Source organism: Campylobacter sp. RM19073 (assembly GCF_024723495.1).
Taxonomy (GTDB): Bacteria; Campylobacterota; Campylobacteria; order Campylobacterales; family Campylobacteraceae; genus Campylobacter; species Campylobacter porcelli.
The window spans coordinates 1-57,671 of the sequence record NZ_JANQCT010000007.1; the positions used below are offsets into that span (position 1 = coordinate 1).

At 34.1% G+C, this 57,671-nt stretch carries 54 protein-coding genes (1 of these 54 running past the window's edge); 42 read left to right on the top strand and 12 right to left on the bottom strand.

The genetic code is table 11. From position 1 onward, the window contains the following. The first annotated feature begins 78 nt into the window (after positions 1-78). Genes CSUIS19073_RS03860 through CSUIS19073_RS03890 form a run of 7 tightly spaced genes read left to right on the top strand, consistent with a single transcriptional unit; the run spans position 79 to position 7,557 of the window. Positions 79-1,374 carry an MFS transporter gene (locus CSUIS19073_RS03860; RefSeq protein ID WP_086236862.1) on the top strand — a complete coding sequence of 432 codons (1,296 nt, stop codon included), beginning with the start codon at positions 79-81 and terminating at the stop codon, positions 1,372-1,374. Between the two features lie 8 nt (positions 1,375-1,382). Beyond that, positions 1,383-3,311: a ribosomal protection-like ABC-F family protein gene (abc-f, locus tag CSUIS19073_RS03865; protein ID WP_086236861.1), complete on the top strand. Its 1,929-nt coding sequence runs from the start codon at positions 1,383-1,385 to the stop codon at positions 3,309-3,311. A gap of 9 nt (positions 3,312-3,320) precedes the next feature. Further along, the gene (locus CSUIS19073_RS03870; protein WP_086236860.1) at positions 3,321-4,700 is read left to right on the top strand and encodes a sodium-dependent transporter; all 1,380 of its coding nucleotides are present in this window, start codon (positions 3,321-3,323) and stop codon (positions 4,698-4,700) included. Between the two features lie 5 nt (positions 4,701-4,705). Continuing rightward, the gene (locus CSUIS19073_RS03875) at positions 4,706-5,902 is read left to right on the top strand and encodes a M48 family metallopeptidase (RefSeq protein ID WP_086236859.1); all 1,197 of its coding nucleotides are present in this window, start codon (positions 4,706-4,708) and stop codon (positions 5,900-5,902) included. Then, positions 5,889-6,680, top strand: coding sequence for a peptide chain release factor N(5)-glutamine methyltransferase (prmC, locus tag CSUIS19073_RS03880; protein WP_086236858.1), 792 nt, complete (start codon positions 5,889-5,891; stop codon positions 6,678-6,680). Before CSUIS19073_RS03875 ends, prmC begins: the two co-directional genes overlap by 14 nt. Then, positions 6,680-7,153 carry a DUF4149 domain-containing protein gene (locus CSUIS19073_RS03885; protein ID WP_086236857.1) on the top strand — a complete coding sequence of 158 codons (474 nt, stop codon included), beginning with the start codon at positions 6,680-6,682 and terminating at the stop codon, positions 7,151-7,153. Before prmC ends, CSUIS19073_RS03885 begins: the two co-directional genes overlap by 1 nt. Next, positions 7,153-7,557: a YbgC/FadM family acyl-CoA thioesterase gene (locus CSUIS19073_RS03890; protein WP_086236856.1), complete on the top strand. Its 405-nt coding sequence runs from the start codon at positions 7,153-7,155 to the stop codon at positions 7,555-7,557. The genes CSUIS19073_RS03885 and CSUIS19073_RS03890 overlap by 1 nt, the downstream gene beginning before the upstream one ends. Positions 7,558-7,576: 19 nt before the next feature. Here CSUIS19073_RS03890 and CSUIS19073_RS03895 read toward each other — a convergent pair whose 3' ends face one another. Genes CSUIS19073_RS03895 through CSUIS19073_RS03905 form a run of 3 tightly spaced genes read right to left on the bottom strand, consistent with a single transcriptional unit; the run spans position 7,577 to position 9,832 of the window. Beyond that, on the bottom strand, positions 7,577-8,719 hold the full coding sequence (locus CSUIS19073_RS03895) for a hypothetical protein (RefSeq protein ID WP_086242141.1): 1,143 nt from the start codon (positions 8,717-8,719) through the stop codon (positions 7,577-7,579). Further along, positions 8,716-9,330 carry a uracil-DNA glycosylase family protein gene (locus tag CSUIS19073_RS03900; protein ID WP_337214380.1) on the bottom strand — a complete coding sequence of 205 codons (615 nt, stop codon included), beginning with the start codon at positions 9,328-9,330 and terminating at the stop codon, positions 8,716-8,718. Before CSUIS19073_RS03900 ends, CSUIS19073_RS03895 begins: the two co-directional genes overlap by 4 nt. 19 nt (positions 9,331-9,349) lie before the next feature. Further along, positions 9,350-9,832 carry a GNAT family N-acetyltransferase gene (locus CSUIS19073_RS03905; RefSeq protein ID WP_086236853.1) on the bottom strand — a complete coding sequence of 161 codons (483 nt, stop codon included), beginning with the start codon at positions 9,830-9,832 and terminating at the stop codon, positions 9,350-9,352. A gap of 335 nt (positions 9,833-10,167) precedes the next feature. On the opposite strand from CSUIS19073_RS03905, the gene purD reads away from it, so the two are divergent. From purD to CSUIS19073_RS03935, 6 genes are read left to right on the top strand one after another with little or no spacing between them, the layout of a single operon-like run. After that, positions 10,168-11,412: a phosphoribosylamine--glycine ligase gene (purD, locus tag CSUIS19073_RS03910; protein ID WP_086236852.1), complete on the top strand. Its 1,245-nt coding sequence runs from the start codon at positions 10,168-10,170 to the stop codon at positions 11,410-11,412. After that, on the top strand, positions 11,412-11,870 hold the full coding sequence (locus CSUIS19073_RS03915; protein ID WP_086236851.1) for an RDD family protein: 459 nt from the start codon (positions 11,412-11,414) through the stop codon (positions 11,868-11,870). The genes purD and CSUIS19073_RS03915 overlap by 1 nt, the downstream gene beginning before the upstream one ends. Continuing rightward, complete coding sequence (locus CSUIS19073_RS03920; RefSeq protein WP_086236850.1) at positions 11,860-14,043, top strand: LPS-assembly protein LptD; 2,184 nt, start codon at positions 11,860-11,862, stop codon at positions 14,041-14,043. Before CSUIS19073_RS03915 ends, CSUIS19073_RS03920 begins: the two co-directional genes overlap by 11 nt. Further along, positions 14,040-14,735 (top strand): phosphoribosyltransferase family protein, encoded by a 696-nt coding sequence (locus CSUIS19073_RS03925; RefSeq protein WP_086236849.1) that lies wholly within the window; start codon positions 14,040-14,042, stop codon positions 14,733-14,735. Before CSUIS19073_RS03920 ends, CSUIS19073_RS03925 begins: the two co-directional genes overlap by 4 nt. Then, the gene (locus tag CSUIS19073_RS03930) at positions 14,736-16,916 is read left to right on the top strand and encodes a polyribonucleotide nucleotidyltransferase (RefSeq protein ID WP_086236848.1); all 2,181 of its coding nucleotides are present in this window, start codon (positions 14,736-14,738) and stop codon (positions 16,914-16,916) included. An 11-nt stretch (positions 16,917-16,927) separates the two neighbouring features. Next, positions 16,928-17,764 carry a universal stress protein gene (locus CSUIS19073_RS03935; protein ID WP_086236847.1) on the top strand — a complete coding sequence of 279 codons (837 nt, stop codon included), beginning with the start codon at positions 16,928-16,930 and terminating at the stop codon, positions 17,762-17,764. A gap of 1 nt (position 17,765) precedes the next feature. Here the strand turns inward: CSUIS19073_RS03935 and CSUIS19073_RS03940 are convergent, their stop codons facing one another. Beyond that, the gene (locus CSUIS19073_RS03940) at positions 17,766-18,125 is read right to left on the bottom strand and encodes a histidine triad nucleotide-binding protein (protein WP_086236846.1); all 360 of its coding nucleotides are present in this window, start codon (positions 18,123-18,125) and stop codon (positions 17,766-17,768) included. A gap of 220 nt (positions 18,126-18,345) precedes the next feature. Here CSUIS19073_RS03940 and pheS point away from each other — a divergent pair, with 220 nt between their 5' ends. From pheS to CSUIS19073_RS03985, 9 genes are all read left to right on the top strand, one after another. After that, on the top strand, positions 18,346-19,338 hold the full coding sequence (gene pheS, locus CSUIS19073_RS03945; RefSeq protein WP_086236845.1) for a phenylalanine--tRNA ligase subunit alpha: 993 nt from the start codon (positions 18,346-18,348) through the stop codon (positions 19,336-19,338). Continuing rightward, complete coding sequence (pheT, locus tag CSUIS19073_RS03950) at positions 19,335-21,671, top strand: phenylalanine--tRNA ligase subunit beta (protein WP_086242140.1); 2,337 nt, start codon at positions 19,335-19,337, stop codon at positions 21,669-21,671. The genes pheS and pheT overlap by 4 nt, the downstream gene beginning before the upstream one ends. After that, the gene (gene aroA / locus CSUIS19073_RS03955) at positions 21,668-22,945 is read left to right on the top strand and encodes a 3-phosphoshikimate 1-carboxyvinyltransferase (protein ID WP_086236843.1); all 1,278 of its coding nucleotides are present in this window, start codon (positions 21,668-21,670) and stop codon (positions 22,943-22,945) included. Before pheT ends, aroA begins: the two co-directional genes overlap by 4 nt. Continuing rightward, positions 22,935-23,792 carry a 4-hydroxy-3-methylbut-2-enyl diphosphate reductase gene (locus CSUIS19073_RS03960; RefSeq protein ID WP_086236842.1) on the top strand — a complete coding sequence of 286 codons (858 nt, stop codon included), beginning with the start codon at positions 22,935-22,937 and terminating at the stop codon, positions 23,790-23,792. The genes aroA and CSUIS19073_RS03960 overlap by 11 nt, the downstream gene beginning before the upstream one ends. 82 nt (positions 23,793-23,874) lie before the next feature. After that, the gene (locus tag CSUIS19073_RS03965) at positions 23,875-25,545 is read left to right on the top strand and encodes a 30S ribosomal protein S1 (RefSeq protein WP_086236841.1); all 1,671 of its coding nucleotides are present in this window, start codon (positions 23,875-23,877) and stop codon (positions 25,543-25,545) included. 7 nt (positions 25,546-25,552) lie between these two features. Further along, positions 25,553-26,038 (top strand): hypothetical protein, encoded by a 486-nt coding sequence (locus tag CSUIS19073_RS03970; protein WP_086236840.1) that lies wholly within the window; start codon positions 25,553-25,555, stop codon positions 26,036-26,038. Further along, positions 26,035-27,618 (top strand): phosphoglycerate dehydrogenase, encoded by a 1,584-nt coding sequence (serA, locus tag CSUIS19073_RS03975; RefSeq protein WP_086236839.1) that lies wholly within the window; start codon positions 26,035-26,037, stop codon positions 27,616-27,618. The genes CSUIS19073_RS03970 and serA overlap by 4 nt, the downstream gene beginning before the upstream one ends. An 11-nt stretch (positions 27,619-27,629) precedes the next feature. Further along, on the top strand, positions 27,630-28,199 hold the full coding sequence (efp, locus tag CSUIS19073_RS03980; RefSeq protein ID WP_086236838.1) for an elongation factor P: 570 nt from the start codon (positions 27,630-27,632) through the stop codon (positions 28,197-28,199). Positions 28,200-28,279: 80 nt separating this feature from the next. Beyond that, entirely contained in the window at positions 28,280-28,834 is a 555-nt protein-coding gene (locus CSUIS19073_RS03985) for an SCO family protein (protein WP_086236837.1), read from the top strand. Here the strand turns inward: CSUIS19073_RS03985 and CSUIS19073_RS03990 are convergent. Further along, positions 28,824-29,930, bottom strand: a complete 1,107-nt coding sequence (locus CSUIS19073_RS03990) for an FtsW/RodA/SpoVE family cell cycle protein (RefSeq protein WP_086236836.1) — start codon at positions 29,928-29,930, stop codon at positions 28,824-28,826. The two genes, CSUIS19073_RS03985 and CSUIS19073_RS03990, sit on opposite strands and share 11 nt — an antisense overlap. A 53-nt stretch (positions 29,931-29,983) precedes the next feature. Here CSUIS19073_RS03990 and CSUIS19073_RS03995 point away from each other — a divergent pair, with 53 nt between their 5' ends. From CSUIS19073_RS03995 to mnmC, 13 genes are all read left to right on the top strand, one after another. Beyond that, complete coding sequence (locus tag CSUIS19073_RS03995) at positions 29,984-30,958, top strand: RluA family pseudouridine synthase (RefSeq protein ID WP_086242138.1); 975 nt, start codon at positions 29,984-29,986, stop codon at positions 30,956-30,958. After that, on the top strand, positions 30,894-32,105 hold the full coding sequence (locus tag CSUIS19073_RS04000; RefSeq protein WP_086236835.1) for a fibronectin type III domain-containing protein: 1,212 nt from the start codon (positions 30,894-30,896) through the stop codon (positions 32,103-32,105). The genes CSUIS19073_RS03995 and CSUIS19073_RS04000 overlap by 65 nt, the downstream gene beginning before the upstream one ends. Next, entirely contained in the window at positions 32,105-33,280 is a 1,176-nt protein-coding gene (trmB, locus tag CSUIS19073_RS04005) for a tRNA (guanosine(46)-N7)-methyltransferase TrmB (RefSeq protein ID WP_086236834.1), read from the top strand. Before CSUIS19073_RS04000 ends, trmB begins: the two co-directional genes overlap by 1 nt. Further along, on the top strand, positions 33,265-33,936 hold the full coding sequence (locus tag CSUIS19073_RS04010) for a cell division ATP-binding protein FtsE (RefSeq protein WP_086236833.1): 672 nt from the start codon (positions 33,265-33,267) through the stop codon (positions 33,934-33,936). Before trmB ends, CSUIS19073_RS04010 begins: the two co-directional genes overlap by 16 nt. Then, positions 33,923-34,732 carry an FtsX-like permease family protein gene (locus CSUIS19073_RS04015; protein ID WP_180379361.1) on the top strand — a complete coding sequence of 270 codons (810 nt, stop codon included), beginning with the start codon at positions 33,923-33,925 and terminating at the stop codon, positions 34,730-34,732. Before CSUIS19073_RS04010 ends, CSUIS19073_RS04015 begins: the two co-directional genes overlap by 14 nt. Continuing rightward, the gene (locus CSUIS19073_RS04020; protein ID WP_180379360.1) at positions 34,732-35,928 is read left to right on the top strand and encodes a murein hydrolase activator EnvC family protein; all 1,197 of its coding nucleotides are present in this window, start codon (positions 34,732-34,734) and stop codon (positions 35,926-35,928) included. Before CSUIS19073_RS04015 ends, CSUIS19073_RS04020 begins: the two co-directional genes overlap by 1 nt. A 78-nt stretch (positions 35,929-36,006) precedes the next feature. Then, on the top strand, positions 36,007-36,726 hold the full coding sequence (gene pyrH, locus CSUIS19073_RS04025; protein ID WP_086236832.1) for a UMP kinase: 720 nt from the start codon (positions 36,007-36,009) through the stop codon (positions 36,724-36,726). Between the two features lie 12 nt (positions 36,727-36,738). Next, complete coding sequence (locus tag CSUIS19073_RS04030) at positions 36,739-36,957, top strand: DNA-directed RNA polymerase subunit omega (protein WP_086236831.1); 219 nt, start codon at positions 36,739-36,741, stop codon at positions 36,955-36,957. Beyond that, complete coding sequence (locus tag CSUIS19073_RS04035; protein WP_086236830.1) at positions 36,941-39,130, top strand: RelA/SpoT family protein; 2,190 nt, start codon at positions 36,941-36,943, stop codon at positions 39,128-39,130. The genes CSUIS19073_RS04030 and CSUIS19073_RS04035 overlap by 17 nt, the downstream gene beginning before the upstream one ends. Before the next feature lie 5 nt (positions 39,131-39,135). After that, entirely contained in the window at positions 39,136-40,341 is a 1,206-nt protein-coding gene (gene tyrS / locus CSUIS19073_RS04040) for a tyrosine--tRNA ligase (RefSeq protein ID WP_236845261.1), read from the top strand. Beyond that, positions 40,341-41,453 carry a nitronate monooxygenase gene (locus tag CSUIS19073_RS04045; protein ID WP_086236828.1) on the top strand — a complete coding sequence of 371 codons (1,113 nt, stop codon included), beginning with the start codon at positions 40,341-40,343 and terminating at the stop codon, positions 41,451-41,453. Before tyrS ends, CSUIS19073_RS04045 begins: the two co-directional genes overlap by 1 nt. Further along, complete coding sequence (locus CSUIS19073_RS04050) at positions 41,437-42,909, top strand: N-acetylmuramoyl-L-alanine amidase family protein (protein ID WP_086242136.1); 1,473 nt, start codon at positions 41,437-41,439, stop codon at positions 42,907-42,909. Before CSUIS19073_RS04045 ends, CSUIS19073_RS04050 begins: the two co-directional genes overlap by 17 nt. Next, positions 42,906-44,762 carry a bifunctional tRNA (5-methylaminomethyl-2-thiouridine)(34)-methyltransferase MnmD/FAD-dependent 5-carboxymethylaminomethyl-2-thiouridine(34) oxidoreductase MnmC gene (mnmC, locus tag CSUIS19073_RS04055; protein WP_086236826.1) on the top strand — a complete coding sequence of 619 codons (1,857 nt, stop codon included), beginning with the start codon at positions 42,906-42,908 and terminating at the stop codon, positions 44,760-44,762. The genes CSUIS19073_RS04050 and mnmC overlap by 4 nt, the downstream gene beginning before the upstream one ends. A 102-nt stretch (positions 44,763-44,864) precedes the next feature. Here the strand turns inward: mnmC and CSUIS19073_RS04060 are convergent, their stop codons facing one another. Continuing rightward, on the bottom strand, positions 44,865-45,911 hold the full coding sequence (locus CSUIS19073_RS04060; RefSeq protein WP_086236825.1) for a dehypoxanthine futalosine cyclase: 1,047 nt from the start codon (positions 45,909-45,911) through the stop codon (positions 44,865-44,867). A gap of 110 nt (positions 45,912-46,021) precedes the next feature. Here CSUIS19073_RS04060 and CSUIS19073_RS04065 point away from each other — a divergent pair, with 110 nt between their 5' ends. After that, on the top strand, positions 46,022-47,218 hold the full coding sequence (locus CSUIS19073_RS04065) for an MFS transporter (RefSeq protein WP_086236824.1): 1,197 nt from the start codon (positions 46,022-46,024) through the stop codon (positions 47,216-47,218). Here CSUIS19073_RS04065 and CSUIS19073_RS04070 read toward each other — a convergent pair. After that, a complete protein-coding gene (locus tag CSUIS19073_RS04070) occupies positions 47,203-48,000 on the bottom strand; it encodes a CheR family methyltransferase (protein WP_086236823.1) in 798 nt (265 codons plus the stop codon). The genes CSUIS19073_RS04065 and CSUIS19073_RS04070 overlap by 16 nt on opposite strands. Beyond that, on the bottom strand, positions 47,997-48,560 hold the full coding sequence (locus CSUIS19073_RS04075) for a CheB methylesterase domain-containing protein (protein ID WP_086236822.1): 564 nt from the start codon (positions 48,558-48,560) through the stop codon (positions 47,997-47,999). The genes CSUIS19073_RS04070 and CSUIS19073_RS04075 overlap by 4 nt, the downstream gene beginning before the upstream one ends. A gap of 121 nt (positions 48,561-48,681) precedes the next feature. Between CSUIS19073_RS04075 and CSUIS19073_RS04080 the strand changes: the two genes are divergently transcribed. The 6 genes from CSUIS19073_RS04080 to CSUIS19073_RS04105 all read left to right on the top strand — a co-directional run bounded on the left by CSUIS19073_RS04080 (position 48,682) and on the right by CSUIS19073_RS04105 (position 54,568). Beyond that, on the top strand, positions 48,682-50,520 hold the full coding sequence (locus tag CSUIS19073_RS04080; protein WP_086236821.1) for a flagellar assembly protein A: 1,839 nt from the start codon (positions 48,682-48,684) through the stop codon (positions 50,518-50,520). Then, the gene (gene ruvA, locus CSUIS19073_RS04085; RefSeq protein WP_086236820.1) at positions 50,517-51,068 is read left to right on the top strand and encodes a Holliday junction branch migration protein RuvA; all 552 of its coding nucleotides are present in this window, start codon (positions 50,517-50,519) and stop codon (positions 51,066-51,068) included. Before CSUIS19073_RS04080 ends, ruvA begins: the two co-directional genes overlap by 4 nt. A gap of 9 nt (positions 51,069-51,077) precedes the next feature. Further along, the gene (locus tag CSUIS19073_RS04090; protein ID WP_086236819.1) at positions 51,078-52,115 is read left to right on the top strand and encodes a D-alanine--D-alanine ligase; all 1,038 of its coding nucleotides are present in this window, start codon (positions 51,078-51,080) and stop codon (positions 52,113-52,115) included. A 101-nt stretch (positions 52,116-52,216) separates the two neighbouring features. Continuing rightward, entirely contained in the window at positions 52,217-52,435 is a 219-nt protein-coding gene (locus CSUIS19073_RS04095; RefSeq protein WP_086236818.1) for a prevent-host-death protein, read from the top strand. Position 52,436: 1 nt separating this feature from the next. Continuing rightward, positions 52,437-53,159 carry an alpha/beta fold hydrolase gene (locus CSUIS19073_RS04100; RefSeq protein WP_086236817.1) on the top strand — a complete coding sequence of 241 codons (723 nt, stop codon included), beginning with the start codon at positions 52,437-52,439 and terminating at the stop codon, positions 53,157-53,159. Beyond that, on the top strand, positions 53,156-54,568 hold the full coding sequence (locus tag CSUIS19073_RS04105; RefSeq protein ID WP_180379359.1) for a Mur ligase family protein: 1,413 nt from the start codon (positions 53,156-53,158) through the stop codon (positions 54,566-54,568). Before CSUIS19073_RS04100 ends, CSUIS19073_RS04105 begins: the two co-directional genes overlap by 4 nt. Positions 54,569-54,573: 5 nt before the next feature. Here the strand turns inward: CSUIS19073_RS04105 and CSUIS19073_RS04110 are convergent, their stop codons facing one another. The 4 genes in view from CSUIS19073_RS04110 to CSUIS19073_RS04125 are tightly spaced (at most 3 nt apart) and all read right to left on the bottom strand, a layout consistent with a single transcriptional unit that may run on beyond the window. Further along, on the bottom strand, positions 54,574-55,230 hold the full coding sequence (locus CSUIS19073_RS04110) for a prepilin-type N-terminal cleavage/methylation domain-containing protein (protein WP_086236816.1): 657 nt from the start codon (positions 55,228-55,230) through the stop codon (positions 54,574-54,576). Further along, positions 55,218-56,402, bottom strand: a complete 1,185-nt coding sequence (locus tag CSUIS19073_RS04115) for a hypothetical protein (protein WP_180379358.1) — start codon at positions 56,400-56,402, stop codon at positions 55,218-55,220. The genes CSUIS19073_RS04110 and CSUIS19073_RS04115 overlap by 13 nt, the downstream gene beginning before the upstream one ends. After that, positions 56,386-57,528, bottom strand: a complete 1,143-nt coding sequence (locus tag CSUIS19073_RS04120; RefSeq protein ID WP_086236815.1) for an MFS transporter — start codon at positions 57,526-57,528, stop codon at positions 56,386-56,388. Before CSUIS19073_RS04120 ends, CSUIS19073_RS04115 begins: the two co-directional genes overlap by 17 nt. Before the next feature lie 3 nt (positions 57,529-57,531). Continuing rightward, positions 57,532-57,671: the end of a phosphoribosyltransferase gene (locus CSUIS19073_RS04125; RefSeq protein WP_086236814.1), read on the bottom strand. It continues 304 nt past the right edge of the window; only the last 140 of its 444 coding nucleotides appear in the window; its start codon lies off the right edge, out of view — the gene reads right to left on this strand; the stop codon is at positions 57,532-57,534.

The window sequence follows — 57,671 nt, forward strand, 5'->3', positions numbered from 1 at the left end:
CTAAAATTTATATTAAACTCAATTTTAGCAATGCTTTTGTATAATGCTAGACTTATTTTTTTTGCTTTAAGGGATAATATGGCTAGGTCATTTAGTAGATCAGATATTAGGATTTTAGGGCTTTCATCTCTTGGTGGAATGCTTGAGTTTTATGATTTTATCATTTTTGTATTCTTTGCTTCTTATATATCTATACTATTTTTCCCTGCTGATCTAGATCCTTTTTGGGCTATTTTTAATACCTATGGCACCTTTGCTGCTGGATATTTAGCTAGACCGCTTGGTGGTATTATTATGGCACATTTTGGGGATAAAAATGGCCGTAAAAATATGTTTATGCTCTCTATTTTACTTATGGTAATTCCTACATTCTTATTAGGTATAATGCCTACATTTGAGAGTATTGGATATTTAGCACCTATAATTTTAGTGATTATTAGAATTTTACAAGGGGTTGCTATTGGTGGGGAGCTGCCTGGTGCTTGGGTATTTGTAAGTGAGCATGCACCTCGTGGGAAGCTATATACTAGCATAAGCGTTTTAACAGCAGCAGTAGTAGCTGGAATTTTACTAGGTAGTTTTGTAACTATGGTTGTTAAAAATATTTGGAGTGATGCTGAAATTCAAGATGGAATGTGGAGATTGCCATTTATTTTGGGTGGATTTTTTGGGATTATATCTATATACCTTAGAAGATATTTAAGCGAAACGCCGGTATTTAAAGAGATGCAAGCTAAAAATGAGCTAGATAATATCCCGATTAAATCTATATTTAAATTTCATAAAATTGATAGCATTGTATCTATGTTTATAACCTGGGTTTTAACTGGATGTATCGTGGTGCTTATACTCTTAATGCCAAATTTTATGCCAAAAGCATTTAGTGCTAATGGGATAGAGCTTGGCCGTTTGACTACCATATATATGCAGATGGCTGCTATAGTGCTTTTGTGTTTTGGCTGTTTTGTGTATGGAAGGTTAAGTGATAAATATGGGATTGCAAAGAGCACTTTAGTATTAGCTTTGCTATTTTCAATTAGCGTATATGCTTATTTTGATGCGCTTTATAGTGGGGCGAGTTTTGAGATAGTTTTGGTTTTATATTTGCTTAGTGGATTACTAGCCTGTGTTGGGCCGTGTGGTGCGCCATTTTTGATGGTTGCTATATATCCTAATAAGCTTAGATTTAGTGGAATTTCATTTTCGTATAATATTGCTTATGCTATAGCTGGGGGCGTTACTACACCTTTTGCAACTGCGATGGTGTTTAAATTTGATCCTATGTATTTGGCGTATTATATGATTCTTCTTGGTTTTGTGGCTGTTGCTTGTAGTGTATGGTTTATGTTTGCACGAAAAGATATTAATTTATAGGAATTGATATGGCACTCATCGATCTTATAGAAGTTAGTAAGAAATTTGGCGATAAGATTATCTTAAATGAGGCAAATTTTAGTGTAAATGAAAAAGAGAGAATTGCCATTATAGGGAAAAATGGTGGCGGTAAAAGCACTCTTATGAAGATATTGCGTGGGGAGTGCGAGATTGATAGCGGTAGAGTGATTAGACAAAATTCCATCACTATAGATATGCTTGCTCAAGCCCCTAAATTTGATGATAATCTAAGCGTAAAAGAGGCTTTAAATCTAGAGTTAAAAGATATATTTAATGCTAGAAATGAGTATGAAAAAGTCCTAGCTAAAATGAGTGATGAGCATGATAATCCTGAGCTACTTCACCGCCAAGATGAGCTTGTGAAATTTATAGAATCCAAAGATGGTTGGAATATAGAAAATAAGATTGATAGAATTTTAGATAGTTTTGGTCTTAGAGAGTATGAAGATAGGCTGGTAAATAGCCTAAGTGGTGGGGAAATTCGCAGAGTTGCCTTGGGTGCTTTAATCCTTAAAAAGCCTGATGTATTATTGCTTGATGAGCCTACAAACCATCTTGATGTCTATATGGTAAGATTTCTTGAAGAGCTACTTTTAGCCTCAAATCAAACTATTGTCTTTATAAGCCACGATAGATATTTTATCGATAGATTAGCTACTCGCTCTGTAGAGATAGAAGATGGCTTATTAAGGAGCTTTGAGGGCGGATATGCTAATTACCTAACCAAAAAAGAGGAAATTTTAAGAAGCTTGGCTAAATCTCACGAGACATTAATAAAAAATTTAAAAAGTGAAGAGGAGTGGCTAAGGCGTGGAGTAAAAGCTAGGTTAAAACGAAATGAAGGAAGAAAGCAAAGAATCCTAGCTATGCGCCAAGAGGCTAAGAAAAATCCAGGATTAATACGCAGAGTTAAACTAGAATTAGAAAGGGCTAGTAAGAGCTTTAATGGCGGTGGATTAAACCAAAATCGCAAAAAAATGCTATTTGAGTGTAAAAATTTATCCAAAACTATAGATAATAAATTGCTTTTTAGTGATTTTAATGCTAGGGTTTTACAAGGTGAGCGTATAGGAATCGTCGGTAGAAATGGTAGTGGCAAATCCACCATGCTAAAAATTTTACTAGGTGAGTTAGAAGCAGATAGCGGTGTAATTAATCGTGGCGAGATCAAAATAGGCTATTTTGACCAGCATAGAAAAAATATTAGCGATGATAAATCCCTAATTGAGCTATTTTGTCCAAATGGTGGAGATCACATAATGGTAAGGGGTCGTAACTACCATGTGTATGGATATTTAAAGAATTTTTTATTTCCAAAAGAGTTTTTAGATAAGCCAGTTGGCACTCTAAGCGGGGGAGAGAAGAATCGTTTAGCCCTAGCTCTATTATTTACCAAAGAGTATGATTGCTTAATCTTAGATGAGCCTACAAATGACCTTGATATTGCTACTATTAATATTTTAGAGGAGTATTTGCTTAGCTTTGAAGGTGCGATATTGATAGTAAGTCATGATAGGTATTTTATAGATAAGATCACTAATAAGCTTTGGGCGTATGAAAATGGTAAAATAGAGCAAATTTATATGGAGTATAGTGAGTATTTAGATATTGAAGAGGAGCTAAACCAGCTAAGCGATATGGAAAAAGAGCTAGGTCAAAGCATAGAAATCAAAGAGAAACAAAAGGCATCAAAGATAAAGCTTAGCTATAAACAAAATCAAATTTTACAAAATCACCCAGCACTAATAGAAGCCCTAGAGAGTAGAATAAGTGAGCTCAATCACGCTCTTTCAACTCCAGAAATTTACCAAAAAGTTGGCTTACAAACCCTATTTGAAGAGCTTGAAGAGAAAAAGGGTGAGCTAAATTTGCTTGAGAATGAGTATTTTGAGGTGCTTGAGCTTTCTCAAAGTTAAGGAATATCAATGATAGAAAATAGACAGACATGGAGTTCTAGGCTTACTTATATTTTAGCTGTTGCTGGTGCTACTATCGGCTTTGGTGCTACTTGGCGTTTTCCATATTTAGTAGGGCAAAATGGCGGTGGGGCTTATGTTTTAATATTTTGTATAGCGATGATTGTAATTGGAATTCCAATGATCTTAGCTGAAAATGCCATAGGAAGGCGTTTGCATATAAATTCTGTAGATGCTTTTGGTGGTTATGCAAATGGCAAAAAGATAAATCCGCTTTGGAAAATTGTAGGTTGGATGGGAATTTGCGGTGCCTTTGGTATTATGGCTTATTATATGGTTATTGGCGGCTGGGTGCTTGATTATATTTATAATATAATTATCGGCGGATTTGAGCTTTCGCAGCCTATTAATGCTACTACTACGGCTAAATTTTATGATGAAAATATCATAAACTCACCCCTTGCCATTAGCATTGCAACGGCGATTTTTGTCCTTATAAACTATATTATTTTAGCCAAAGGCGCCGTTGATGGTATAGAAAAAGCAGCCAAATATCTAATGCCATTGCTATTTATATTAATGTTAGCGATGGTAGCTAGAAATATTACGCTTGAAGGGGCGATTGATGGGATTAAATTTTATCTTACGCCAGATTTTAGCAAGATTAGTATGAGATTATTTATTGATGTTTTGGGGCAGGTATTTTTCGCTTTATCGCTTGGATTTGGGGTTATGATTACTCTTTCTAGCTTTTTAAGAAAAGATGAAGATCTCATCAAAACCTCTATAATCACAGGAGTTATTAATACTATAATTGCTGTGGTGGCTGGATTTATGATATTTCCTTCGCTATTTACATTTGGAATTTCGCCAGATAGTGGCCCAAGCTTAGTTTTTAAGAGTTTGCCAATTGTATTTTCTAATATGTTTGCTGGTCAGATCATAGCTATTGCGTTTTTTGGCTTGCTTATGATAGCAGCACTTACTACTTCTTTACCGATATATGAGGTTATAATAACGGTTTTAGAAGAGAAATTTAAAATAAAACGCCACAATGCCATAGCCATAGTTCTTGCTACTATCTTTATAATTGGCAATATCCCATCACTGATGGCTACAAATATATTATCAGATATTACGATTTTTGGCAAGAATATATTTGATGCTTATGATGCCATTAGTGCTACGATATTTTTTGTGCTGACATCGCTATTTTGTGCGTTATTTGTCGGCTGGGTGTTAAAAGATGAGGCTAGGGCTGAGATAATGCACGGCACCAAGAGTTCAAAAAGGGTGGTTGATATATGGTTTTATTATGTTAAATTTATAATTCCATTTATCATTTTAATTGTATTTATTAGTAGTTTTTATGATAATTTTTTAAGGTGAGTTTAATGCTTGAAATTTTGATTTTTTTATTTGCTCTATTTACTGCTTATAAGGTAGTTTTGAGTATTTTGCAGATTAAATTTATAAGTGGTTGCACAGAGCCTGTGGTCTTATCTGCTAGTGAGTTTCAAAGTGCTGCACAAGTAGCGATAGCAAAGCAGAAATTTGAGATAATCCATAATATCTACACATTTATTATAGTGGCGATATGGAGCGTATGGGGAGCTAATGCTTTACAAAATTCCCTTAGTGGAGTGGAGACAATTTTGGTTAGAGATGCTCTATTAGTAACGCTATTTTTAGCTATTGGTGCGGTTTTAAATTTGCCATTTGAGATATATAACACCTTTGTAATGGATAAGAAATTTGGCTTTTCAAATAGCACGGCTAGGCTTTTTATCACAGATTTTATTAAGAGTTTGGTTATGATTTTGATATTTGGATTTGCTATTTCTTGGATTTTGTTATTATGCTATGATCTGCTTGGGGCTAGCTGGTGGATATGGGCTTTTGGGATTAGTTTTGGATTGATTTTGATAGTGAATTTGATATATCCAACCCTAATAGCACCGATATTTAATAAGATAACGCCACTAGAAAATAGTGATTTAAATTTAGCTATAAATGAGCTTTTAAACTCTTGCGGATTTAAAAGCAGTGGCGTGTATAGCATGGATGCAAGTAAGAGAGATAACCGCTTGAATGCATATTTTGGTGGCTTAGGAGCGACAAAGAGAGTTGTGCTATTTGATACTTTGATTAATAAGCTTGATAAAGATGAGATTATCGCCGTTTTAGGGCATGAGCTAGGGCATTTTAAGCATAGGGATATAATTAAAAATATAGCATTGATGAGTATAATCCTTTTTATATTATTTGCAATTTTTGGTAATATTCCAGCTAGTTTTTATACCGCTTTGGGACTTGAAGAAAGTGGTGGTGGATTATTTATATTTTTCTTGCTATATTCTGCGCTTTTTATGGTGATAGTTGAGCCAGTTATATCTACTTTTTCTAGATCGCATGAGTTTGGTGCAGATGAGTTTGGTGCTAAACAAACAAGCAAAGATAGTATGATTTTAGCACTTAAAAAGCTTGGTAAGGAGAATAAGGCGTTTCCACTTTCGCACCCACTTTATAGTATGGTTTATCACTCACATCCAACCTTATATGAGAGGCTAAATCGTCTTGAGAATTTGTGATGGACTAAGCTTAGCTAGAGAATTTGGTAGCCATTTTGCCTATTGTTTGATGGAGTTTCATCTAGGTCAAAGTAGGGAGTGGATATTTTTACATTTAAATGATGAGCTTTTTAAAAAGAGCGAATTTATCCATCTTTTAAATAGATATAAAGATGGTGAGCCGCTAGAGTATATTACTAGGCGATGTGAGTTTATGGGGCGAGATTTTGTAGTTGGGGAAGGGGTATTAATCCCAAGATTTGAAAGCGAAATTTTAGTTCAAAAAGCTATAGAAGTAGCTAGGAAATTTAACTCACCAAAGATTGCTGAAATTGGCGTTGGTAGTGGGGTTATTAGCATATCTTTAGCTTTAGAGCTTAAAAACGCTAGTATAGTTGCTACTGATATTAGCCACAAGGCTTTGGAGTTTGCTAGGATTAATAAGGAGAAATTTGGAGCTAATGTTGAGCTTGTATTATCAAATTATCTTGATGAGATTGATGGAGAATTTGATATAATTATCTCCAATCCGCCATATATCGCAGCTAATTATCCGCTAGATAAATGGGTGCTAAGTGAGCCAAAAATCGCATTGATAGGTGGAGATATAGGCGATGAGATATTAAAAGATATTGCTAAAATCGCTAAATTTAGAGCTAAATATCTAATTTGCGAGATGGGTTATGACCAAAAGGAGCCTATGAAAAACTATCTTAATGAGCTTGGCTTTGAGAGTGAGTTTTATACTGATTTGGCTGGATTAGATCGTGGATTTGTAGCTTATAATAAAGGAAAATAATGGTTAAATTTAGAAGTTTTTATCTATTTTTACTTGGAATTTGTATTGGTGCTGAGCTTGCTATTGGTATTTTTATGGCACCTGTGATATTCTATCCATCGCAATATATCGGCGAAGGCGTCTTAAGCCACTATCAAAGCGGTCAGCTAATGACTCAGGTATTTTTAAAATATAATATTATGCTTATTTTTGTCTCATCTTTGCTTTTGCTTTTTGAGATTGTGAATTTGAAAAATAGCGAGAGTTTTAATTATAAAATTAGTGCGTTTTTTCTCTCTCTTATCATATCTTTATTAGCTATGGCGTTTGTGTTTTACTTTACTCCATATATTCTACAAGCTCAAAAAATTGGTGCCGAAGCGACTGCTACAGCGGAATTTGCTAGTATGCATAAGGCTAGTGAGATTGTGATGAAAGCTATGCTTTTAGCTCAAGTGGCATTATTTTTTATCAGAGCTCGTAAGGAGAGCTAATGGGGTTAAAAGTTAGGGTTTATTATGAAGATACAGATAGTGGAGGGATTGTATATCATAGCAATTATATTAAATTTTGCGAACGAGCTAGAAGTGAGATAGTTTTTAACTCTGGGATTGAATTTACCCAAAGTCGCCACTTCGTAGTTACCAAGCTAGAAGCACGCTACTTAAAACCAGCTGTTTTAGGAGATATTTTAGATATACAAACTAAGCTTGTAAAGATTGGTGGTGTAAGCCTAACCCTAGAGCAAGATATATATAAAGTAGCTAATATCAAAGGCGAGACTCAAAGGGAGCTAATATTTCGTGCGAATGTCACTGTGGGATTTATTAGTGATGGCAAGTTATCTAGGCTAGATGGAGAATTTGCTGAAGTTTTTAGCAAGTTAAATCAAGATTAAATTTGGGTCATCAGACCCATTATATCTCTTCATCTATGTAAAACCCATAATTACCAGCACGCATAATATCTATCTTATATTGGACTTGATTATTTTGTAATTTCTCTTTAAATATCGCTTTTGCATTTTTGTTGATATAGTTTAGATATATAAAATCCATTCCAATCATCGTTGAGTAAGCGACCCAATCATAAGCAAGCTTTTGCCCTAAAAGAGCACTAAGGGTCTCTAGCTGACTATCTGGGGTCATTATGGAGTTAGCTATATAGATATTTTGGCGATCTTTGCTTTGAGTAAGGCTTATAAGAGCACTATTGTAATTAAGCTGCGTAGAAAGAAGTATATGTGGATTTAGATCAAATACTCTAAATTGCGAACTAAGCAAAGCACTTTTTATAAGTGGGGTATTTAGAAAGATTGAGCTATTTTTTACCCTATAATTATCTTTTAAAAAATTTAGCTTTATATCGTTACCTTCGATATTTTTTATATATGGATTATCTGTATTATTAGCCACTATATCATTTAGCATATTAGCGACCTTACTCCCATCGCCAAATACCGATACTTTGCCATTTGATTTGGTTAATAGCTTTTGAATTTGTGCTTCGTAGTCAATCCCACCAAAGAATATATTTGAGCTTGGATTTTGGATTGATTTGATATTTACCGTAGGTATGTAAAAGATTAAATCATCATAATCACTGCTATTTATAACCCCTATACCATCTATAGTGAGTGGAGCTATAAAGTGCTTAAATCCGCTATTTTTAGCTCTTTGTATGGTAAAATTTAGGCTATCTTTACTCTCATCTCCGCTATAAAATATCTCAATATGAGAGCCAATATCTCGCTTAAAAATATAGCTAAAAACAGAATCACTAACCACAACAGAGTAGCTTTTTATCACATCTTGAGGTATGATTAGGGCAACTTTAATATCTTTGCGTCCAATCTCAATTTCAGGAATATTTAAAAGCTTTTTAATATCAGCATAATAGCCCTTAATCGGCTCTTTAAGAGTAAGTGGATTATATATAAATTGGATAAAATCTACACCATTGCTAAGCTCTTTTAAACACTCTTTATCGCATCTATTTTGCCCATTTGATTGAGTAAAAATCATACAAATAATAAAAAAAGTTATAATTAAATTTCTCATATATATCCTTTAATTTTTTTTAAATCTGATATAAATTCATCAGCTTTACTAGGATTTTTATCCACCCAATTACTATCAAAAGTAGGCATATATAGCGAGTTTTTTAGCTGATATACGCCACCTCTATGGCTATCAAATGAGCTATTTTTCGCTAGATATTTAAAGCAATTCTCCCCAAAGCTAACTATAAATTTAGGCGATAAAATCTCAAATTCTAATTCAAAAAACTTTAAGCATATATCTATATATTTTAGCTCAGAAGTTTTATTGATACACTTTAAAATATATGTAAAATAGAAACCATCAATATCAATATCAGCCATTTTTAAATATCTCATCAGCGAAGAATCAGGGGTACAAATTCCACTTTTATCGCTTTTTATATCTGGACTTTCAAAGACAAAAACCACGCCACCACCGCTATTACCACTACCAACTACTGCTTTATTTCTACTTTTGCATAGTTGGCATAGATTGCAGCTTTTTATCTGTAAATTTAGCATTTTAAGCGAGTTAAACTCATTGCTTTTTATATTTGGGGATTGGTTAAGAAATTTAAATCCCATAGCACGGAGTATCTCAAGCTCATAAATACTACAATTTTTATCCATCATACTACCAAAAAGCGATTTAATCTTTAATAAAATTTGCTAAATTCTCAAGCTCTTTGCCATCTACCCTAAGATGAAAAAACTCATCTCTATTTTTTGCGCCAATTTTGCGATAAAATGCTAGGCTTGGCTCATTCCAAGTTAAGCACTCCCACTCAAGGCGACCCAAATTCTCATCTATGCAAATTTGAGCAAGTTTGGCTAAAAATCTCTTGCCGATACCTTGATTGCGGTATTGGGATTTGACATATAAATCCTCAAGATATATCCCACCACGACCTAAAAAGCTTGAAAATGTGTAAAAATATATAGCATATCCTATAATTTGGCTTTCATTTTGGCAAACTAGGATTTTGGCATAATTTTTCTCAAATATACAAGAGGCAAATTGAGTATCATTAAATTTAACTCTATCGCTCATTTTCTCATACTCAGCTAGCTCTTTGACAAGGGCAATTATCTCATTTATATCATCTTTTGAGGCTGCTCTTATTTGATACATTTTTTACCTTTAAATTTAAAATTAAAAACAAGATTATAGCAATTTGGAGCTGAATTTGAAAAAAATATTTTAAAAGCTAATAATAGTGCTAAATTTTAAGTCAAATTTTTATATAATTTCTCCGCCTGGATGGCTCGATAGCATTTTTACGAAGGTCCAACAAATTAGTATTGGCGAAGATGTGCAGAAGTGGTGTGACGCGACTTTGTTTGAGGCTTAACTGGTTTAGAAGCTGCGACCTAAAGCTGCTGCCTATTTGCAAGATTGGCTTTATATTAGGGCCGATTCTACTATGCACCGACCATTTGGGTACTTTAATTTAAATTAGGAAATCTATGAATATTTTAGTTATTGGAAGTGGCGGTAGAGAGTACGCCATAGGATTAAGACTAACTCAAGATAACGAAAAACACAATCTTTATTTCGCTCCTGGCAATGGAGCAACTGCGAATTTGGGGCAAAATGTGGATATTAGCGATTTTAATGATTTAGCTAAATTTGCACTTGAAAATAAAATAGAGCTTACTATAGTTGGCCCTGAAAATGCCCTAAGTGACGGAGTTGTGGATATATTTAAGGCTAATAATCTAAATATTTTTGGCCCTACGAAATCGGCTGCTAGGCTAGAGAGCTCAAAAGCTTATATGAAGGAATTTCTAGCTAAAAATGGTATAAGAACGGCTAAATTTATAAATACTAATAATTATGAAGAGGCGGCTAAATTTATAGATACCTTAGGTGATATAGTCGTTGTAAAAGCTGATGGTTTGTGTGCTGGGAAGGGCGTTATAATTGCTAAAAGCAAGAGCGAGGCTAAAGATGCAGCAAAGGATATGCTAAGCGGAAAGAGCTTTGGCGAGGCTGGAAGTAGGGTTGTGATAGAGGAGTTTTTAGATGGATTTGAGCTAAGCTTTTTTGCCATTTGCGATGGTAGCAACTTCGTATCCTTGCCAGTAGCACAAGATCATAAAAGATTATTAAGTGGTGATAAGGGGCCAAACACCGGTGGAATGGGTGCTTATGCCCCAAGTCCTCTTGCGGATAAAAATTTAATTAAAAGAGTTGAAGAGGAGATTATAAAACCAACTCTAAAAGGCATGCAAGATGAGAAAGCTCCGTTTTGTGGAGTTTTATTTGTGGGTTTAATGGTGGTAAATTCAGTGCCATATGTGCTTGAATTTAATGTAAGATTTGGCGATCCTGAGTGCGAGGTTTTGATGCCATTAATTGGTGGAGAGCTTGGTGAGATTTTGCATAGTGCAGCGCTTGGGAAGCTTAGTAAATTTGAGATTAAAGATGAGTATGCTGTAGGAGTGGTGCTAGCTAGCAAGGATTACCCTTATAAAAGTAGCCCAGCAGCCAAAATAGCAGTAGAGAATATACCACCCCATTCTCATATCGCATATGCTGGAGTATCGCTAGTTGGTGATGAGCTGTATGCTACTGGTGGTAGGGTATTAGTAGCTGTTGGTAAGGGTAAAAGTGTAAAAGAGGCTAGAGATAGAGCTTATGAGTTAGCTAAAAATATTAAATTTGATGGTATGCAATACCGCAACGATATAGGGTATCAGGCACTTTGATGAGAGAGAGTTTAGAAGAGAGATTATATAGGGAAAATATCACCATCGCTAGTATAAATAGGCGTGTTTTAGCGTATGCTATTGATGATATTATCATATCTGTGCTATTTATGCTAGTTTATTGGGATTTTATCTCTAAGGCTAGTAGCATTGGGGTTGAGGCGACATTAAATGCTATATCTGGGTTATTTTGGCAAATTGCGCTTATGAAGGTGATTTATCATACATTTTTTATATGGTATTACGCTGCTACTCCAGGTAAAATGCTGTGTAAAATAGTCTGTATAGATACCATTATGCTATCTCGCCCAAGCCTTAGTAGTAGCTTTATTAGAGCTTGTGTTAGGATACTTAGCGAAACTCTGTTTTATATCGGATTTTTATGGGCATTTGGAAATTCTCAGCGTCAAACTTGGCAAGATAAGTTAGCCAAAACTGTGGTTTGTAATGCGTATTAGATCACTAGCTTTTGCTGGGCTTTTATTTAATAAGCTTTTTGGCAATGTAGAAAATGTCGAATTTCTAGCTAGTGATGTCCAAAAAGATGGAGATATAATCACTGCTAATGGTAATGTTTTATTATATTCGCAAAACTATTTAGCTAGTGCTAGTAGTGCAAAGTATGATCAAAAAAATAAAATTATTGAGCTATTTGGCAATGTTAGCCTAATGCGTGGAGAGTATGAGACTAGTAGGGCTGAGTATGCTAGGATAGATCTAAGCACTAATGAAATGATCTTTGAAAATAGCTTTATAATGGATAAAAAGAAGGAGATTTGGCTACAAGGTGCTCAAAGTTGTAATAGCGATGAGATGGTAAGTGTAGAGAATTCTATAGTCTCAAGTTGTAATGTTAGCGATCCAGATTGGCATATAGGTTTTAGCAAAGGAGAGTTAAATAAACAGAGTAAATTTTTACACCTTTACAATCCAGTATTTTATGTCAAAAATACCCCAGTTATGTATCTTCCATATTTTGGTTTTAGCACTGATAAGACTAGAAGAACAGGGCTTTTAACTCCGCAACTATCATATAGCAAAGATGAAGGGCTGGTGTATTTACAGCCATTTTATATAGCTGAATATAATGCGTGGGATTTGGAATTTGATCCGCAGATCCGCACAAATAGAGGTGTTGGTCTATACTCTACATTTAGATTTGCTGACTCGCCATACTCTAGTGGATATATCCGTGGTGGTGTATTTGAAGAAAGAAGTAAGTATAAACAAAAAGAGAATTTAAAAAACAAACAGCACTCTGGCATAGAGGTAGGGTATGATAGGGATAAGCTTGTTGGGTATTTGATAGATGGCGATTTTAAAGAAGGGTTGTGGCTAGAGTTTGTAAATTTAAATGATATTGATTATTTAAATTTGCGAGGTCGAAATGGGGGCAATTATGACTCTTTAGTTCAATCTAAGTTAAACTACTTTATTACTACTGATAATCAATATTTAGGAACTTATGCAAAATATTATATAGATACAGCAAAAATCGGCACTAAATATGGTAATGATGATACCTTGCAAGAGTTGCCAAGAATCCAATATCATAGCTTTTTTGATACATTTATAGTTCCAAATTTGACCTATTCATTTGATTTTAAATATCATAATTACACAAGAAAGATTGGAGCTAGTGCTAATCAATATGAGATAGATATTCCGCTTGGATTGCAGTTTGGGATATTTGATGATTATGTGAATTTATATTTAAGCCAGAATCTATACGCTTCACATGTAGATTATAATCGTGCTAAATACTATGATGGCACTAATTTTTACAACAATAATAGCGATGATATAATCAATCATTATCACAGAATTTTACTAGAAAGTGATATAGCTAGAGCTTTTAGTAGTTTTTACCACACTTTAAATTTTAAATTTGATTATATTAAGCCTGGATATAATAATGGTAATATTAATGAAAAGCTTTTAAAATACTATTTAATCCAAGATGGAATGGTGTATAATGCTAGCAATTTATCACTTTTTGAAGATAATTTTATAGATAGAATTTCAAATAAATATACAATCGAGCGACTGGCATTTGAGGGTTCGCAGTTTTTTTATGATTCAATGGGACAAAAGCTAATAAGGCATAGTATAAAACAGGGCTATAACTTTGATGATAGTGATATGGAGAGCTTGGAAAATAGATTTAATTTATACTATGGAAATTTTGATTTTGCCAATAAAATAGAGTATTCTCATATTGATAATGATCTTTCAAAAATCCAAACAGGCATCTCATATAATGGTAGCAAAATCGCAACAAGAGTATGGCATACATATGATAAGAACTACTATGATGGAAACGCATATGATAAAGAGAGCTATATAAGCGGTAGTGTAAATTTTAAATTGCCATATAATTATGAGCTATTTGCCGGGGTGGATTATGATTTACAAAGAGATTATACTAAGATGTGGCAAAGTGGAATTCGCTATAAGAGAAAGTGCTGGGATTATAGTTTAATATATAAAGAAGATATTGAGCCAAAAAACACAAGTGCCGGTATAGAGTCTAAAAAGAGCCAAGGAGTATATCTATATTTTAGCTTCTATCCATTGGGTGAGTTTAAATATGATTTCTCTATAGAACAAGATAGTAAGGCGATAAATTGATAAATCCAAATGAACTTAAATTTCAAAATGAGCTAGATGCTGCTAATAAGCTATTAGAGACACTACCACAAAAAGAGCTTATTGATGGAAATTTTGTTATAGTTTGCTCATCTTTAGATAGCGTAGTGCTAGCTGATGAGTTGGCTAATAGATTTGAGCTTAGCTATGAATTGCTTTTTAGTGAGAGATTATACGCTCCAAATAACCCTGAATGCGAGATTGCTATAGTAAGCGAGACTGAGGAGATCGTCTATAATGGCGAGTTAGTTAATGCATTTGATATTAGCTTGGATTTTATATACGGAGAGGCTCATCGTAAATATGAAGAGAAAATTTTAAAAAATGTCTATAAATATCGCAAAGGCAAGTTATTAGAAAATCTTCAAGGTAGAAATATATTATTAGTTGATTTAGGATGTCAAACAGGGATTACAGCTTTAGTGTGTATAAAATCACTAATAAATTTAGGCGTCAAATCCATAGTGTATGGCACGCCATTAATCGCTTCTGATATACTATCATATTTTAATACCTTAGTTGATAGCTTATATTATGCTAAGAAGATAAGTAATTTTGTGGATGTGGATTTTTATTATAGTGATAGGGTGGCCGTGGATTCTGTTATGTCTATCTTAGAAGATAGCCCACACTATCTACCATTACAAAAAATACAAAAATCAAAGGAGATATAGATGCAGTGCAGTATAGAGGTAAATAATCAAATTCAAATTTTCGATCTAAACAAGGTCGCTAAACAAGCTAGTGGAGCGGTGCTTTTAAGAGTAAAAAATAGTGTAGTATTAGCTACAGTAGCAAGAGAAGATGCACAAGTTGAAGAAGATTTTTTACCCTTAACTGTCCAATATATAGAAAAGCAATACGCAGCTGGGAGAATTCCAGGTGGATATGTCAAGCGTGAGACAAAGCCAGGTGACTTTGAGACCCTTACAAGTCGCATAATTGATAGAAGCCTTCGTCCGCTATTTCCTAAGGGCTATGCTTATCCTACGCAAATAGTAGTGATGGTATTGAGTGCTGATCCAGAGGTGGATTTACAAGTTATTGGATTAAATGCTGCAAGCGTGGCACTATATTTAAGCGATATTCCAGTTGAGCGTCCTGTGTGTGGGGTTAGAGTTGGACATATTGATGGTGAGTTTATTTTAAATCCTAGCAACTCCGAGCTTAAAAGATCCACCCTTGATCTATATGTAGCCGGTGTTAAAGATGAGCTTTTGATGATAGAGATGAGAAGCTTGCCAACCATCTCAAACGATATGGCACCTATGATGATTATGGATCCGGTAATGGATATGGGGCTTTGTAGTGATTTTATTCAAAAGCAATCTATGAATGAATTTGATGAAAATAAGATACTTGAAGCGATTAAATTTGCTAATATAGCTATACTAAATGGCTCTAATGCTTACGAAGAGGCCTTTAGAGAGTATAAGAAAGCACCAGCGCAGCTAGAGTATAAAAGCGAGATAGAAAATAGAGATATTGCCATTTATGTAGATGAATTTTATAAAGATGAGGTCAAAAATGCTATAAATCAGATGGCAAAAAGTGAGCGAGCTAGTCAGTTAAATCAAATTGCTAGTCAAATAGCCTCTAGCGATACTGCTATAAGCGAGTCTTGGGACAAGGAGCTTATCTTAAATATCTTAAGTAAATATAAGAAAAAAATTGTAAGAGAGCAGATAATAAATCAAGGTTTAAGAGCTGATGGTAGAGGTTTAAGAGATGTAAGACCTATTAGCATTGAGACAAATATATTGCCAAACGCACACGGAAGCTGTCTATTTACAAGGGGGCAAACTCAAGCTTTAGTCGTGGCGACTTTGGGAACTGATAGCGATGCTCAAATGAGTGAGCTACTAACAGAAAAAGGCGTTGTAGCAGATAAATTTATGTTTAATTATAATTTTCCTGGATTTAGCGTAGGGGAAGCATCTGCCATTAAGGCTCCAGGTCGCAGAGAGCTAGGTCATGGAAATTTAGCCAAAAGGGCGTTATATCCAAGCGTGGAGCTAGATAGTCCATACTCTATTAGGCTTGTTAGCGAAATTTTAGAAAGTAATGGCTCAAGCTCTATGGCTAGTGTGTGCGGTGGCTCTTTAGCACTTAGAGCCGCTGGAGTACAAAGCTCTAAATTAGTAGCTGGAGTGGCTATGGGGCTAGTATTTGAAGGCGATAAATATGCGATATTAACTGATATTATGGGATTAGAAGACCACGATGGGGATATGGATTTTAAAGTAGCAGGTAGCATAGATGGCATTACGGCACTTCAGATGGATATTAAACTTGGCGGGATCAGTCAAGAGGTATTAAAAGAGGCACTTTTACAAGCTAAAGAGGCAAGAGAGCATATCTTAAACATTATGCAAAAAGCAAATGATGATATAGTGGTAAATGAGGATATATTGCCAAAACTAGAGCTATTTAGCGTTGATCCATCAAAGATTGTAGATATTATCGGTCAAGCTGGTAAGACAATAAAAGAGATAATTGAGAAATTTGATGTAAGCATTGATTTAGATAGAGAAAAAGGCGAAGTTAAGGTATCTGGGGCGCAAAAAGGCAAGGTAGAAGCGGCAAAAGAGTATATAATCCAAATTACGCAAAAAGATCATAAACCAAGAGGCGGTAAAAAAGATAGCAAAAATATTGATAGCTTTAAAATAGGAGATGAATTTGAAGGAGAGATTATCAAGATAGCTACATTTGGTGCATTTATCTCACTAAGAGATGGCGTAGATGGGCTTTTACATATCTCAAAAATCAAATCTCCAATCAAAGAAGGGGAGCGTCTTAAGGTAAAAGTAAGCGAGATTAAGTCTGGTAAAATCTCATTAGATTTAGTTTAAAAGGAGAGTTTATGAATATTAAAAAGATATTTTGTCCATTGATTCGCACTGATGAGATAGAAAGTGATATATATGGCGGTTTGCTTATCGCTAAGAAATTTGAGGCTCATATAGACTTTTTATCTTCGCAAATGGATTTTGAGTCGATTTTAGATATGACTATTAGTAGAAGTAATATGTTTGAGTCATTAAAGGGTGCATTTGCCACAGAGTTAAATGAACAAAAAAATAAAAATTATCAAATTTTTAAAAGAGTTTGCGATGATTTAGGTATAAGTATCGGCAATATCGCTAGTGTGGCAAGTGCGAATTTTGAGACACAAAATGGTATTAGAAGTCGTGTTTATGAGTATGAGGCTAAATTTTGTGATTTAGTCGTTACAGCTTGTCCTATAAAAGGCGAGGCTACATCGACATTTGACGCAGCTGTGATAAATAGCGGTAAAAACGCAATTATAATGCCAAATTCAATGAAAAAATTTAGTATGGATAATATACTAATTGGCTGGAATGGCACAACAAGCATATCAAGAAGTCTTACAAACTCAATGAGTATATTAAAAAAAGCTAAAAATATTCATATAATTGTAACTAAAAAATATGATAATTCAGTCTTGGATATTAAAACCAGACTTCTTAGCTATCTAGAGTATCATGATGTAAATGCTACATTTGAGGTGGTAACTACTACAAATATTCCAGGTGAGGCCTTGCTAGAAAATACATTAAAAGGCAATTTTGATATGGTTATAGCTAGTAGTTATGGCGAAAATGGGGTAAAAGAGATATTCTTAGGTGGTAGCACGAAGTACTTTTTAGAAAATACTCCAGTGCCGGTATTTATGTAGCTTAGAAGCTACTTTTTGGGTCGTGTTGGTGATTGTCAGTCCATTTAAGCATTGTGCCACCTAGCATATGGAAGTGTAGATGTGGCACCTCTTGACCGCTATTTTCTCCGCAGTTAGTAACTAGGCGGTATCCAGTTTTATCCACGCCTATGGCTATTGCCACTTCTTGGATAAATTTTGTCATCTCTCCCATTAGAGTTGGATCCATCTCTTGGAAATTTTCATAGTGCTTTTTAGGTATTATCAAGATATGCACAGGCGCCTTAGGATTTATATCATGAAATGCTAGAAATTTATCATTTTCTAAGACCTTATTTGATGGAATCTCACCAGCTACAATTTTATCAAAAATACAAGACATTGTTAAACTCCTATGTGAAATTATTCATAATTATATCAGATAATTTTTATAATTCCTTATAAATTTTGATAATTTTTCTATTTTTATTAAAGTTGTTTAAATATTCAAATGATAACTCATTTTAGTATTAGATGGATTAATAAATTTAACTTATCAGTATCAATTTTTTTTAATTAAATTTTGGATACAATAAATCTAAAAATTAGTTAAGGAATATGGTTTGCAAGATATTATTAGTAAGATTGACTTAGCTGCAAGCTTAGATGAATTAGAGCAAATTCGGCTTGAGCTATTTGGCAAAAAGGGTAGCATTACGGCTGAATTTAATAGATTAAAAGATGTTGAGCCTGAAAATAAGAAGGCTTATGCTCAAAGCTTAAATATCAAAAGAGACACTCTAACAGCCAAGCTAAATGAGAGAAAAATAATCCTTGAGAGTGAGTATATTAAAACTAAAATGAAAAGCGAAGCCATTGATATTTCGCTATTTGATGAGCCGCTTTCTACTGGCGCTTTACACCCAGTGATGCAGACAATGGATAGGATTATTGACTATTTTGTAGCACAAAATTTTAGCATTGAGACTGGGCCGCTGATCGAAGATGATTTTCATAATTTTGAAGCTTTAAATTTACCTAAGCATCACCCAGCAAGAGATATGCAAGATACATTTTATTTAAAAGATTTTAGACTTCTTAGGACTCACACTAGCCCAGTGCAAGTTCGCACTATGCTTAGTCAAAAGCCACCAATTCGTATGATTGCTCCTGGGTCTGTTTTTCGTAGAGATTTGGACCTTACTCACACTCCAATGTTTCATCAAATAGAGGGTTTAGTTGTAGAAGAGGGCACAAAAGTTAGCTTTGCGAATTTAAAATATATTTTAGAAGATTTTTTAAGATATATGTTTGGCGATGTTAAGGTTAGATTTCGCCCTAGCTTTTTCCCATTTACAGAGCCTAGCACAGAGGTTGATATAAGCTGTATATTCTGTAGTGGGTGCGGATGTAGAGTTTGTAAGCAAACAGGCTGGCTAGAGGTCCTTGGTAGTGGCGTTGTCGATCCAAATGTCTTTGAAGCAGTAGGATATAAAAATGTCAGTGGATACGCTTTTGGGCTTGGTGTGGAGCGTTTTGCGATGTTACTTCATAGAATTCCAGATCTTAGAAGCTTGTTTGAAGGGGATATTAGACTATTGGAGCAGTTTAAATGATAATAAGTAAAAATTGGTTAAATGAGATTATAGATCTTTCAAATTGTAGCACCGAACAGATCTGTGCTAAGCTAAATTCAATTGGATTAGAAGTAGATAGCCTTACTAGTATAAGAATTCCTAATAATATCGTAGTTGGTTATGTTAAAACCTGTGTAAAGCATGAAAATAGCGATCATTTGCATGTTTGCGAAGTTGATGTTGGCGATAGAATTTTGCAGATAGTTTGCGGTGCTAAAAACGCAACTTCTGATATATATGTAGCTGTGGCTATGGTCGGTGCTATTATGCCAAATGGCTTGGAGATTAAAGAGGCTAAATTAAGAGGCGTTAAAAGTAGCGGAATGCTATGCTCCTCAACCGAGCTTGGCTTGCCTAAGATAAATGATGGGATAATGATCTTAGATGATAGTATAGGCGAGTTGTGTTTAGGCAAGGCTCTTAGCGAGTATGAGGCTTTAAATGATGATATTATTGAGATTGAGCTGACACCAAATCGTGGAGATTGTCTAAGTATATATGGCGTAGCTAGGGATCTATCAGCAGCTTTTGATATTATTATGAGAGATGGTGAGCTAAATATCGATGATGATAGGCAGCTTGGGATTGGTCGTTTGCTTAGTGTTCATTGTGAGGATAAGATTAATGGTGCTTTTGCCTATAGGGCAGTTGGCATCACACAAAGCTTTCATCAAAGGCTAAAATTAGCCATTAGAATAGCTATGATTGGCTCTAATAAAAATACAAATTTAGAGCGTGTGCTAGAGTATATCACTCACTATACTGGGGTTGTATTTAGGGCTTATGACTATAATAAACTTGCAAATAATATTGATGAAAAAATAGCTATAACGATTAAAAAGCAAAGCAGTGGCGCATATGAGATTAGCTGTGGGGATAAAATTTTAAGCCTAGCAGGGATTAATCAAAGCGATGAGGCCAGAGTAGATGAAAATAGCAAAATTGTCATAATAGAAGCTAGTTATATAGATCCAAATTTAATCTCACAAATCTTAGGCGATAATAAGAGTATTAAAAAAGATGAATTTACCCATAGGACAACTCGTGGTTCTGAGCCAAATTTAAACTACGCTATGGATATTTTATTTAGTCTATTATCTAAAAATAGTAGCGTATCGCCATACTCTGGCACGCAACAAGTCCAGCTAGATAAGGAGCAATCTGCCATTAGCTTTAGCGCATCTGAGATTAGCTCGATGATTGGAATGCAAATCAGCAGTAGTGATATCGCTAAAATTCTTAAAAAGCTTGGATTTGATATTAATGCTAATGTAGAACAAGAGCAGATATATGCCAAAGCACCGCTATATCGACATGATATATTAAATTCTCACGATATTTGCGAAGAGATTGTAAGGATTATTGGAATTGATAATATCCCGGTAAAAGCACTAGAATATAGTGAAAAAAACCGCACAAATCAAGCGTATGAGAGATATAAATTATCTCGTGATATTAGGCAAAAAGCTGCGAATTTAGGATTTTTTGAGAGTGTGCATTATCTATTTGATAATCCGCTTGAGCTTAAAGAGCTAGGCGTGGCTTGCTCATCTGAAGTGCTACTAAATCCGATAAATAGTGAGCTAAGCGTATTAAAGCCAACTCTTATTAACCACCTATTAAATGCAGTTAGCTTTAATATTAAAAATTCAAAAAAATCAATTAAGCTATTTGAATTTGGCGATGTGATTAATAAAGATGGTATCCAAAGGGCTAAATTTGGCTTTGTTTTTAGTGGGCTTTTAGGTGAGCCTACTCTTTTAAATGGTGCTAAACCAGCTACTATCGATTTTATCCATTTTGCGAATTTAATCCAAAATATTTTAGGTAAAATTGAGCTAAAAAAATCAATTGATATTGAATTTTTAAGCGAATTTGAACAAGCCAAAGTCTATCAAAATGGCGACTATATCGGTTATATCGGCAGGGTTAATGCCGTAATAGAACAAAGTAGGGATCTATTTAAAACCTATATTTGTGAGATAGATTTTGACAATTTAAAACCTATAAAAAAACTAGCAAATCCATACTCTAAATTTCAAAGTTTAAGTAGAGATTTAAGCATTATAATGCCAAAAGATATGCCATATCTTCGCATTAAAGAGGTAATTGAAGGGCTAGATATTAAAAGCTTAAAAGAGTTTTTGCCGACTGATATTTATAGCGATGAGAGCTTAGGTGATAATGTTAGCTTGAGTGTTAAATTTACATTTCAAGATGATGCTAAGACGCTAGAAGATGAGGAGATTGTAGCTATAATGGATAGGATTTTAGCGGCGTTAAAAGATAATTTAGGTGTGGGATTAAGATGAAAGTAGAGGCTTTAAATTCTAAATTTGATATAGAGCTTGATCTAGTCTCTACAGATAAATCCATAAGCCATAGGTGTGCTATATTTTCTCTTTTGAGTGATGGAGTGAGCGTTATTAGTGATTATCTTGAAGCAGAAGATACTCTAAATTCTTTAGAAATTGCCAAAAAACTTGGTGCTAAGATTGAGAAAATTGATAATAAATACTATATCACGCCACCAGCTAAAATAAGCTCAGCTAAATCAGTTTTAGAGTGCGGCAACTCTGGAACGGCAATGAGAATATATATGGGGCTTTTGGCTGGTTGTGATGGATTTTATGTCTTAAGCGGAGATGAGTATCTAAATGAGCGTCCAATGCGACGCATAGCTAAGCCACTTATTGAAGTGGGGGCTAAGATTGATGGTAGAGATGACGCAAACAAAGCTCCAATCGCTATTAGGGGTAGAAATTTAGACTATTTTAGCTATGATTCAAAGATAGCTTCAGCACAGGTTAAAAGTGCCTTAATTTTAGCTGGGCTTTGTGCTAAGGGGTGTGAATTTAGTGAACCAGAATTGAGCCGAGATCATAGCGAAAGAATGCTAAAGGGAATGGGAGCTGATATTAGCTATAATAATGGCAAAATCATAGTAAAACCACTAAATTCCAAAAAATTAAAGCCACTTATTATGAGTGTGCCAAATGATCCTAGCTCATGCTTTTTTTACGCTGTGGCTGCGGCTATAACTCCTGGGGCTAGGATTAAATTTAAAAATATACTACTTAATAAAACTAGAATTCAAGCCTATAAAATTTTAGAAAAAATGGGTGCAAAAGTTAGCTACACATTGACAAATAGCGAGTATGAAGATATAGGAGATATTGAAATTATCGGCGATAAATTAAATTCCATTATCGTAGATGATAACATCTCATGGCTAATAGATGAAGCCCCAGCCCTTGCTATTGCTTTTGCTTGTGCTAATGGTAAGAGCGAATTAAAAAATGCGGCTGAGCTTAGAGTAAAAGAGTGCGATAGAATTAGCGTAACTATCAACGCTTTAAAGGCTTGTGGTATAGAGGCTGGAGAGTATGATGATGGATTTTGGGTAGTTGGATCTAAACCAAATAGGGCATTAATAGATAGCCACGGAGATCATAGAATTGCTATGAGTTTTGCGGTGCTTGGGCTAAAGTGCGGAATGAATATATCAAAGAGCGAATTTATAGCTACATCTTTTCCTAAATTTAGCCATTTTTTAAGGGTTTTAGGAGCTAAGGTTGAAGATTGAACTTGCTAAAAATTATGGATTTTGTTTTGGCGTTAAAAGAGCTATTAAAATAGCTGAAAATTCAGCCGGTTCGCAAGAATCCACATCGGCCACAATCGGAGAATTAATACACAATAGCTTAGAAATTGATAGGTTAAAGGATAAATTTAGAGTAAAAACCTTAAAAAATATAAATGAGCTAACTGATGAGAAAAAGGCAATTATCCGCACTCATGGCATTACAAAAGGTGATTTGCAAAGGCTTAAAGCCACTGGAATAGAGATAATAGACGCTACTTGTCCATTTGTAACTAAACCGCAAAATATCGTCGAGAAAATGAGTAATGAGGGTTATGAAATAGTGATATTTGGGGATATTAATCATCCTGAAGTAAGAGGCGTTATGAGCTATTCGACTAAGACTGTTCATGTGGTTTTGTCTAAAGATGAATTAGAAAGTGCTAAACTACCTCAAAAAGTAGCAGTAATATCTCAAACTACTAAGAAAATTGAAGATTTTATGACTATTGTAACCTACCTTATGCAAAGAGTAAAAGAGGTTAGAGTCTTTAATACAATATGTAATGCGACCTTAGAAAATCAAGAGGCCGTAAGAGAGTTAGCTACAAAAGCAGATGTGATGGTAATCGTAGGCGGTAAAAACTCATCAAATACCAAGCAGTTATATTTAATAGCTAAGAATTTATGCAAGGATAGCTATTTGATTGAGAGTCAAGATGAGTTAAATTCATCTTGGTTTAAAGATAAGAAATATTGTGGCGTAAGTGCTGGGGCTAGCACACCTGAGTGGGTTATACAAAATGTGATAAAAGAGCTTGAAAATATCGATAAAATTTGTAATGGTTAATATAATATAAAGCTAAAAAAAGGTAGAATTTAGCACTTAAATGCTGTAAAGCAGAAAGAAATCTATAGATAAAAGGAACAAGATGGCTGAGGCGAATAAATTCGTTAATAATGACATTGACAAAATCGAGCTAGAAGAAGATTTTGCTACTATGTTTGAAGAGTCTTTAAAGAGTGAAGAAGCTACCGTGTGCGATGGTGTAATCGTAAATATCAAAGATGATGAAGTCTATGTAGATATACGCAAAAAATCAGAAGGAGTGATGAGTATATCTGAGATCACTGATGAGAATGGAAATTTGCTATTTAATATCGGTGATAGCATTAAAGTAGCAGTAACAGGCTCTAAAAATGGCAGACCTAGCGTATCACATAAAAAAGCTCTTAGAAAAGAGAAGGTAAAGGCATTTATAGATAATTTTGATGAGAATGCTGAGAATATATTTGATGTAAAGATTATATCAAAAAATAAAGGTGGTTTTGTCGCTGTTAATGATGATGGTATAGAGTTTTTTATGCCTAGATCGCAAAGCGGATTTAAAGACCCAAATCAAGCTATGAATAAGAGCTTTAAAGTCAAAGTAATTAAGATTGATAAGGAAAATCAAAGCATTGTAGTCTCACGCAAAAAGCTAGTTGATGAAGATAGAAAAAAGCGTAAAGAGATAGTATCTACAATCTTAGAAAATAAAGATATAATAGAAGGCACAATCAAAAAAATTACAACATATGGAATGTTTGTAGATGTAGGTGGAATAGATGGCTTAGTCCATTATAGCGAGATTAGCTATAAAGGTCCAGTAAATCCAAATACTCTATATAAAGAGGGTGATAAGGTAGATGTCAAAATTATTAAATATGATAATGAGAAAAAGCATCTATCGCTATCTATTAAAGCAGCGGCTCCAGACCCATGGGAAGAGATCAAAGATGGCTTAGAGGTAGGAGATACTATTAAGGTAACTGTAAGTAATATCGAGCCTTATGGGGCTTTTGTTGATTTGGGTAATGATATTGAAGGCTTTTTACACATTAGCGAAATTTCTTGGGATAAAAATATAAAAAATCCTAAAGATTTCATCAAAGAAAATGAAGAGTTAGATGTAGAGGTTATAGAGATTAACCCAGCTAGTCGTCGCCTAAGAGTAAGTCTTAAAAATTTATTACCAAAACCATTTGATGAGTTTAGCTCTAAATTTAAAGAAGGAGATGTGGTAAAAGGTATAGTAACTACTCTTACTAATTTTGGTGCTTTTGTAAGAGTAGGCGGATTAGAGGGCTTATTACATAATGAAGACTCATCTTGGGATAGAAATGATAAGTGTAAAGATATGTTTAAAGCTGGCGATGAAGTAGAGGTAAAAATCATTAAAATTGATCCAAAAGAGCAAAAAATCTCTTTAAGCCAAAAAGATTTAAAAGCTAGCCCGGCTATGGAATATGCTAGATCTCACTCTATAGGCGATATTGTAAGTGGAACTATAAGAGATATTAAAGATTTTGGTATATTTGTAAGCTTAGATGGCAATGTCGATGCTCTAATTAGAAAAGAAGATATAGGCTCACTTGATATTGATTCTTTAAAAATTGGAGATAGCATAGAGGCGGCTATTGCTTTTATTGATGAGAAAAAGAATAGAATTCGCCTAAGCGTAAAAAGATTAGCTAAACAAAAAGAGCGTGAAGTCTTAAATGAGATTAATGATGATGATAAAATGACGCTCGGTGATATTATTAAAGAGCAGTTAGCATAATTGAGTTATGAAAACTAACAGCCTTTATCTTATTTTAGCTGTTATATTTGTAGTAGTTTTTGGTGGATTGATAGCCTTGTTTGCTTATGCAAATTCGGGGCTATCCTCTCCTTTAGCGACAGCTACTAGTAGTGATATAAATTTAGAGTATAACTATCAAAAATCAGGTAATTGGCTAGAGAAGATTGCAGAGTTTAAAAATAATAACTCTGTATTGCCTACAAATTTAATGATAATTAAGATAGATGATAAGAAGATTGCTGATAATAAGCCTACTAAGCAATATATATTAATTATCAATAGATGTGATTTTTATTCTATGTTTTGTATAAATAGAGTTTTTAAAGATTTTAATCTAAATTTCACAATTGTAAAAGATGGTGATATGGCTAATATTTATATACAAACAGATGATAAAGATATGGTTTTAAATGCAGTTAATGGACTCAAAAAATACAATATTCATACAACTTTAAAGGAAATTAACCTATGAAAACAGTTATAGTATGCGATGCTATTCATCCAGTTGGTTTTGAAATTTTAAATGCTCAAAAAGATATCAAAGTTATAGATGCTGTAGATACACCAAAAGATAAGCTTTTAGAGATTTTAGGCGAAGCTGATGTGGCGATTACTCGTAGCTCTACTGATTGTGGTGAGAAATTTATAAATGCAGCTACAAAATTAAAAGCCTTAGTTCGTGCTGGTGTAGGTGTGGATAATGTGGATATAGATGGCTTTTCTAAAAAGGGCATTATAGTTATGAATGTACCAACTGCAAATACAATTGCGGCTGTTGAAATGACTATGTGCCATCTGTTAAATAGTGCTAGAAATTATATTAATTCAGTAAATGACTTGCAGCAAAATCGTGTTTGGAAGCGTGAAAAATGGTATGGTAATGAGCTTTATGGCAAGACTTTAGGCGTAATTGGTTTTGGTAATATCGGCTCAAGAGTAGCATATAGAAGTCTTGCTTTTGGTATGAAGGTTATAGCCTATGATCCATATATCGATCCTAGCAAGGCTACAGATATGGGGGCTACATATACTACGAATTTTGATGATATTTTGGGTTGTGATTTCATCACTATTCACACACCAAAAAATAAAGAGACTACAAATATGGTAGATGAAGAGCAGATTGCTAAGATGAAAGATGGAGTAAGGCTTATCAATTGCGCTCGTGGTGGCTTATATAATGAAGAGGCTCTTTATAAGAATTTAAAAAGTGGTAAAATAACATATGCTGGTATCGATGTGTTTGTTAAAGAGCCTGGCAATGACCATCAGCTACTAGAGCTTAGCAATGTAAGTGCTACTCCGCACCTAGGTGCTAACACATATGAATCACAAAAAAATATCGCCATTGATGCAGCAGAGCAGGCTATTAGCGCAGCAAGGGGTATTTGCTATCCAAATGCTCTAAATTTACCTATTAAAGTAGAGGATTTACCTTTGTTTGTGGCTCCTTATACAGAGCTTTTACCTAAGATGGCATATTTTGCCTCTCAGCTTAGCGGTAAAAAGCAGATTAAAGCTATTAGATTGGAGCTTGAAGGAGAGGTATCAGATTACGCTGAAGCTATGCTATCTTTTGGCATCGCTGGTGCTTTAAAAGATGTTTTAGGTGATACTATAAATTATGAAAACGCCACGCTAAAAGCAGCTGAAAAGGGTATTGAAGTATCTACTAATGTAGTGCCAACAAGTGGATATAAGAGCAAATTAACAATCAAGCTAATCACAGATGAGGACTCTGTGAGCGTAGGTGGCACTGTTTTTAGCGAAACAGAGCAAAGAATAGTAAGCGTAAATGGCTTTAAGACTGATTTTAAGCCAAAAGGTAGAATGATAGTATTTAAAAATCGTGATATACCAGGCGTTATTAGCGATATTAGCGGAATTCTAGCAAAAGCTAAGATTAATATTGCTGATTTTAGATTAGGTAGAGATAATGATGGCTTTGCCCTAGCTGTTATATTAGTAGATGAGGATATTAACAAAGATATACTAGACCAGCTAAATGCACTTGATGCGTGTGTGTGGGCTAGATATGCAGTATTAATTTAAAAGGAGAAAATATGGCAACATACTCTATGGGAGATTTAAAAAAGGGTTTAAAAATCGAAATTGATGGCAAACCTTATAAAATTGTCGAGTATCAACATGTAAAACCTGGCAAGGGTGCGGCATTTGTGCGTGTAAAAATCAAATCATTTGTCGATGGTAAGGTATTAGAAAAAACCTTCCACGCAGGCGATAAGTGTGAGGCTCCAAATTTAGTAGAAAAAGAGATGCAATATCTATATGATGATGGCGAATACTCTCAATTTATGGATGTTGAGTCATATGAGCAAGTAGCCATTGCTGATGAGGAGATAGGTGAAGCTAAAAAATGGATGATAGATGGAATGATGGTTCAAATCCTATTTCACAATGGCAAGGCAATTGGCGTAGAGGTGCCACAAGTTGTGGAGTTAAAAATAGTTGAAACTCAGCCAAATTTCAAAGGCGACACTCAAGGTAGCAATAAAAAACCAGCAACTCTAGAGAGCGGTGCTGTAGTTCAGATACCATTTCATGTGCTTGAGGGCGAGGTAATTCGTGTAGATACTGTGCGTGGCGAGTATATAGAAAGAGCAAATAAATAATCCCCCCCCCCCACTTTTTTAATCCTTGCAAATTTAATCTTTGCAAGGAAATTTTGATTAAGCAAATTTTAGGAGCACTTATGAAAAGATTGGCGTATGCTATTTTGTTAATTGCGTTGGCGCTTGGTGCGTATATTTTGGTAGATAATAGACTAAAAATTGCCAAATATAATTTTGACGCAAATAGCACGCTTGGAGCTGTGAATATAACAAGCTTTAAAGATGAATATAAAATTTTATATTTTGGCTATACATTCTGCCCTGATATTTGCCCTTCTACCCTTACTATTCTATCATCAGTAATCGATGAAATGGGGTTAAATGATAGGATTAAAGTTCTGTTTGTTACACTAGATTTACAAAGAGATAGCGAAAAGGAGTGCGATGAATTTGCTAAATATTTTTATTCAAATTCAGTATGTTTAAAGATGAAAGATGATGAGTTAAAAAGGGTAGTAGAGAATTATAACGCTAGATATAAGATTGTAAATTTACAAAATTCAGCTATGGATTATAGCGTGGCTCATAGCTCTTCACTCTATCTATTTCACAAAGATGGAAAATTTTATAAAGAGATCTCAAATTTAACCAAAGATGAGATAAGAAAAGAGATTTTGGGATTGACTAAAAATTAATCTTAACAAATCTATTTGTTTTATCAAATCTAAATGTTAATAGATTTTGCAAAATTCCAAAAAGACACATAAATGTGATAAAGCTACTTCCGCCATAGCTATAAAATGGAAGTGGAATCCCTACAACAGGCGCAAAACCTATAGTCATAAAGATATTGATACTAACATATATAAATATCAAAAGCGCCACAGCACTTACTGCGACTTTGATGAAATATTCATCTTTAAGCTTGTAATTTAAGCTCAAAAGATGGACAATCAAAAACCCATATAGCATAATAAGCCCAGCACCACCGATAAATCCATATCTCTCAACCGTATAAGCAAATATGAAATCGCTTGTAGCAATTGGTAGGAATTTAAATTTAGTTTGAGTTGCTTCATCTACGCTTTTACCAGTTATTCCGCCATTTCCGATTGCGATAATGCTCTGTCTTACTTGATAACTTGGTTTTTCGCTTATGAAATCAGCTATTCTCTTTTTTTGATAATCGTGTAAATTTTCGTATAATATTGGCGAACAAATCCCGATTAAAAGGGCTATGCTAATCCAAATTTTGCGATTTACTCCGATTATAAATAGCACTCCATATCCAGTGATTAATAGCATAAGTGCCGTGCCTAAATCTGGCTCTTTTAATATTAAAACAAATGGAAGCAGTATGTAAAAGCTAATTTTGATAAATTGCTTAAGATTATAGCCTTCATCATCTGGTGGAGTTTTTTTGATGATATAAGCAAGCATTAAGACAAAAGCAGGTTTCATAATCTCGCTTGGCTGGATTGTAAAGTTGATAAATGGAATTTCAATCCACCTTTGTGCTCCAAGCTTGCTAACGCCGACCAATTCTACGCTTAGTAGCAAAATTATATTTATCCAATATACGCTAGGGATGAGCCACTCAAGTTTGCGAATTGGTAATAAAAAAAATAGCAAAAACGCCCCAAAGCCAATTATCAAATATGCCACCATCTTAGCTGAGAGCATATCGCTAGCTTCGTTTATTAGGCTATATGAAAGAAATATGATTGGCAAAATAAGTGCTGGTTGAACATAGTCAAAATGTGTTAAGATTCTCTTATCTAATAGTATCAAAATTCAAACCTAAGCAAAATTTGGCTAAAATTCTAGCCAAAAAAGGGTTAATATTGACTGAATTTATATCTACAAATATCGCAAGGCTAGACCAAGAGCTGACATCTCATCTTAATATTTCACGAAATCAAGTGATAAATTTAATCAAAAGCGCAAATGTAAGCGTAAATGATAAGGTGGTAAAAAAAGCTGGATTTAATCTAAATTTAGGCGATAAAATCACGATAAATCAAGCTAAAATCACTCAAATTCAAAGCGAATTTAAAGCTGAGTTTGATATAGAAATCATATATGAAGATGATGATATTTTGGTAATTAATAAGCCAATTAATATCACAGTCCATCCAGCTCCAAGCGTCAAAGAAGCCACGCTTGTAGAGTGGCTAAAGCAAAATGGCTACACGCTTTCAAATTTAGCCTCTCAAGAGCGTGCTGGAATAGTCCATAGGCTAGATAAAGGCACTAGCGGAGTGATGGTAGTGGCTAAAAATAATGAATCTCACGCAAATTTAAGCTCTCAATTAAGCAGTAGAGATATGGGTAGAATTTATTTAGCACTTTGTGATTTGCCTCTTAAGGAAAATTGTATTATAAATAGACCAATTGGTAGGCATATGCAAAATAGATTAAAAAATGCCGTAATAAGTGGTGCAAAGCCTTCTAAATCAGCATTTGCTAATATTTTAACAAGCGAAAATAAGATGGTAAATTTGATCGCTGCGAAGCTATTTACTGGGCGAACTCATCAGATTAGGGTGCATTTAGCAAGTATAAATCGTCATATTTTAGGAGATGATTTATATGGTTTTAAGAGCAATAATGATAAAATAGGCAGAATTTTTTTACACGCATATATTTTGAGATTAATTCATCCTAGAAGTGGTCAAATTATGGAATTTAAAGCCCCTTTGCCTAATGAATTTTATGAGCGTATTGGTAAGGAATTTAATAAGGAGATAGTAGATGAGAGTATTGGTGTTTTGTGTGATGTTTTTAGGGATATTTCTTGCTGGGTGTGTTACGAATAAAGCAACGCAGATAGATCCGAATTTGCCTATAGTAAATGAGCTAAAAACTATTAGCGATATGACTGAGATTGCTTTTGAGTGGCCATTGATGGCTGATGCAAATATCAGCGGATACTACCTATATCGCTCAAATCCAAATGATAATAATCAACTAAATGTAATAGCTAAGCTTGATGATAAATTCACCACCCATTATGTAGATAGTGCGTTAGCTCCATCAACTGAGTATCTATATGAGCTTAGGACATATAATGAGCTAGGCAATATCTCAGCACAAGGACAAAGAATCAGTGCTACAACTCAGCCTCTTATTGAGTCAGTTACATTTATTCAAGCTCTTTATGGTTTGCCAAATAAGATAAAAGTTTTATGGCGCCCCCATCCAGACCTTAGGGTGGCTTCATATATATTAGAAAAAAGCTCACTATCTAGTGATAGTTGGCACGAAGTAGCTCGTATAAATGGCAGGTTAAATGTAGAATATATAGATAATAGTGTTGAGCCAGGGCAGAATTATAGATATAGAATTTCAGTCAAAACCTATAGCGGTATCATATCAGCTCCTAGTAAGGTAGTAGATGCACAGACAAAGGCGTTACCAAATATGGTTATGAATTTAAGTGCTAGTGTGAATTTACCTAAAAAAATTATTTTGACTTGGGATCCAAATTCAAATGATGATTTTAATCACTATGCTATTTACCGTGCTACAAATGATATATTTCCTATGACAAAGGTTGCTACCACTTTAGATACGGCATATGAGGATTTGATTAATGATAATGGGGTGAATTATTATTATAAGGTTACAGCTGTAGATAGTGATGGCTTAGAAAGCCCACGCCAAAATAACGCAGTAGTCGGCTCAACTCTTCCAGCCCCTAAAGAGCCGCTATTTAGCTCAGCTGGATTTAATGGCTCATCTGTGGAGCTTAGCTGGAATCAAGGTAGTGATTTAAGAGCTGTAAAATACAAAATTACAAAATCAAGCAGTGAAGGCGAGAATATAATTTATGATATAAATTCTCAAACTTATAGCGATTTTGAAGTTAGAAGAGGCGTAGAATATACATATAAAATTCAAGCCATAGATGAGTTTGGCTTAGAGTCTAAATATAGTCAAAAAGCAGTGGTGATAACTAAATAATGCCAAATTTTTTAGCTAAGAATTTAAAAGATATTAAACTTCCAGTATCATTGGATGGGGTGGAGTTTATCTGGGAGGCTATAAATGGCGATGAGAAGTTAGTATATACTAAAGCTTTAGATTGTGAATTTTGCCTTGTGGTAAAAAATAGCGGCGACAAATATGTAATTAAGTGCGATAAACTCTCAAGACCAGCCAATCTTAAGGCTATACAAAAGGCATTAATAGCATATAAAGATCTATTTGCTACTGATGTTATTAGTCAGGCTATAGCATTAAAAGAGTCTAAAAATAGCAGTTATAATCAGTATATAATAAGCAGCGATGAGCTTTTAAGCAGATTAGATGGTTGTGAGTATAAGAGTATTTTTGTAGAGATTGGATTTGGTAGTGGTAGGCATCTACTATATCAAGCTAAAGAGAACCCAAATACACTAATAATAGGTATAGAGGTGTATAAACCAGCTTGTATGCAAGTAGAAAATTTAGCTAGAATTAATGGGTTAAATAATATTTTATTACTAAATTTAGATGCTAGACTTGTGATGAGCTTATTAAAATCAAATAGCATTGATAGGCTATTTTTACACTTTCCAGTGCCATGGACAAAGAGTAAGATGAGACGAGTAGTAAGCGAACAATTTGCTATGGAGACTAAGCGTATATTAAAAGATGGTGGCAAATTTGAGCTAAGAAGTGATGATAGAGAGTATAGTGATTATACCATTAGTTGCTTTATGGATTTACAAATTTCAAATATACAGATATATAAAAATAGATTTTTAGAAATATCAAGCAAATATGAAGATAGATGGATAAGGCAAAATAAGGATATTTATGATGTGATCTACTCATTTTATGGTAGTAGTGATGAGCTAAATTTGGAGTGTGAATTTGAGTTTGATAGGCCAAATTTGGAGCAGATAAAATCAAATTTTACCAATAAAACTATCAAAAATAGCGATCATTTTATACATTTAGAGCGAATTTATACGCTTTGTGATGGATCTATTTTATTAAGGGTGGCATTTGGCTCATTTTATAGACCCGAGCATAGATATTTAATAATAACAAAAGATAGTATCTCATATCTATTTAAAAAGCCATTACTAACCATAGAAAATATCAAAGCTCATAAGAATTTAGAGGATATGCTAAGATGCGTCACATTGTAGAAGCTAGAGATTTGGTTTTAGAGTATGATAAAAGCTTTAAGGTTATAAATGGTGCTAGTTTTAATATAAATGTAAATGATTTTGTGTTTATAACTGGTAAAAGTGGTAGTGGCAAATCCACCTTAATCCGCTCAATGTATGGGGATATGAATATTAGTGGGGGTAGCTTAAATGTCTGTTTGAGTGAGCTAAAGGGTATTAGTAGATCTGCTTTAGCACTTCTTCGCCAAAGGGTTGGGATAATATTTCAAGATTTTAGACTTATAAATGAGTGGAATGTAGAGCGAAATGTGATGCTACCGCTAATAATCAAAGGCTACAATCAAAGCGTGTGTAAAAAACAGGCTGCAAAGCTATTAAATCATGTAAATTTACTTCATAAAGCTGATAAATTTCCACTTGAGCTAAGCGGTGGAGAACAGCAAAGAGTAGCGATGGCAAGAGCCTTAGCACACAATCCTCAACTTCTTTTATGCGATGAGCCTACTGGGAGCTTGGATGAGTATTCAAGCGATGTTATCTGGTCGCTCCTTCGCTCAGCAAAAGAGGGGCTTGGGACTTGCGTGGTGGTTGTTACACATAAGATCCCTTCAGGCTTAAGAATGCACTATCGCCATTTTGAGCTATCTAATGGAGAGATAAATGAGATCATTTAAGAGTCATATTAGCGTTATTTTCCCACTTCTTATCTTGCTTTTTGCTATTGAATTTAGCTTAATGCTTGGTAAATTTGTGAGTGATTATGAGCTAAAAATGGCAAATGATTATAATATAGTAGTTGTATCAGAAGTGGAGTTAAATGATAATATGCTAATTCCGGTTATACCGACATTTGCTTCACTTTCTACGCTTGATGCGAATTTGGTTTTAAATCGTCTTAAAAATGATATATCAGCTAAAAATATATCCGTATTAAAGAGCGTTTTACCAAGATTTTACTCCCTTAAATTGACTAAATTTCCATCTAAGGAAACTATGATGGATATAAAGACAAATTTAGTTAAAATCCAAGGCATAAAGCGAGTAGAGACATTTTCTAAAACGCACGATCAAGTCTATAATATGCTAATTTTATCTAAAAGCCTAGCTGGGTATTTTGCTATTTTGGTTGGGCTTTTGGGGCTTGTTTTGGTATTTAAGCAGATGAGAATTTGGCTTTATGAGCATCGTAGGAGAGTTGAGATTATGACGCTTTTTGGTGCGCCATATTGGCTAAAATCAGCTATGCTTTACAAACTTGCAATTGTAGATAGCATTATAGCCACTACTCTTGTTGTGATCTTTTATGCTATTTTTCCAGCACTTCCAAGCTTTAAAAGTGCGATTTTTGCCATTGGATTTGACCAGCCAAATTTAGATTTGCTAAGTGATGCGGCAATTTTATTTGGTGCATCAGTTGTGGTTTCTATTGTTGCAGTTAGCTTGGTTATGATGTTTTCAAGGCGTAGATAATGCGATTTTTACTACTTATTGCTCTATTTTTTAATGCTATTTTTGCCTCAAATGTCTCACAAAAGATTAAAGATCAAAAAGATAGCATAAGCTCAGCTAAAAAATTAGAAAATCAGATAAATAAAAAACTAGAAGAGTTAGCTATCGATATTATCGCTGGTAATAAGGCTGTAGAGAATACCGCTAAGCAAATTAGTGAGCTATCGCAGCAAGTTAAAGCCTTAGAAGATAGTGCTCATAGTGCAAATATCGAGCTTGATAAGCTTACAAGCCAAAATGGGGAGCTTATTAAGAGTCAAAAAGATATGGAGCTTAGGATGGTAAAGATTATTAGCGAGGATTTTGCTTATGATCTTGTCGTGCCAAATGATTATTCAGAGAGCCAAGATAGCATTATCGCTACTGAAATTTTGCTAAATTTAAATAGCGTGATGAGTAGTGAGTTTAAAAAATTAGCTCAAGATTACGAAGAGACAACTAATCTTATAAAATCACAATCAAAAAAGATAGAATCTATAAAATTTGACCTTAGAGAATTTCGCCAAAAACAAGCTTCGCTCAAATCCTTGCAAAATAAGCAAAAAAGAGAGTTAGAGATTTTAAATCAAGATAAAAATATCTACTCTAAGAAGTTAAATGATATTAAAAAGCAACAAGATGAGATGAGAAAGACGCTTGAGAATTTACAAATTTTAGCCGCAAAACCAAAAGAGGAGCCTAAAAAACAAGCCAAAGAGCAAACTACAGCTAAAAGCGATGATGTCAGAATGATAGGCTCAAGCTATCAAGCTGGAAATGTAAAGAGATATAATGGGGCTAAAACTATTGCGCCTTTGGATAAATTTAGCGTTAAACAGAAATTTGGCGATTATATAGATCCAGTTTATAATATTAAAATTTTTAATGAATCTGTTGTATTACGCTCAGCTACTACTGATGCTAGGGTTAAAAATGTATTAGCTGGGACTATAGTTTTTGCTAAGCAAACACCTGTGCTTGATAAGGTTGTAATAGTAGAAAATGGTAATGGAATTCATACTATTTACGCACATCTTGATAAGATCGCTCCTACGATTAAGGTAGGTCAAAAGGTCAAAAAAGGCTATGTAATTGGACGAGTTAAGCAAGATTTGACATTTGAAGTAACACAGAAAAATTATCACATAAATCCGCTAGAGCTGATCGCTATGAATTGATGGATTTAAATTTGATTATTAATTAATGCGTTTTTTAATTTGTTTTAGATATAATTGCCAAATTTTATGGAGATAGCAATGAGTAAGAATAAGCGAATTTTAGTTAAATTTTCTGGGGAAGCACTAGCTGGCGGTAATGGATTTGGGATTGATTCTCATATTTTAAGATATATTGCTGGGGAGATTAAGTCGCTAGTTAATAATGGCATCGAAGTTGGCATTGTAATTGGTGGTGGCAATATAATTCGTGGTGTGAGTGCTGCTGAGGGCGGTATCATTAAAAGAACTAGTGGCGATCATATGGGTATGCTAGCTACTGTGATTAATGCTATTGCTATGCGTGAAGCTTTGGAGCACTCTGGGCTTGATGTAAGAGTCCAAAGTGCAATTAAGATGGAGGCTATTTGTGAGACATTTATTACAGGTAGGGCTCAAAGACATTTGGAGAAAAAAAGGGTTGTGATATTTGCTGCTGGGACGGGAAATCCATTTTTTACTACTGATACTGCTGCGACTTTAAGAGCAATTGAGATAAATGCAGATATGATTATCAAAGCTACAAAGGTAAATGGCGTATATGATAAGGATCCGATGAAATTTAATGACGCAAAACTTCTAAATGAGCTAAGTTATGAAAGAGCTATGGAGGATAATATCAAGGTTATGGATGATACTGCTATTGCTTTAGCTAAGGATAACTCTTTACCAATTATAGTTTGTAATATGTTTGAAGATGGTAATTTATTGAAAATTGCAAACGGAGATTATACTAACTGCTCGATAGTTAAGAATTTATAAGAAAGGAAGATAATGAGAATAGAAGAGATAGCGGCTAAGGCTTTAGAAGCTGTGGGCGATGATAGATATAAATTAGCACTTTTAGTGGCTAAAAGAGCTGAAGCTTTAGCAAATGGGGCGCAAATTTTAGTAGATATAAACACACAAAAGATGAAATATACTGATATTGCGCTTTTAGAGATAGCTTATGGTAAAATTGCTTTAGAGGGAATAGTTGAATCAAATAGATAGCGAGCAGCTCTTAGAGCAGCTTATTGATGATGTTGTCTGTGCTAAAAGCATAGAATCGGCAAAAGATGTTTTATACTCTGTGGCTAAGCCAACTGGAATGCTTTTAAAGGCTGTTGATTACTGCGTTAGATTGCATGATGGGCAGTTTAGAAAAAGTGGTGAGCCATACTCCATTCATCCTATTTTGGTATGTTCATTTGTAGCACATATGGGTGGCGATGAGAGTATGCTTATTGCCGCTTTACTCCATGATGTGGTAGAGGATACTGAATGCACTGAAGAGGAGTTGCAATTTGAGTTTGGTGAAGAGGTTGCGGTGCTTGTGCGTGGTCTTACGAAGATTGTGGCAATTAGAGAAAATGAGCTTATTAGCTCTAGTTCTAATGAGAAGTTAGCAGCTTCAGCTTTGACATTTAGAAAGATGCTTTTAGTATCTATAGAAGATGTTAGGGTTTTGATTATCAAGCTTTGTGATAGATTACACAATATGCTAACTTTGGATGTATTAAGACCAGAAAAGCAAAAGAGAATTTCAGAAGAGACCTTGGTGGTGTATGCGCCAATTGCTCATAGACTCGGTATATCATCTATTAAGAATATATTAGAGGATTTAAGCTTTAAATATGTTATGCCTAAAGAGTATGCCGGGATAGAGTCATATATAAATGAGCATAAGCAACAACTTCAATTAAAGATAAATTCATTTAGCCAAAAGGTTAGCGAAAAGCTTTTGGCAAATGGCTTTTCTGAAGATAGCTTTGTTGTGCAAAAGAGAATTAAGCACTACTACTCAATATATCTTAAAATGCAACGAAAAGGGATAAGCTTAGAAGAGGTTTTGGATCTTTTAGCCGTTAGAATTTTAGTCCATAATCCAAAGGATTGCTATTTAGCACTTGGGATTATACATATGAATTTTAATCCATTAATATCAAGATTTAAAGATTATATCGCCTTGCCAAAGCAAAATGGATATCAAACTATCCACACAACGATCTTTGATGATAAATCTATTATAGAAGCTCAAATTCGCTCATTTGACATGCATAAAACCGCAGAGTATGGGGTGGCGGCTCATTGGAAGTATAAAAGCGGTGGCTTGGTATCGCCTAAGCTTGATTGGCTAAGTGACATTAAAGCTCAAGAGAGCGATGATAAGAGCATTGAGGATCTATATGAGTATGCTAAGGATAGCTTATATGTAGAAGATATCGCTGTATATTCTCCAAAAGGTGGGATTTTCACACTTCCTAGGGGTGCTACGGCTTTGGATTATGCGTATGAAATTCACTCCGAAGTTGGTTTGCATGCTAAAGAAGCTTATATAAATAGGATAAAAGTCCCTTTATTAACCGAGTTAAAAAATGGAGATATAGTCCGCATTGTCACAGGAGATGAGGCCAAATATCGTTGTAGTTGGCTTGATAGTGTTAAGACTGGGAAGGCTAGGGCGACTATTAGAAGTTTTTGTCGCCAAAAGTTGCGTGATATAAACTATCAAGTATCGATTGATATATTATCTGCTATATTTAATGTTAGCAATGATAGAATTTTAGATTGGTTAGAAAAAGAAGGATTAAGTAAGAAGATTTCTAAGATTGCTACAGATTCTGTATATCTAAAAGAGGTTGTTCAAATTCTAGATACGCACTCTAAAAAAGATAAGCTATTTTCTCTTAAATTTGGTGATAAACACGAGATTAAAAAGCAGAAATTTGACAATATAGTGGTATATTCAAATTTCGCTATTAAGAGTGTGGATTTTGATTATTGTTGTAATCCAAAACGGGGCGATGATATTATAGGATTTAGAAATGGTAGTAATGTTACAGTTCATCACAAGCTATGTGAAAGAGCTGCTAAGTTGATGAGTGATAAAGAGGAGATGATCTTTGTCAAATGGACAAGAAATGCTCCACATAGATATAAGGTTATTTTAAGCATTGAAAATAAAAGGGGAAGTTTGGCTGAATTTTTAACCTATTTGGCTAAGCTAAATGTCGATTTGGTTACTATTACGCTTAGTGAAAGTGATGATTTGATAGCGGCTGATTATTTTGATGTGGTAATAGAGCTTAGTGATAATTTAGATAGTTCAGTGATTAAAGATAAGCTAAAAGATCGCTATAAGATAGCTGAATTTAGCTCACTAAGTGATGCATATAAAAATTAAGGAAGATTATGATAGCTAAAATTATGAGTGAAATTAGGCGTGGAACTGCTGAGATAATTGATTATGAGCGTATTGAGAAATTAGTCAAAAATTACTATGAAAATGGCAAAAATTTCTATATCAAAGCTGGATTTGACCCTACAGCTCCAGATCTTCACTTAGGTCATACAGTGGTGCTAAATAAGATGAGATTGCTCCAAGAGCACGGCGGTATCGTGCAGTTTTTGATAGGGGATTTTACTGCTAAAATTGGAGATCCAACTGGCAAGAGTGCTACTAGAAAGATTTTAAGCGATGAGGTTATAGCTCAAAATGCTAAAACCTATAAAGAGCAGGTATTTAAAATTTTAGATGAGAATAAGACTGAAGTTATGTTTAATTCAGCTTGGCTAAATAATCTTGGAGCTGATGGATTGATCGCACTTGCTAGCACATTTAATGTAGCTAGAATGCTTGAGCGTGATGATTTTACTAAACGATATAAGGCTGAGACTCCAATTGCTATTAGCGAGTTTTTGTATCCATTATTACAAGGATATGATAGCGTAGCGATGAAGTGCGATATAGAGATGGGTGGAACGGATCAAAAATTTAATCTCTTAATGGGTAGAACTCTTGGTAGAACATATAATATCGGCAAAGAGCAAGCTATCATTATGATGCCACTTCTTGTGGGTCTTGATGGGGTTAATAAGATGAGTAAGAGTCTTGGTAATTATATTGGTGTTACTGAGTTGGCCAATGATATTTTTGCCAAAACTTTAAGCATTAGCGATGATCTTATGTGGGTTTGGTATGAGCTACTTAGTAGTTTAAGTATCGATGAGATTGATAAGCTTAAAAGTGATGTAAAAAGTGGAGCTTTACACCCTAAGGTTGCTAAGGAGAATTTAGCTCTAGAGTTAGCAGCTAGATTTAACACTAAAGAAGCAGCTATGGAAGCTATGAAGGAGTTTAATAGAGTTTATGCTAAGGGCGAATTGCCAAGCGATATGGCTAAATTTGAGATTAATGCTGATGATGTTTGGATAGTAGAAGCACTTAGTTTATGTAAGTTAGTTGGGTCAAATTCAGATGCTCGTCGCCACATTAAGGCAAATGCTGTAAGCATCAATCAAGCTAAGATTAGCGATGAACAGCTTAGACTTTCTAAGGGTGAGTATGTATTACAAGTTGGTAAAAAAGCTTATGCTAGATTAGAGGTAAAATAATGGAATTAAAGAGTTTAAAGATTGGAAAATATGTAATCAAATATCCCATAATTCAAGGTGGTATGGGTCTTGGTATAAGCTGGAATAAATTAGCTGGTAATGTAAGCTTAAATGGCGGTTTGGGCGTTATAAGCTCTGTTGGTACTGGGTATTATGAGCATAGGGCCCATATCACCAAAGAGTTAAATTCAAAGCCATATGATAGTGTGAATTTCTACTCTAGAGAGGGGTTTAAAGCTATAATCGATAACGCTCGTAAAATTTGTGGCGATAGACCGCTAGCGGCAAATATAATGTGTGCTAGTAATGATTATGCTAGGATTGTAAAAGATGCTTGTGAGCATGGTATAAATATCATAATTTCAGGGGCTGGACTTCCTACAAATTTACCTGAGCTTACTAAGGGGTTTGCTGATGTAGCTTTGGTGCCAATTATAAGCTCTGCTAAAGCTCTAAAAATAATTTGTAAAAGGTGGTATGATCGCTATAATAGACTACCTGATGCGGTTGTGCTAGAAGGGCCACTTAGTGGGGGACATCAAGGTTTTACATATGAGCAGTGCCTAGATCCAAATTATCAGCTTGAGAATTTGATTAAGCCAGTAGTTGATGAGGCAACTAGATGGGCTGATATAAAAAAAGAGCAAATTCCGGTAGTAGCAGCTGGTGGGATCTGGGATCATGATGATATTGCTAAGGTTATTAATCTTGGAGCAAGTGGCGTTCAGATGGGAACTAGATTTATAGGAACCTATGAGTGTGATGCTGCGGATGGATTTAAAGAGGTATTACTCGCTGCTAAAAAAGAGGATATTAGGCTTATTAAAAGCCCAGTTGGATACCCAGCTCGTGGAATTCAGACAAATTTGCTTGATTTAGTAGATAAAAAAGCTGGACCAAAAATCCAATGTATAAGCAACTGCGTAGCCCCATGTCAAAGAGGCAAAGAGGCTAAGCAAGTTGGATATTGTATCGCTGATAGGCTATATGACGCAGTAAGCGGTAATAAGGAGACTGGGCTATTTTTCAGCGGGGCAAATGGGTATAGACTAAATGAGATAATTAGCGTTAAAGAGCTTATAAAAAAGTTGGTTTATGGGGAAAATAGTTAAGCTTTTATTACCATTTATTCTTGTTGTTTTTGCCTTTGGTGGTGTGTTTGATGATTTTGATAATAAATTTACTAAGGCAAATAAACAAGATAGAGTTCAAATTTACCACGAGCTAAAGGGCGTATATCTTAATTCTATATTAAATGATAATGACAAATTAAAATTAGAGAGCTTAAAAAGATTAGTTAGTGGCGGGAAGATTCTTAAGGTAGATTATAGCGTTTATGCTAAGGAGCTAAGTAGCATACAAGCCCAAAATACCGCAATCAAAGATAGTCTAAAGCCAAAAATCGCCACTAAAAATAGCATTAAAGAGAGCAAGAATAATCAAAAAAATAAAAGCGGTGATATAACCTATAAAGTCCTATCTATATCATCTTCTAAAACCACTTTTATTTTGAATTTAAATAGTAATAGTAGTGATTTAAATATCAAATCATCACAGCTTAATCAGAATAAAACATATCGCAAAATATTTGATTTTAATGGAGTATTAACTACAAGTTATAAGAATAAAAAGGATCAAATCTCAGATCAAATCAGAATAGCTCAGTTTAATAAAGAGATAGTTAGAGTTGTTTTTACTGATGATAAATCGCAAGATATTGAGTATAAATTAAGCGGTAATAGCGTTATTTTTACTATAAAATCAGCTAAAAATTCAAACTCCAATATAAAAGTAACTACACCAAAAACCACCACCACAAAAAAATCTACACAAAAAAGCGATAACGCTCAAAAAGCTACCGCACAACCCATAAAGACAAATTCAGGTAAAAATAAGATTGTAGTTTTAGATGCTGGACATGGCGGTAAGGACGCTGGAGCTGTAGGTAAAAATAAATTATATGAGAAAAATGTTGTTTTAAATATAGCCTTAGAGGCTGGAAGGATCTTAAAAAATCGTGGTTATAAGGTGTATTATACAAGAAGTAGCGATAAATTTATAAATCTTAGAAATCGCACAAGCTTTGCTAATGAGAAAAAAGCTGATATATTCATCTCAATCCACGCAAATGCCGCCCCAAATGAGAAAAAAGCTAAAGAGATGCAAGGCATTGAGACCTATTTTTTAAGTCCAACTAGAAGTGAGCGAAGCATGCAAGCTGCAAATTTAGAGAATAAAGCTGATACCGATGAGATGAACTATTTTACCAAAATTAGTTATCTAAATTTTTTAAACCGAGAGAAGATTATCGCTTCTAATAAGCTTGCTATTGATGTTCAATCCAATCTCTTAGGTGCGGTCAAATCTAAATTTAAAGTAGTAGATGGCGGGGTAAGAGAGGCGCCATTTTGGGTTTTGGTGGGGGCTTTGATGCCTGCTGTATTGATAGAAGCTGGATATATAACCCATACAAATGACCATAAATTGCTATCAGATAAAAACTACACTAACAAAATTGCTCTTGGGATAGCAAATGGAATTGATGATTATTTTGCGAAAAATCAATGATTGAGTATATTAATAATACGCTTTATAGCTCTAAATTTGATGATATATACTTTAATACTTATGAGCCACTTAAGGAGTGCAAATACGCTTATAGTAGCGCTTTGGAGCAGATAGATAATGATGAAATAGTAGTAGCTGAGGCTGGATTTGGCACGGGGCTAAATCTCTTTTGTACTATTGAAAAATTCAAAACCCTAAACAAAAAAAGCCTTCACTATATCGCAGTTGAGAAGTATCCATTTAGCAAGGATGAGCTAACTACTATCTATAGAGAGCTTGGGCTTGGTGGCGATATTTATGATGAGTTTTTAGATAGTTATTATATTATTAAAAATTCGCTTTTGCGTATATATTTGCTAAATTCAACCATTATTGTTGATCTATATTTTGGCGATATTTTGGAGTTTTTAGATGAGTGCGAGTTTAGGGCTGATATTTGGTATTTAGATGGATTTGCTCCAAGTAAAAATCCGCAAATGTGGAGCGAAGAGTTTTTATCAAATTTAGCCGCTTACTCTAGTGAAAATGCGGTTATTAGAAGCTTTAGCTGCGCTAGAGTGGTGCGTGATAGACTTAGTCAAAATGGATTTGAAGTTAGCAAGATTAAGGGCTATCATAAAAAGCGAGAGATGCTACAAGCCATTTGTGTAACGCCAAAGAGTAGGGTTAAAAAGGAAATTTGGTTTGAGCCGCCAAAGATAGCTAAGCCAAAAAGCGTTTTGGTAGTTGGTGCTGGTATTGCTGGATTATCCATCGCTACGCTATTTAGCAAAGCTGGATTTGATGTCATTGTGGCTGAGAGTGCTAGTAGCTCAGCTCAAGGTGCTAGCTCAAATTTAGCTGGTGTTTGTGCGCCACTGATTACTCAGCCTGGAGTGATTTTAGGTGATATGCATATTAGCTCATTTTTATTATCAAGGCAGTTTTATAAGAGATTTGGTGGTGAATTTGTAGATTTTTGCGGTTGTGATGAGTATTTGATAAGTGATAAAATGGCGGCTAAATTTAACCATAAAAGCGAGTTTTTTACCATTTTTAATGATATATATCCTAGGGCAAATATCGATCTTGCTATGCAAATTATGCCTAAAAATCTTTCTCAAAGCCTAGCTAGCAAGCTAAATATTTGCTATGGCTATGAGTATAAATCCCTTAAATATCAAAATGGTAGCTATGAGGTTGAATTTAATAATTTAAATATTATTAAAGCGGATTTAGTGATTTTTGCTAATGGTAATAGGGCAAGGGAGCTTTTTTTAGGTGAGTTTAATGACCCATATATGCAACTTAGCAGTGTTCGAGGGCAGACTACATTAGTTAGTGAGTTTATCAAGCTTGATAGACCACTTAGTGCTAGAGGGTATATAACCAAAGCAGTAGATAAAATCCAGCTAATTGGTGCTAGCTATGCTAGAGGCGATGAGTATGCCTTGCCTAGAAGTAGCGATGATGATGGGAATTTGGCTTTAGTGAGTGAATTTATCGATAGAAAAGATATAGATATAATTGGCTCAAATGTTGGATTTAGAGGCTATAGTGGCGATAGATTTCCTATAATTGGCGGAGTTCATAATGCGAGTAGATATATGCAAATTTATAGCTCACTTCTATGGACAAAGGGCAAACTAACCCATCAAGATCCGATCTATCACCCAAATATTTTAATCAGTGCAGCTCATGGCTCAAGGGGGCTTAGCACGGCAATTATGGGTGCTAATATCTTGCTTGATATGGTTTTGGGGCGTCAAATTTGTGTTAAAAAATCGATATTACACGCCTTAAATCCATCGAGATTTCTAGTAAGAAAGCTAAAAAAAGGCTTAGTAAAACCAGCTGAAATTTCTACTAATTAGATAGGATTAGTAATTAATCTCTATTTTAATTTCATTTTGATAACCTAAAATGGTGGAAATCCACATAAATTTTAAGGGATTTGTGGCGATGAGAGCCACAAATTAAAATCTTTGTAAAATATCGTAATTTGTATTTCGTTTAGCTGGGAATTCGCCTATATCTTTGATTAGCTCTATCATTTGATCTTGGCTCATTCTATAGCTTGCACCGGCGGCTTTGACTACATTTTCTTCCATCATAGTGCTACCTAGGTCATTAGCACCAAATTTAAGCGCTAATTGTCCTATATATGAGCCTTGGGTTACCCAGCTACTTTGGATATTAGCAAAATTATCTAAAAATAGCCTTGATACTGCTAGTAGTCTTAAATATCTATTTGGAGATTGCTTTTTGATATTTGGTATCTCTTGGATTAGTTTTGTATTAGCTGATTGAAAACTCCATAAAATAAAAGCTCTAAATCCGCTAGTTTCATCTTGGAGATTGCGAATTTTATCTAAATGCTCTACTATCTCCTCATCGCTCTCAACTGTGCCAAACATCATTGTAGCCGTGCTTTTTACCCCAATTTTATGAGCCTCTTTATGTACCTCTAGCCAAGTATCGCTAGAGCACTTCTTAGGTGAGATTATATCGCGAACTCTATCGCTTAATATCTCAGCTCCAGCACCAGGAATGCTATATAATCCAGCATTTTTAAGTCTTGATAAGACTTCGCTAATTGAAATTTTAGAAACTCTAGCTATATAGTCTATCTCCACAGCAGAAAAGCCGTGAATATCGATATTTGGGTATTTTGTGGCGATATGAGAGACTAATTTTTCATACCAATCGATTTTGAGTTTTGGATGGACGCCACCTTGGAAGAGAATTTGCGTCCCGCCAATCTCTATTAGCTCATCAATCTTCTTATCAATCTCATCAAAGCTAAGCAAGTAAGCCTCATCTTCATTAACATGCTTATAAAACGCACAAAATTTACAATCCACCCAGCAAGTATTGGTATAATTAATATTTCTATCTACTATAAAAGTTGTGATTTTATCAGGATGAAGCTCTAATTTTTTAGCGCTTGCCATCTCTCCAAGCTCTCTTAAATCTCCATTTTTGATAAGGTTTAAAGCCTCATCAACGCTTAATCTACTCACGAAAATTCCTTAAATTTTTAGGCGATATTGTATCAAAAAGTGGCAAAATTCAAGCTTATTTATATAAATTTAGCTATAATTTTGGCTTTAAATTTAGCATTAGGTTAGTTGTGAAAAAGTATTACGCATTGCTTTGTTATAAGCCAAATTTGAGAATTTTAAGCTCTATACAATTTATATGTTATTTTGGAATGTGGTTTTCTCATACTGGGATTTTTACCCTTTTGATACAGATGTCAGCTCCTGTGTGGGCTATTACCTTAGCTGCTGCGATGGCCTTTATCCCAAATGTGCTTTTAGCCCCTATAAATGGCGTGATTGTAGATAGATTTAACCCTAAAAATTTAATGATGATAATGCTATTAATAGAGACTATTACCGTTTTTATGCTACTTTTTATAGATGATATTTCTTTGCTTTGGTTGCTTTTTATAATTATTTTTGTGCGTATGGGGGTAGGGGTTGTATATTTTCAAACTGAGATGAGTCTGCTGCCAAATTTAATGAGTAGGAAAAATCTAAAATTAGCAAATGAAATTCACTCCATCATCTGGGCTGTCTCATATACTGCTGGAATGGGGTTAGCTGGGATTTTTATCCACTATTTTGGGATTAAGGCGTCATTTTTGTTTGATTTTGGGCTATATATCTTTGGTATGCTGATTTTAACTCGTTTAAAAGCACCACAAATCATAAAAACCACCACTCAAAATATCCTAAAAATGATGATTGAGGGGTTAAGGTATATTAGATCAAATCCAGTTTTAATACATATAATATTGCTACACTCATTTGTAGGGGTTACGGCCTATGATAATTTAATCGCCCTTATGGCAAAATACGAGTATAAGGAGATTATGAGCATATCATTGATAATTGGATTTATGAATATGACAAGGGCGGTTTCTTTGGTTGTTGGTCCTATGGTTTTGAGCAAATTTACAAATGACAAAACGCTCATATGGCTATTTATTGGTGAATTTTTGGGGATTGGGCTGTGGGCTATTTTGCAGTTTAATTACTATTTGGGGCTTATAGGGCTTGTGGCGGCTGGATTTTGTACCTCTACTTTGTGGTCATATACATTTACAATGTTACAAAATAATTGCGATAAGAGATTTTATGGTAGGGTTATAGCTTATAAAGATATGGTGTATTATTTTATATCTGCTACCATATCTTTTGTGGTTGGACTTTTATATGAAAGTGGTGTGAGTCTAGCTATGATTACATTTTTGATGGCGATGATATTTTTGTTTGGGGCATTTTACTACCTTTATGTATATAGACACTATACTCTTTCATAATATGTACTAGATAGATCAACTACTTTATTATATAGATCGCAATAAGGTACCAAATCAGCATTACCAAAGTAAATTCTACCATATGGCTTTAGGATTTTAGCAAATCTCTCTATAGTTAAAAGTCGATAATTCTCATCAAAGTATATCATCATATTTCTAGATAAAATCACATCAAATTGCCCAAGAGAAAATAGAGAATCATCAAATATATTAATGGTTTTAAACTCTATCATCGGCATTAGATCTTGTTTGATTTGATACTCATTTTCATATTTTTTGAAGTATATCTCTTTTTGCGATTGCCTTAAATTTTTAACAGATCGCTCATTATACACGCCCTCTTTACATTTTTGGATCATTTGCGAGTTGATATCTATCCCGATAATTTTTAATTTATACCTATCTATTCCTATAATTTTAGATAAAATTCCAAGAGAATAGACCTCTTCACCGCTACTACATGGAGCACATAAAATTTTAACGCTATTTGTGCCGATACTAATGTTATTAGCATATTGAATGGCAGAGTTTAGCTGATTTAACTCACGCATAAAATATGTCTCATTTATTGTAATTAAATTTAAAATTTCCTGTCTTAAAGCTCTATCAAATTGAAATTTGCTACATATATCTTTCATACTATCTATATTTTTATTTTTAGCAAAACTAGCTATTTTATTTTTAACTATATCTTTTTTGCTTATTAGGTCATTTCCGCTAAATCTTTTAGCTAGTTCAATAAATTCTAAAATATCATTACTGCTACACTCAAATTCTCTCATACAATAAACCTTTGTAAATTTGTTTTAATCATATCTAAATTGCCAATTTCTAATTTTGGATTTATATCTTTAGCTCTTTTTGGCATTCCATAGACTATGGCTGATTGTTCGTTTTCTGCTATGCATTTAGCTCCAGCTTTATATAATTCATTTAATCCACTAGCTCCATCATCGCCTATACCAGTAAGCAAAATTCCCATCACATCAACGATCCTACATAGTGGTACAGCGGAGTTAAATAGCATATTTACATTTGGGTTATATGTGGTTGTAACTCCGCTTTGATCTATATTTGCCGTTAAAAGCTGATGATTTAGCATTATGCTATTTTGCTCACAAATATAAATTTTATTTTGTAATGTTATTTTATTATTTAGTAGCTCTACGCCTGATTTTAACTCTTGAGCCAACCCATTAGCAAATGAACCAACAAAATTTTTATTCATATGTTGAGCTATAACTACAGAGACATTTGATGGTAAGCTTATACCAGATAGCAACTTCTTTAAATGACCAGGACCACCAGTAGAAGCACCGATTAAGATTAGCTTTTGTTTCAAATTTTGCTCCAAAAATTAGATTGTGCGAAGTATAATATAATTAGGCTTAAAAGCCGTTTTATCTTTTTTAGATATAATTTTGCGATTAAGTTTATTTTAAAATCTGTAAGAAGGTTTATAGATGGTAGAAGACAGCAAAAATCCATATCAAGATATTGATGCGGTTTCTAAGAGTATGGGGGTACCGCCAGAGTATTTGGATTTTGATATTTTAGAGATATTTACTAGTTATAAAAATAATCAACAAGCCGAGTTTGCTCTAGCAGAAGATGTGTCTATTTTTGATGATGATGAGTTTTTCTTAGATGAGAATTTATCCATCATGCAAAGTTATAAGGTTAAATTTTATGATACTAGAGAAGATATTAGACCACACCTTCCAAAGATCACTCTAGGAGCAAATAAATACTCCACAAAGGTAGTAGCAACGATAAAAGAAGATACCTCAGTTAAATATACTCCGACATTTGAAAAAGAGCTGATAAATACAATTTATAAAAAAATGCTTAAGGCTGGATTTTTAATCGATTTAAGATGTAAAGATTTTAAAAAGAGAGTATCTAGGCTAACCTCAATTTTAAGAATAAATGAGATGATAGAAAAATCAGAGACTATTGTTGTAGCTACTGGCATTGATCCAGTGCTATCTATGGATGGTAAATTGCTAGTTTATTATAAAAATAATAATGATGATAGCAATAATGATGATAAAAAAAAGGGTAGAAGAGATATTGATAGGGGATTTTTAAGTGGTGTTATAGAGGGTGATTTGATAATGGAGTATATTAAGCCTACTATTGGCTCTTGTGGGCGTAGCTTAAAAGGGGATATTATCCCAGTAGAAGCTCCTAAAAACACTGAAGAGAATCAAATAATAGTAAGTCAAAATATCAAAGCAGAAGAGAGCGAAGATCATATCAAATATATAGCTCTTAAAAGTGGCTATGTAATTGAAGAGGGTAATAAATATGATATAAAAGAGGAGATAGATGTAGGGTCTGTAAATTTAAAATCTACTGGCTCGATTACTACAAGCTTGGATTCTGATGTTAGGATAAATATTAAAGAGAGTGATTATTTAAGCGATGCTATTGGTAGTGGTATGAAGGTTGAAACTAGCGAGGTTAGAGCTATTGGTAATGTCGCTAAAGATGCAGTAATCAAAGCTAAAAGCGTAGTAATAGAGGGTAATACTCACGCCCAATCAAAAATCTATACACAAGATGCGAATATATCATTACATATGGGTTATTTGGAGTGCGATGAAGCTCATATAGATAGATTAGAAGGTGGTAAGATAAAGGCGAAAAAGGCGTATATAGGTTGTGTTTTAGGTGGCGATATAGAAGCTGATGAGATATATATAAAAACTCTTCACTCAAATTCAGTTATAAGAGCTTCAACCTTAATAAGCATAGATGAGCTAAAGGGCGATAATAATAGATTAATAGTAGATGTAAGTAGTATATTAGATCAAAATGGCGAAGTAACCAAACATCATAAAAAAATCCAAGCCTTAGAAGATGAGCTAAAGGTATTGCCAAAAGATCTAGAGTATAAAAAGAATGTTATAGAGAGTAATAAAAACTCTATAAATATGATAAAAAATAGATTATTAGAGATGAGACAAGAGGGTATTACCCCACCAGCTGCGTTTTTAAATAAATTAAAAGATTTCCAAGGATTAGTAGCTGATTATAATCAAATTTTAAAACGCATAAATTCAAAACAGATAGAGTTAGCTACCTTAAAAGATGAGTTAATTAGTATGGAGAGTATAATCTTTGATGCTAAAATCATAAATAGAGATCGCTGGACTGAGCTAAATGAGATTAAATTTAAATTAATCGAGCCGCCAATTGATATATCATATAGCACTAAAGAGAATGAGATAGCAAGGGTTATGACGCTAAAGGCTGGTATAAATGGATATGAGATAAAAAGGTCAAATGAGCTATGATAAGGGCAATTGAGGGATTAATAACTAAAAAGGAGCCAACAAATATACACATTAAGTGTAGCGGTATCACATACGCAGTAAATATATCGCTATTTACTAGCACTTCATTAAATAAAGGCGATAATGTCGAGTTGCTTATCACCCAAATTATTAGAGAAGATGCGAATTTGCTATATGGATTTTTAAATGAGAGTGAGCAAAGGATTTTTGAATTGCTTTTAAAGGTTAATGGCATTGGGGCTTCTACGGCTATGGCGGTTTGCTCATCTCTAAGCCCAGAGGAGTTTAGCTCAGCTATTATAAATGGTGATGATGGAGTGCTAAAGCGTGTCCCAGGAATAGGCCCAAAGAGTGCTAGAACTCTAATAGCTCAGCTAAGCGATGCTAAATTAGGCGATATAAGTGGCTCAAATAGCATTAGCGCTGAAGCCTTTATGGCACTTGAGAGCTTAGGCTTTAAACGAGATAAAATAAGTGCGGCTCTATCTAAATGCACCAGTAGCGATACGCCATCTTTGATTAAAGAGGCGCTTAAAATATTATCTTAAAGGTTGGTTATGAATTATGGTATAGTCTTTGGTGGGGCAAGTTGGGAGCATGAGATTAGCATTGTCTCAGCTATAGCTATTAAAAGGGCGTTAAAAGCTAATTTGAAATTTATATTTGTAGATGCTAATAGGGAGTTTTATCTAATCGAGCCTAGCGATATGAGGGCTAATTTTTTCAGCTCTAAAAAGTATAAAAAGTGTAAAAAACTATATTTAAAAGATGGTGGTTTCATCACTCATAATATCTTTGGCGTTAAGAGTATTGGGGTGGATTGTTATATAAATTTAATTCACGGATGCGATGGCGAAGATGGCAAGATAGCTGGGCTATTTGAGTTTTACTCTCTTAAATTTATAGGCCCACGACTTGAGGCTAGTGTGATGAGCTACTCAAAGGTTTTAACTAAATTTTTAGCCTTAAAATGCGGTGTTAAAACGCTTAAATACGAGGTGATAACTAAAGATCAAAAGCCAAATTTAAGCTTGCCATATATCCTAAAGCCTTCGCACCTTGGAAGTAGCATTGGGGTAAGCGTGGTATCTAGCCAAAAAGAGCTAGATTATGCTTTGGATGTGGGGTTTGAGTTTGATAAAGAGATTTTGGTTGAGCCATTTATAGATTGTGTTAGAGAGTTTAATTTAGCTGGATTTATGAGTGATAATGGGCTTGAGCTATCTATAATCGAAGAGCCAAAAAAGGATAAAATGCTAGATTTTAATCAAAAATATATGAGTTTTTCAAGTTCAAATTCACAAGAAGCTGATATTAGCGATAAGATTAAAGATAAGATTAAAGAGGCATTTAATAGGATTTATATCGGTGGTGGCTTTGATGGGGCGATCATTAGATGCGATTTTTTTGTTATTGATGATGAGGTCTATCTAAATGAGATAAATCCAAATCCAGGTAGCTTAGCAAACTATCTATTTAGCGACTTTACAAGCTCTATAAATCGCTTAGCAAATAGTGTAAAAATAGAGAGAAAAATCCCAGTTGATTATAAATATATCAACTCAATTACAAGCAATAAGGGTAAATTAGCCTAAATTTAAATGGCCTTTTGGCTATTTAAATTTGCCTTAATTCATCGCTATTAAAGTTAGTTTTATGTATAATTTTACATAAAACCATGCATCAAGGAATATAGATGGCAAAATTTAGCAAAGATGAGATCTATACTGCTACACAGGTTGTAAGAAATTTTAGCTCGATTTTGAGCGATATTTCACAAGCTAAGATGAAGCGTGCATTTATACTAAAAAATAATCGCTTTGAAGCTGTGCTTTTAAATATGGATGAGTATGAGAGATTAAGCGAAGCTGTAACCTTGCTAGAAGCGATTTATAATAAGAAAAAAGAGAGCTAAGATGGCGGTAAAACAGATAGAGTATAATGGATTAAAGTATGAATTAAGCTATGAAATTTCAGGGCAAAATAGCGGTCAAAATATCCTAATCCTACACGGCTGGGGAGCAAATAAGGAGCTGATGAAAAGGGCATTTAGTAGATATTTTGATGATTATAATTGTGTATATTTAGATCTCCCTGGATTTGGGCTTAGTAGCCATTTAGAAGTAGCGCTTAATAGTCGTGATTATGCTAATATTGTAAGTAAATTTAGTAGTATGCTAGGATTTGAGTTTGATGCTATTATGGGGCATAGCTTTGGTGGGAAGGTAGCTACACTTTTAGAGCCAAAAAATTTAATCTTGCTTAGTAGTGCTGGGATAATCCATAAAAAGCGTCTTAGTGTTCGATTTAAGATAGCTATTTTTAAGCTTTTAAAGCGTTTTGGATTTAGTAGATTTTGGAGATTTTTTGCTACTAAAGATGTGAATAATATGAGTAAGATTATGTATGAGACGCTAAAGAGCGTTGTAGATGAGGATTTTAGCTCCATTTTTGCTAATCTTAACTCAAATTCTCTTATATTTTGGGGGATTAGCGATGATGCGACGCCACTTAGTAGTGGGAAAAAGATTGCTAGTTTGATTAAAAATAGCAAATTTTACCCACTTGAAGGCGATCACTTTTTTTTCTTAAATAATGCTAAATTTATATCTCAAACCATATCTAAGGAGCTAAAGTGAGTATATTCTTGGTGCTGGCTAAATTTATCTTTGTTATGACTCTTGGATACTATTTTATTAGTGCGTTTCAGTGGTTTAATTATAAGATTAAAAGGGTGATTTTTCACTATACTAAGCCGATGTGGCATATATATTTTATCATTTTACCGCTATTTTTGATAGCTATTTTTGATAATTTTATATATCAAATTTCAATTACTATTTTATATTTGATAGCTACTATTTTTTGGGCTTATAAGCTAGATAAAAGGGTGGTGATAACTGCTAGGGTGAAGAGATTTTTTGCTTTTTTGGTGGTTGGATTTGGGCTTTTTAGCTTTTGTCCTTATAGTGGGAATTGGCTTTTTCATACGATTTTTAGCTTGATTTTTGCCATTTTATTTAGCACTCTTAGCGAAAAAATAGTAGCTATTTGGTATAAAAATCAAGCCATCTCAAAGCTAAAATCTATGCCAAATTTAAAAATTATCTTAGTGACAGCTAGTTTTGGCAAGACTAGTATTAAGAATTTTATCTATGATATCGCTAATGGGGAGCTTAAAACTCATAAGACCCCACGAAGCGTAAATACTTTGCTTGGGATCATTCGTGATATTAATGATAATTTAAGCAGTGATGTGGAGCTTTATATAGTTGAAGCTGGGGCTAGACTTAGTGGCGATATAGATGAGATTGCTAAATTTATAAATCCGCAGATTGTGGTTATAGGGCAGATTGGTGGGGCGCATTTAGAGTATTTTGGCTCACTTGATAGGGTAAGGGCTGTAAAGTTAGAGGCGTTAAACTCAAATAGACTTAAGACTTGTATAGCTCACAGCTCTACAAATTTAAAAGATAAAGCCATAATCTACGATGAGCTAGTAAGTGGGGTTAGAAGCACCCTTGATGGGGTTTGGTTTGATATGAGCTTAGATGGGGTAAAAAGGCATTTTAGTGCGAATTTGCTTGGTGAGTTTAATAGCTATAATCTTGCCGCTGCGATTTTGGCTTGTAAGGCTGCTGGGGTTAAAAATATAAATTTAGATAGCATAAAAAGCGTAGAGCATAGACTTCAAAGGATTGATGCTAATGGCAAGGTAATTATCGATGATAGCTTTAATGGAAATTTAAATGGTATGTTAGCTAGTTATAAGCTTGTAAGTGAGTTTAAAGGAAGAAAAATTATATTAACGCCAGGTATTATAGAGGGTGGAAGTGGCGTAAATATCGAGCTTTCAAAGGCTATAGATGATGTTTTTGATATTTTGGTAATTACAAGTGCTTTAAATGAAAATGAGCTAACAAAGTATATTAAAAAAGCTAAGATTGTAAGATTATTTGATAAGTCTAAAATGGGTGAGTTTTTATCATCAAATACTATGAGTGGGGATTTAATCTTATTTAGTAATGATGCTCCGAGCTTTGTATAATGGGGTTAATTGCAATTTTTTTGCGGATCTGCTATGCTTATTAGAGCAGTGATTGGGGCGATATTTATATGGATGCACTCGCCATTTTTATGGGTTAGGCGGATTTTACAAGTGGAGGTGATTAAATTTTGAGTGGAGTTAGAGCTACTTTTTGGATTGCCTTTATATGGTCTTCCAAGATTATCAAAGCTAATTCTAGTTGAATTATAGTAGCTACACCCATCTAAAAGCTCCACATTAGATATATTAAATTTACTCATCAAATCTAGCTCATCAGTTGGGTTTATACTACTTATCCCAGCGTGTGAGATGGCTAGAACCTTGGTTGGATTTAGCGGATTTTTGGCTACTTCATAGCCATCTGGACTTCCGCTATATTTGCCACTATCGCTAAATACAGCATAGTGTAAGACGCTTTTTTTATCGATTGTTTTTATAAAGTATATTTGCCACCTGCCTTTAAACCAATCTTTATCATCTGGATTAAATTTATCATCTATCAAAGCTAGATATTGAGTATATCTAAGATGAAACGCTACTTGATTTACAGCTCTTAATAGCTCATCATTTTTGAAATTTATAGTTGTGATGGATATAAATATACCAATTATTATCATAACAATTATAAGCTCAAGAATACTAAAAGCTTTTATTTTTTGCATAGGTAGAATGTGGCGATGGTTTTATTAAATTTAGATATTTTAATATTTTTACAAGATTTTTGATATTTTTGGCTTAATTTATACTCTTTGCCATTTTCAATACCATAAAATTTAAGCCGAAGTGATAGGATTGAATTTGTGCTAACGCTCGTTATACCCATCTTTTTTAGCTCATTTGCTAACTCTTTTACAATATCATATTTATAGGCAAAGTGATTGCTTGGTTTATCCAAAAATAGATATAGATATTGATGAAATATTATAGTTAGGCTATTTATAGCTAAGGTAGCTAGGACTACTATAGTTGCTATTTTGTGTGTTGTTCTAAATTGTGGAAGTCTTGAGCGATATGAAGCAAAAAATGTCCGTACCATAACAGGCACGAAAATCACACAAAATGGCAAGAATATCTCCAATTCCACCCTTTGTCTCATAGAGATTAGCATACACACACCAATGGCAGTCGTGCTAATAAACCATAAAAAACTCTTATTTTCTTTAATAGCGATTCTATATAAAGTGTATATAAAATATATAAAAAGTAAAGGAGAAAAAACCGCAGCAAATACCGCCATAGAATCTAAAAAATACCCCCGTGGCTTGCCACTAGCATCAAAGCCATTTAGATAATACCAAGCGATACAAAATATTACCCCAAGGATTGCCATTTTTTTATCTCTATTAAATACTCCAAATAGCATAATAGCAAGATATAAGGCGATAAATGGCTCACTAAATAGCAAGGTTATGGCTAGAGTTAGGCTCATTAGAATTCTCTTAGAGTGTTGCTCTAGAAGGATTATGATGAGTGTAAGAAATATAGCAATGCTCTCTTGGTTGATGATAAGAGCGCTTACTAATACCCCAGGCAAAAACATATATAAAATAGCAGCTATCACGCAATCACTTTGTCGTTTTAAAATCTTTAAAGAGATGGCGTAGATAAGGAGTGAATTGGCTATATGTAAGGTTAAAAACATTGCCCTAAGCATAGTCTCATTGCTATTAAAAATAGAGCTAATATAGCGTAGTATTGCTCCTAAATTTGAGTTACTATAGTAAATTTGAGCCTCATAATAGCTAATGCTTAATCCACTTAGACTAAAAATTAAAAGAGATAGGTTTAAAATGAGTGCTCCAAAGAGCCAATATATATTAATTTTTAATATCACGAATCACCATTATAAATATCAACGAAATCAAGCTAACACCACTAATAAACCACAATAACGCACTCCAACCAAAAGGCATATAGATAAACCCAGGCACAAAACTACCAAGCGCACCGCCAAAATAGTAAAAGCTCACATATAATCCATTTGAAATTCCCTTATGAGATGTTGCCATTTTGTTTATAAAGCCACTAGCAATTGAGTGAGATATAAAGTTACCAAGGCAAAATATCACCATCGCTACAAAAATCCACTCAAAGCTATCTACTCTAAAAATCTGAATAGCGATGATTAGTATGATTATTCCAGCGGTTATAGCCTTGATTGAGCCGCCAAAAAAGGCTACTATTTTTTTAGTATTAAATGCCACCAATACGCCAACTAAATAGCCTATATAGAGCATTCCAGCCTTTGATGAGCTATACTCATTATCTATTTTAGCTAGCTCAAATGGAATGAAATTTAGCATTGCTTGAAATGTAAAAAATATCCCAAAAATCATTAAAAATATATATAGATTGTGTTTAGTTTTTAGCGTGTGGATTATATCTATTAGGCGTGGTTTGAGATAACTAGCTTTAATATTTTGGCTAAATTTAAGCAAAAGCATTGAAGCGATTATGGCTACACAACCAATTATAAAAAAAAACACCCTCCACCCAAAAATATCAGTAAAAAATCCACTAAGCGCTCTACCCATAAATCCACCAATTATAGTCACTCCAATATACACGCCAATGGCATTTGCGACACTCTCTTTAGATGAAATTTGGCTGATATAGCTCATAATTCCTGTTAGTACCGCAGGGATTAGTAATCCTTGAAATCCACGAATATTTAAAAGCAAAAAATATGAGTGGGTAAAACTAAAGATAATCTCGCTAATTCCAAGAAGTAAAAATGCTATAACCAATATGCTTTTTATCTGAATTTTCTCAAGCAAATAGCCATAAAATATCCCCGCAAACGCTAGTGGAGTCATGATCGCAGTGGTAAATAGAGCAGCCTGGGTCTTAGAGATACCAAGCTGACTTTCAAAGATAGGTCCAATAGGCTGAGTTGCGTATAAGATGCATAGAGTTAGCCCTGTGCAAAAATAATATAGCAAAATCTCAGCTTGTTTCATTGTCTAATCCAAACTCAAATCCCAAAAAAACTCTATCCAATCATCAGCTTCTCTAATACTAAAATTTGGTATTATAAGGGCTTTTGGCTTATAAAATATAGTTGCTATGCAAAGTTGTAAATTTGGATATAGCTTATTAATCT

Excerpts from the sequence above, each read along its gene's own strand:
- CSUIS19073_RS03860 (WP_086236862.1), top strand. The coding sequence starts at position 79 with ATGGCTAGGTCATTTAGTAGATCAGATATTAGGATTTTAGGGCTTTCA.
- abc-f (WP_086236861.1), top strand. The coding sequence starts at position 1,383 with ATGGCACTCATCGATCTTATAGAAGTTAGTAAGAAATTTGGCGATAAG.
- CSUIS19073_RS03870 (WP_086236860.1), top strand. The coding sequence starts at position 3,321 with ATGATAGAAAATAGACAGACATGGAGTTCTAGGCTTACTTATATTTTA.
- CSUIS19073_RS03875 (WP_086236859.1), top strand. The coding sequence starts at position 4,706 with ATGCTTGAAATTTTGATTTTTTTATTTGCTCTATTTACTGCTTATAAG.
- CSUIS19073_RS03885 (WP_086236857.1), top strand. The coding sequence starts at position 6,680 with ATGGTTAAATTTAGAAGTTTTTATCTATTTTTACTTGGAATTTGTATT.
- CSUIS19073_RS03890 (WP_086236856.1), top strand. The coding sequence starts at position 7,153 with ATGGGGTTAAAAGTTAGGGTTTATTATGAAGATACAGATAGTGGAGGG.
- CSUIS19073_RS03895 (WP_086242141.1), bottom strand. The coding sequence starts at position 8,719 with ATGAGAAATTTAATTATAACTTTTTTTATTATTTGTATGATTTTTACT.
- CSUIS19073_RS03900 (WP_337214380.1), bottom strand. The coding sequence starts at position 9,330 with ATGGATAAAAATTGTAGTATTTATGAGCTTGAGATACTCCGTGCTATG.
- CSUIS19073_RS03905 (WP_086236853.1), bottom strand. The coding sequence starts at position 9,832 with ATGTATCAAATAAGAGCAGCCTCAAAAGATGATATAAATGAGATAATT.
- purD (WP_086236852.1), top strand. The coding sequence starts at position 10,168 with ATGAATATTTTAGTTATTGGAAGTGGCGGTAGAGAGTACGCCATAGGA.
- CSUIS19073_RS03915 (WP_086236851.1), top strand. The coding sequence starts at position 11,412 with ATGAGAGAGAGTTTAGAAGAGAGATTATATAGGGAAAATATCACCATC.
- CSUIS19073_RS03920 (WP_086236850.1), top strand. The coding sequence starts at position 11,860 with ATGCGTATTAGATCACTAGCTTTTGCTGGGCTTTTATTTAATAAGCTT.
- CSUIS19073_RS03930 (WP_086236848.1), top strand. The coding sequence starts at position 14,736 with ATGCAGTGCAGTATAGAGGTAAATAATCAAATTCAAATTTTCGATCTA.
- CSUIS19073_RS03935 (WP_086236847.1), top strand. The coding sequence starts at position 16,928 with ATGAATATTAAAAAGATATTTTGTCCATTGATTCGCACTGATGAGATA.
- CSUIS19073_RS03940 (WP_086236846.1), bottom strand. The coding sequence starts at position 18,125 with ATGTCTTGTATTTTTGATAAAATTGTAGCTGGTGAGATTCCATCAAAT.
- pheT (WP_086242140.1), top strand. The coding sequence starts at position 19,335 with ATGATAATAAGTAAAAATTGGTTAAATGAGATTATAGATCTTTCAAAT.
- aroA (WP_086236843.1), top strand. The coding sequence starts at position 21,668 with ATGAAAGTAGAGGCTTTAAATTCTAAATTTGATATAGAGCTTGATCTA.
- CSUIS19073_RS03965 (WP_086236841.1), top strand. The coding sequence starts at position 23,875 with ATGGCTGAGGCGAATAAATTCGTTAATAATGACATTGACAAAATCGAG.
- CSUIS19073_RS03970 (WP_086236840.1), top strand. The coding sequence starts at position 25,553 with ATGAAAACTAACAGCCTTTATCTTATTTTAGCTGTTATATTTGTAGTA.
- serA (WP_086236839.1), top strand. The coding sequence starts at position 26,035 with ATGAAAACAGTTATAGTATGCGATGCTATTCATCCAGTTGGTTTTGAA.
- efp (WP_086236838.1), top strand. The coding sequence starts at position 27,630 with ATGGCAACATACTCTATGGGAGATTTAAAAAAGGGTTTAAAAATCGAA.
- CSUIS19073_RS03985 (WP_086236837.1), top strand. The coding sequence starts at position 28,280 with ATGAAAAGATTGGCGTATGCTATTTTGTTAATTGCGTTGGCGCTTGGT.
- CSUIS19073_RS04000 (WP_086236835.1), top strand. The coding sequence starts at position 30,894 with ATGAGAGTATTGGTGTTTTGTGTGATGTTTTTAGGGATATTTCTTGCT.
- trmB (WP_086236834.1), top strand. The coding sequence starts at position 32,105 with ATGCCAAATTTTTTAGCTAAGAATTTAAAAGATATTAAACTTCCAGTA.
- CSUIS19073_RS04010 (WP_086236833.1), top strand. The coding sequence starts at position 33,265 with ATGCGTCACATTGTAGAAGCTAGAGATTTGGTTTTAGAGTATGATAAA.
- CSUIS19073_RS04015 (WP_180379361.1), top strand. The coding sequence starts at position 33,923 with ATGAGATCATTTAAGAGTCATATTAGCGTTATTTTCCCACTTCTTATC.
- CSUIS19073_RS04020 (WP_180379360.1), top strand. The coding sequence starts at position 34,732 with ATGCGATTTTTACTACTTATTGCTCTATTTTTTAATGCTATTTTTGCC.
- pyrH (WP_086236832.1), top strand. The coding sequence starts at position 36,007 with ATGAGTAAGAATAAGCGAATTTTAGTTAAATTTTCTGGGGAAGCACTA.
- CSUIS19073_RS04030 (WP_086236831.1), top strand. The coding sequence starts at position 36,739 with ATGAGAATAGAAGAGATAGCGGCTAAGGCTTTAGAAGCTGTGGGCGAT.
- CSUIS19073_RS04045 (WP_086236828.1), top strand. The coding sequence starts at position 40,341 with ATGGAATTAAAGAGTTTAAAGATTGGAAAATATGTAATCAAATATCCC.
- CSUIS19073_RS04050 (WP_086242136.1), top strand. The coding sequence starts at position 41,437 with ATGGGGAAAATAGTTAAGCTTTTATTACCATTTATTCTTGTTGTTTTT.
- mnmC (WP_086236826.1), top strand. The coding sequence starts at position 42,906 with ATGATTGAGTATATTAATAATACGCTTTATAGCTCTAAATTTGATGAT.
- CSUIS19073_RS04070 (WP_086236823.1), bottom strand. The coding sequence starts at position 48,000 with ATGAGAGAATTTGAGTGTAGCAGTAATGATATTTTAGAATTTATTGAA.
- CSUIS19073_RS04080 (WP_086236821.1), top strand. The coding sequence starts at position 48,682 with ATGGTAGAAGACAGCAAAAATCCATATCAAGATATTGATGCGGTTTCT.
- ruvA (WP_086236820.1), top strand. The coding sequence starts at position 50,517 with ATGATAAGGGCAATTGAGGGATTAATAACTAAAAAGGAGCCAACAAAT.
- CSUIS19073_RS04090 (WP_086236819.1), top strand. The coding sequence starts at position 51,078 with ATGAATTATGGTATAGTCTTTGGTGGGGCAAGTTGGGAGCATGAGATT.
- CSUIS19073_RS04095 (WP_086236818.1), top strand. The coding sequence starts at position 52,217 with ATGGCAAAATTTAGCAAAGATGAGATCTATACTGCTACACAGGTTGTA.
- CSUIS19073_RS04100 (WP_086236817.1), top strand. The coding sequence starts at position 52,437 with ATGGCGGTAAAACAGATAGAGTATAATGGATTAAAGTATGAATTAAGC.
- CSUIS19073_RS04110 (WP_086236816.1), bottom strand. The coding sequence starts at position 55,230 with ATGCAAAAAATAAAAGCTTTTAGTATTCTTGAGCTTATAATTGTTATG.
- CSUIS19073_RS04120 (WP_086236815.1), bottom strand. The coding sequence starts at position 57,528 with ATGAAACAAGCTGAGATTTTGCTATATTATTTTTGCACAGGGCTAACT.